Annotated in this window: 46 protein-coding genes and 1 pseudogene (1 of these 47 running past the window's edge); 17 read left to right on the forward strand and 30 right to left on the reverse strand. The window is 70.5% G+C overall.

The genetic code is table 11. The features are described 5' to 3' along the window. The first annotated feature begins 332 nt into the window (after positions 1 to 332). Positions 333 to 1,511, forward strand: a complete 1,179-nt coding sequence (locus tag D452_RS0119340; RefSeq protein WP_017545796.1) for a Cys-Gln thioester bond-forming surface protein — start codon at positions 333 to 335, stop codon at positions 1,509 to 1,511. Between the two features lie 168 nt (positions 1,512 to 1,679). Beyond that, positions 1,680 to 2,507, forward strand: a complete 828-nt coding sequence (locus D452_RS0119345) for a nucleotidyltransferase domain-containing protein (protein ID WP_017545797.1) — start codon at positions 1,680 to 1,682, stop codon at positions 2,505 to 2,507. A gap of 58 nt (positions 2,508 to 2,565) precedes the next feature. Here the strand turns inward: D452_RS0119345 and gatA are convergent, their stop codons facing one another. From gatA to mnmA, 8 genes are all read right to left on the reverse strand, one after another. Next, positions 2,566 to 4,062, reverse strand: a complete 1,497-nt coding sequence (gatA, locus tag D452_RS0119350; RefSeq protein ID WP_017545798.1) for an Asp-tRNA(Asn)/Glu-tRNA(Gln) amidotransferase subunit GatA — start codon at positions 4,060 to 4,062, stop codon at positions 2,566 to 2,568. Further along, the gene (gene gatC / locus D452_RS0119355) at positions 4,063 to 4,362 is read right to left on the reverse strand and encodes an Asp-tRNA(Asn)/Glu-tRNA(Gln) amidotransferase subunit GatC (RefSeq protein ID WP_017545799.1); all 300 of its coding nucleotides are present in this window, start codon (positions 4,360 to 4,362) and stop codon (positions 4,063 to 4,065) included. It lies immediately after the preceding gene. A gap of 124 nt (positions 4,363 to 4,486) precedes the next feature. Next, entirely contained in the window at positions 4,487 to 6,523 is a 2,037-nt protein-coding gene (locus D452_RS0119360; protein WP_017545800.1) for a putative bifunctional diguanylate cyclase/phosphodiesterase, read from the reverse strand. A 257-nt stretch (positions 6,524 to 6,780) separates the two neighbouring features. Then, positions 6,781 to 8,991, reverse strand: coding sequence for an NAD-dependent DNA ligase LigA (ligA, locus tag D452_RS0119365; protein ID WP_017545801.1), 2,211 nt, complete (start codon positions 8,989 to 8,991; stop codon positions 6,781 to 6,783). Between the two features lie 104 nt (positions 8,992 to 9,095). Then, on the reverse strand, positions 9,096 to 10,199 hold the full coding sequence (locus tag D452_RS0119370) for a methionine synthase (protein WP_026129476.1): 1,104 nt from the start codon (positions 10,197 to 10,199) through the stop codon (positions 9,096 to 9,098). A 38-nt stretch (positions 10,200 to 10,237) separates the two neighbouring features. Continuing rightward, a complete protein-coding gene (locus D452_RS0119375; protein ID WP_017545803.1) occupies positions 10,238 to 10,888 on the reverse strand; it encodes an HAD family hydrolase in 651 nt (216 codons plus the stop codon). A 205-nt stretch (positions 10,889 to 11,093) separates the two neighbouring features. Continuing rightward, positions 11,094 to 11,651, reverse strand: coding sequence for a DedA family protein (locus D452_RS0119380; protein ID WP_017545804.1), 558 nt, complete (start codon positions 11,649 to 11,651; stop codon positions 11,094 to 11,096). Between the two features lie 131 nt (positions 11,652 to 11,782). Then, positions 11,783 to 12,886 carry a tRNA 2-thiouridine(34) synthase MnmA gene (mnmA, locus tag D452_RS0119385; protein WP_193374252.1) on the reverse strand — a complete coding sequence of 368 codons (1,104 nt, stop codon included), beginning with the start codon at positions 12,884 to 12,886 and terminating at the stop codon, positions 11,783 to 11,785. Between the two features lie 129 nt (positions 12,887 to 13,015). On the opposite strand from mnmA, the pseudogene D452_RS28655 reads away from it, so the two are divergent. The 3 genes and pseudogenes from D452_RS28655 (at position 13,016) to D452_RS28660 (ending at position 18,030) form a co-directional block, all read left to right on the forward strand. Continuing rightward, positions 13,016 to 14,193: pseudogene (locus D452_RS28655) on the forward strand (DUF695 domain-containing protein). Between the two features lie 106 nt (positions 14,194 to 14,299). Continuing rightward, positions 14,300 to 15,412 carry a hypothetical protein gene (locus D452_RS0119395; RefSeq protein ID WP_017545807.1) on the forward strand — a complete coding sequence of 371 codons (1,113 nt, stop codon included), beginning with the start codon at positions 14,300 to 14,302 and terminating at the stop codon, positions 15,410 to 15,412. 257 nt (positions 15,413 to 15,669) lie between these two features. Further along, on the forward strand, positions 15,670 to 18,030 hold the full coding sequence (locus tag D452_RS28660; RefSeq protein ID WP_152498617.1) for a tetratricopeptide repeat protein: 2,361 nt from the start codon (positions 15,670 to 15,672) through the stop codon (positions 18,028 to 18,030). A 6-nt stretch (positions 18,031 to 18,036) separates the two neighbouring features. On the opposite strand, the gene D452_RS0119405 is transcribed toward D452_RS28660, so the two are convergent. Both D452_RS0119405 and D452_RS0119410 read right to left on the reverse strand, forming a co-directional pair. Then, on the reverse strand, positions 18,037 to 18,339 hold the full coding sequence (locus tag D452_RS0119405; RefSeq protein WP_017545808.1) for a putative quinol monooxygenase: 303 nt from the start codon (positions 18,337 to 18,339) through the stop codon (positions 18,037 to 18,039). A gap of 59 nt (positions 18,340 to 18,398) precedes the next feature. After that, a complete protein-coding gene (locus D452_RS0119410; RefSeq protein WP_017545809.1) occupies positions 18,399 to 18,713 on the reverse strand; it encodes a hypothetical protein in 315 nt (104 codons plus the stop codon). A gap of 559 nt (positions 18,714 to 19,272) precedes the next feature. Here D452_RS0119410 and helR point away from each other — a divergent pair. Beyond that, on the forward strand, positions 19,273 to 21,450 hold the full coding sequence (helR, locus tag D452_RS0119415; RefSeq protein ID WP_017545810.1) for an RNA polymerase recycling motor ATPase HelR: 2,178 nt from the start codon (positions 19,273 to 19,275) through the stop codon (positions 21,448 to 21,450). A 93-nt stretch (positions 21,451 to 21,543) separates the two neighbouring features. On the opposite strand, the gene D452_RS0119420 is transcribed toward helR, so the two are convergent. Together D452_RS0119420 and D452_RS0119425 are read right to left on the reverse strand one after the other, a co-directional pair. Continuing rightward, positions 21,544 to 22,014 (reverse strand): hypothetical protein, encoded by a 471-nt coding sequence (locus tag D452_RS0119420; RefSeq protein ID WP_239646421.1) that lies wholly within the window; start codon positions 22,012 to 22,014, stop codon positions 21,544 to 21,546. Further along, positions 22,011 to 22,199 (reverse strand): hypothetical protein, encoded by a 189-nt coding sequence (locus tag D452_RS0119425; RefSeq protein ID WP_017545812.1) that lies wholly within the window; start codon positions 22,197 to 22,199, stop codon positions 22,011 to 22,013. Before D452_RS0119425 ends, D452_RS0119420 begins: the two co-directional genes overlap by 4 nt. Before the next feature lie 163 nt (positions 22,200 to 22,362). Here D452_RS0119425 and D452_RS0119430 point away from each other — a divergent pair, with 163 nt between their 5' ends. Beyond that, complete coding sequence (locus tag D452_RS0119430) at positions 22,363 to 22,638, forward strand: GntR family transcriptional regulator (protein ID WP_026129477.1); 276 nt, start codon at positions 22,363 to 22,365, stop codon at positions 22,636 to 22,638. Positions 22,639 to 22,776: 138 nt separating this feature from the next. Here D452_RS0119430 and D452_RS0119435 read toward each other — a convergent pair whose 3' ends face one another. Continuing rightward, on the reverse strand, positions 22,777 to 23,613 hold the full coding sequence (locus D452_RS0119435; protein ID WP_083927569.1) for an ion transporter: 837 nt from the start codon (positions 23,611 to 23,613) through the stop codon (positions 22,777 to 22,779). Between the two features lie 514 nt (positions 23,614 to 24,127). Here D452_RS0119435 and D452_RS0119440 point away from each other — a divergent pair. Continuing rightward, on the forward strand, positions 24,128 to 24,679 hold the full coding sequence (locus tag D452_RS0119440) for a thymidine kinase (protein ID WP_017545815.1): 552 nt from the start codon (positions 24,128 to 24,130) through the stop codon (positions 24,677 to 24,679). Positions 24,680 to 24,718: 39 nt separating this feature from the next. Here the strand turns inward: D452_RS0119440 and D452_RS0119445 are convergent, their stop codons facing one another. From D452_RS0119445 to D452_RS0119460, 4 genes are read right to left on the reverse strand one after another with little or no spacing between them, the layout of a single operon-like run. Next, on the reverse strand, positions 24,719 to 25,507 hold the full coding sequence (locus D452_RS0119445; RefSeq protein ID WP_152498618.1) for a hypothetical protein: 789 nt from the start codon (positions 25,505 to 25,507) through the stop codon (positions 24,719 to 24,721). A gap of 2 nt (positions 25,508 to 25,509) precedes the next feature. Beyond that, positions 25,510 to 26,682 carry a C40 family peptidase gene (locus D452_RS0119450; RefSeq protein WP_017545817.1) on the reverse strand — a complete coding sequence of 391 codons (1,173 nt, stop codon included), beginning with the start codon at positions 26,680 to 26,682 and terminating at the stop codon, positions 25,510 to 25,512. Positions 26,683 to 26,686: 4 nt separating this feature from the next. After that, entirely contained in the window at positions 26,687 to 27,361 is a 675-nt protein-coding gene (locus D452_RS0119455) for a hypothetical protein (RefSeq protein WP_017545818.1), read from the reverse strand. 40 nt (positions 27,362 to 27,401) lie between these two features. Continuing rightward, the gene (locus D452_RS0119460; protein ID WP_026129478.1) at positions 27,402 to 29,750 is read right to left on the reverse strand and encodes a type IV secretion system protein; all 2,349 of its coding nucleotides are present in this window, start codon (positions 29,748 to 29,750) and stop codon (positions 27,402 to 27,404) included. A 535-nt stretch (positions 29,751 to 30,285) separates the two neighbouring features. On the opposite strand from D452_RS0119460, the gene D452_RS0119465 reads away from it, so the two are divergent. From D452_RS0119465 to D452_RS29285, 3 genes are all read left to right on the forward strand, one after another. Further along, positions 30,286 to 30,810: a VOC family protein gene (locus tag D452_RS0119465; protein WP_017545819.1), complete on the forward strand. Its 525-nt coding sequence runs from the start codon at positions 30,286 to 30,288 to the stop codon at positions 30,808 to 30,810. 105 nt (positions 30,811 to 30,915) lie between these two features. Further along, positions 30,916 to 31,707: a MerR family transcriptional regulator gene (locus D452_RS0119470; protein WP_017545820.1), complete on the forward strand. Its 792-nt coding sequence runs from the start codon at positions 30,916 to 30,918 to the stop codon at positions 31,705 to 31,707. Between the two features lie 485 nt (positions 31,708 to 32,192). Then, positions 32,193 to 33,731 carry a protein kinase domain-containing protein gene (locus D452_RS29285; RefSeq protein WP_051061333.1) on the forward strand — a complete coding sequence of 513 codons (1,539 nt, stop codon included), beginning with the start codon at positions 32,193 to 32,195 and terminating at the stop codon, positions 33,729 to 33,731. On the opposite strand, the gene D452_RS0119480 is transcribed toward D452_RS29285, so the two are convergent. The 3 genes from D452_RS0119480 to D452_RS0119490 all read right to left on the reverse strand — a co-directional run bounded on the left by D452_RS0119480 (position 33,728) and on the right by D452_RS0119490 (position 38,301). Next, positions 33,728 to 34,777, reverse strand: coding sequence for a hypothetical protein (locus D452_RS0119480; RefSeq protein WP_017545821.1), 1,050 nt, complete (start codon positions 34,775 to 34,777; stop codon positions 33,728 to 33,730). The genes D452_RS29285 and D452_RS0119480 overlap by 4 nt on opposite strands. 192 nt (positions 34,778 to 34,969) lie before the next feature. Next, a complete protein-coding gene (locus D452_RS0119485; protein WP_017545822.1) occupies positions 34,970 to 37,432 on the reverse strand; it encodes an ATP-binding protein in 2,463 nt (820 codons plus the stop codon). A gap of 212 nt (positions 37,433 to 37,644) precedes the next feature. Then, on the reverse strand, positions 37,645 to 38,301 hold the full coding sequence (locus D452_RS0119490) for an HNH endonuclease family protein (RefSeq protein ID WP_017545823.1): 657 nt from the start codon (positions 38,299 to 38,301) through the stop codon (positions 37,645 to 37,647). 528 nt (positions 38,302 to 38,829) lie between these two features. On the opposite strand from D452_RS0119490, the gene thpD reads away from it, so the two are divergent. Continuing rightward, positions 38,830 to 39,735: an ectoine hydroxylase gene (thpD, locus tag D452_RS0119495; protein WP_193374253.1), complete on the forward strand. Its 906-nt coding sequence runs from the start codon at positions 38,830 to 38,832 to the stop codon at positions 39,733 to 39,735. Positions 39,736 to 39,785: 50 nt separating this feature from the next. On the opposite strand, the gene D452_RS29290 is transcribed toward thpD, so the two are convergent. The 4 genes from D452_RS29290 to ychF form a co-directional block, all read right to left on the reverse strand. Continuing rightward, positions 39,786 to 44,060, reverse strand: coding sequence for a TcpE family conjugal transfer membrane protein (locus D452_RS29290; protein ID WP_026129479.1), 4,275 nt, complete (start codon positions 44,058 to 44,060; stop codon positions 39,786 to 39,788). 18 nt (positions 44,061 to 44,078) lie between these two features. Continuing rightward, positions 44,079 to 44,402 carry a hypothetical protein gene (locus D452_RS0119505; protein WP_017545825.1) on the reverse strand — a complete coding sequence of 108 codons (324 nt, stop codon included), beginning with the start codon at positions 44,400 to 44,402 and terminating at the stop codon, positions 44,079 to 44,081. A 79-nt stretch (positions 44,403 to 44,481) separates the two neighbouring features. Beyond that, the gene (locus D452_RS0119510; RefSeq protein ID WP_017545826.1) at positions 44,482 to 45,447 is read right to left on the reverse strand and encodes a conjugal transfer protein; all 966 of its coding nucleotides are present in this window, start codon (positions 45,445 to 45,447) and stop codon (positions 44,482 to 44,484) included. Positions 45,448 to 46,046: 599 nt separating this feature from the next. Further along, positions 46,047 to 47,132, reverse strand: a complete 1,086-nt coding sequence (ychF, locus tag D452_RS0119515; protein WP_017545827.1) for a redox-regulated ATPase YchF — start codon at positions 47,130 to 47,132, stop codon at positions 46,047 to 46,049. 203 nt (positions 47,133 to 47,335) lie between these two features. Here ychF and D452_RS0119520 point away from each other — a divergent pair, with 203 nt between their 5' ends. After that, a complete protein-coding gene (locus D452_RS0119520; RefSeq protein WP_017545828.1) occupies positions 47,336 to 48,307 on the forward strand; it encodes an FkbM family methyltransferase in 972 nt (323 codons plus the stop codon). 9 nt (positions 48,308 to 48,316) lie between these two features. Here the strand turns inward: D452_RS0119520 and D452_RS0119525 are convergent, their stop codons facing one another. Next, complete coding sequence (locus tag D452_RS0119525; protein WP_017545829.1) at positions 48,317 to 49,015, reverse strand: alpha/beta fold hydrolase; 699 nt, start codon at positions 49,013 to 49,015, stop codon at positions 48,317 to 48,319. A 259-nt stretch (positions 49,016 to 49,274) separates the two neighbouring features. Here D452_RS0119525 and D452_RS0119530 point away from each other — a divergent pair, with 259 nt between their 5' ends. Together D452_RS0119530 and D452_RS0119535 are read left to right on the forward strand one after the other, a co-directional pair. After that, positions 49,275 to 50,633, forward strand: coding sequence for a DNA recombination protein RmuC (locus tag D452_RS0119530; RefSeq protein ID WP_017545830.1), 1,359 nt, complete (start codon positions 49,275 to 49,277; stop codon positions 50,631 to 50,633). A 192-nt stretch (positions 50,634 to 50,825) separates the two neighbouring features. Continuing rightward, positions 50,826 to 51,392: a DUF6542 domain-containing protein gene (locus D452_RS0119535; protein ID WP_017545831.1), complete on the forward strand. Its 567-nt coding sequence runs from the start codon at positions 50,826 to 50,828 to the stop codon at positions 51,390 to 51,392. A gap of 105 nt (positions 51,393 to 51,497) precedes the next feature. Here D452_RS0119535 and D452_RS0119540 read toward each other — a convergent pair whose 3' ends face one another. From D452_RS0119540 to D452_RS0119550, 3 genes are all read right to left on the reverse strand, one after another. After that, positions 51,498 to 51,740, reverse strand: a complete 243-nt coding sequence (locus tag D452_RS0119540) for an exodeoxyribonuclease VII small subunit (protein ID WP_017545832.1) — start codon at positions 51,738 to 51,740, stop codon at positions 51,498 to 51,500. A gap of 2 nt (positions 51,741 to 51,742) precedes the next feature. Beyond that, positions 51,743 to 53,080 (reverse strand): exodeoxyribonuclease VII large subunit, encoded by a 1,338-nt coding sequence (gene xseA, locus D452_RS0119545; RefSeq protein WP_017545833.1) that lies wholly within the window; start codon positions 53,078 to 53,080, stop codon positions 51,743 to 51,745. Positions 53,081 to 53,234: 154 nt separating this feature from the next. Further along, positions 53,235 to 53,891 carry a hypothetical protein gene (locus D452_RS0119550; RefSeq protein WP_017545834.1) on the reverse strand — a complete coding sequence of 219 codons (657 nt, stop codon included), beginning with the start codon at positions 53,889 to 53,891 and terminating at the stop codon, positions 53,235 to 53,237. Positions 53,892 to 54,186: 295 nt separating this feature from the next. On the opposite strand from D452_RS0119550, the gene D452_RS0119555 reads away from it, so the two are divergent. Next, positions 54,187 to 55,158: a 4-hydroxy-3-methylbut-2-enyl diphosphate reductase gene (locus D452_RS0119555; RefSeq protein WP_193374254.1), complete on the forward strand. Its 972-nt coding sequence runs from the start codon at positions 54,187 to 54,189 to the stop codon at positions 55,156 to 55,158. Between the two features lie 146 nt (positions 55,159 to 55,304). Here the strand turns inward: D452_RS0119555 and D452_RS0119560 are convergent, their stop codons facing one another. Continuing rightward, the gene (locus D452_RS0119560; RefSeq protein WP_017545836.1) at positions 55,305 to 55,895 is read right to left on the reverse strand and encodes a DUF4245 domain-containing protein; all 591 of its coding nucleotides are present in this window, start codon (positions 55,893 to 55,895) and stop codon (positions 55,305 to 55,307) included. Positions 55,896 to 56,098: 203 nt separating this feature from the next. Beyond that, entirely contained in the window at positions 56,099 to 56,710 is a 612-nt protein-coding gene (locus tag D452_RS0119565; protein WP_017545837.1) for a TetR/AcrR family transcriptional regulator, read from the reverse strand. 390 nt (positions 56,711 to 57,100) lie between these two features. On the opposite strand from D452_RS0119565, the gene glpX reads away from it, so the two are divergent. Continuing rightward, positions 57,101 to 57,671, forward strand: the 5' portion of a protein-coding gene (gene glpX, locus D452_RS0119570; protein WP_026129480.1) for a class II fructose-bisphosphatase. The gene runs 455 nt beyond the window's last position; 571 of the gene's 1,026 nt are visible here — the first part of the coding sequence; the start codon lies at positions 57,101 to 57,103; its stop codon lies beyond the right edge, outside the window.

Here is a 57,671-nt window from a genome sequence, read left to right on the forward strand (position 1 = left end):
TCCGTGACCTGACCCGTTCAAAAAACAGTGCCTAGGTAGCCGCACCACCCGTACAGGGGCCCGTCTCGCGATTCATTCGCGGGGCGGGCCCTTTGTCATGCGTGAACAAAGCGGAAGTCCTTTTTTTTCGACCCCACCACGCGCATTACGCCGAATGGTTTACATGCGATCCCGCACATGGCTGATGTCGGCCAGATACAAAGGACTCCGTTGTGCGGTCCGTGGCACCGTGAAAACCTCGGCGGACGGACGCACCACCCCCCAATGCCCTCCTTCACCACCTGAATCGCACTGTTTCCCGTCGCCCCGGGCGGAACACCTCAGGAAGAGAAGTGACGCACGTGTCCCTCTGCTCCCCCTCAGGGCGTTCGGCCCTCGCCGCCGCGACCACGGCCCTGCTCGTGTTCGGGCTCGCGGCCCCGTCCGCGGCCGATCCCGCGCCCTACCAGGGGTCCGTGCGCGGCCAGTACACCGGCGTCGCCGAACACGGCCACTCGGTCACCATGCGGGGCGAGCCCTTCACCACGACGGCCACCTTCAACGTGCACCTGGACGACAGCGACCAGAGGCTCACCACGTACTGCATCGACTTCCGCACCGGGCTGGTCGAGGAGGCCCTGTACCGCGAGGACCAGTGGGAGAACTACCCGGGGCAGGGCGACTTCGCCGAGCCCGGCAAGGTGAACTGGATCCTGCGCAACTCCTACCCGGTGGTCGGGGTCGGGGAGCTGGAGGAGCGCGCCGGGATGGCGCGCCTGACCGAGTCCGAGGCGCTCACCGCCACCCAGGCCGCCATCTGGCACTACAGCAACGGCCTGCACCTGGAGCGGGTGGAGCAGAGCCCCGAACTCGACGACAACGTCAACGCGGGCAACGTCACCCACCTGTACGACCACCTCGTCCGCGACGCCGGGGAACTGGCCAACGAACCCGCCTCCGCGCTCACCGTCACCCCGGGGCAGGGGTCCGGCCTGGCCGGTGAGGAGATCGGCGCGTTCACCGTCGAGACCAGCGCCGAGAGTATCCCCGTGCGGCTGGATGCGCCCGACGGCGTGGAGCTGGTGGACGCCGGGAGCGGCCGGGGCGTCGACGAGGTGAGCAGCGGCGACACCGTCGCCTTCTCCGTCCCGGCCGACGCCGACGCGGGTGAGGCCACCCTCGTGTTGGAGACCACGGCCGCCGTGGAGATCGGCCGCCTGTTCAAGGGCGAGGACCCCGACGAGCCCACGCAGACGCTCATCACGGCCCAGGACAGCGAGATCGTCGTGTCCGAGGTCGCCACGGTGGCCTGGGACGCGGCGGGCGGCACCCCGCCCGTCGTGGAGCCGACCGAGGAGCCCACTCCCTCACCGGTCGCGGACCGGGCCTCCGTGTCCGAGAACGGCGGACTGGCCGTCACGGGCGGTGCCGTGGTCGCCCTGGTCGTCGCGGCGCTGGTCACCGTCGCCGGTGGCGGCGCCCTTCTCCTCCTCGTCCGACGCCGCAGGGCCGCCGCCGGGACCGGTGAGTAGCCCACCGGCCGCCGGCACTAGAATGCCCTCCATGTGCGCGATCGCGGTGACCGAGCGCCGTCCCTCCTAGGGACGGCGGAGTACCCCACCAGGGCCCGCCGCCCGAACGGTTCCCTCCCGGGCGGTGCCTTCGTGCTGCCCGGAACACCCCGAGACGACGGAGTATCCGTGCACAACCACCACCGAACCCCGCCCACCGCCCTGGAACGGCGCGTCGAGCGCCTGCGCGAGGTCGCCGAGGCCGACCCCCGCGTGGAGGCGGTCCTGCTCTACGGTTCCTGGAGCACGGGAGAGGCCGACGCCCTCTCCGACCTGGACGCCTACGTGTACGTCGCCGACGAGCACGCCGGGGACCTCGACGGCCGGGAGTTCGTGTCCCGCCTCGGCCCGCTCCGGCTGGCCTACACCAACCTCTTCGGCATCCTCGCGGTGGTCTTCGACGACCTCATGCGCGGCGAGTTCCACTTCGAGCCCGCCGGGCCCGCCATCGCGGAGATCAGTACCTGGAAGGGCATGATCCACCTGCCCGACACCGGTGCCGCAGTGCTGGTGGACCGTACCGGCCGACTCACCGAGGCCGTGCGCCCGCTGGCCGGGTTCGTCCCGCCGGACCCGGCCCCGACCGCCGAACAGCTCATGGGCGAGCTGGCCAACTGGACGCTCATGGCCGCCCACGTGCTGGCCCGCGGCGAGACCGCCCGCGCCCACGCGGCGCTGGCCACGATGGTCTCCCCGCCCCAGCTCAAGCTGGTGCGGCTGCTGCGCGGCTCCACCGCGCACTGGCTCACCCCGAGCCGGGCCCTGGAGGCGGACCTGCCCGCCCCGGACGTGGCGCGCCACACCGCGACAACCGGTACGGCCGCCCCGGCGGAGGTCCACCGGGCGCTGGCGAGCAGCTGGGCCTGGAGTCGTGAGCTGGCCCGGGAGGCCGGGGAGCGGTGGGGCGTCGACGTCCCCGAGGGCCTGTATGAGGAGATCACGAAACTGATCGGCTAGCCAGCGAACGCGAACGCCCTCCGCTCCCCACTGGGGAACGGAGGGCGTCGTGCGGTCTCTAGGAGACCGCGTAGGGGCTGCGCGCGATCAGCGCGCCGTCCCGCTCGTTCAGGGCGCGCTCGACGGCGGCCGCGACCCGGTAGGTGCGGTCGTCGGCCAGCGGCGGGGCCATGATCTGGAAGCCGACCGGGAGGTCGTCCTCCGGGGCCAGGCCGCACGGCACCGACAGCGACGCGTTCCCGGCCAGGTTGGACGGGATCGTGCACAGGTCGGCCAGGTACATGGCCATGGGGTCCTCGGCGCGCTCACCGATCGGGAACGCGGTGGTCGGGGTGGTCGGCGAGACCAGCACGTCCACGTTCTCGAAGGCGGCGTCGAAGTCGCGCTTGATCAGCGTGCGCACCTGCTGGGCGCTGCCGTAGTAGGCGTCGTAGTAGCCGCTCGAAAGGGCGTAGGTGCCCAGCATGATCCGGCGCTTGACCTCCGGGCCGAAGCCCTGGGCGCGGGTCAGCGACATGACCTCCTCGGCACTGCGCGTGCCGTCGTCGCCCACCCGCAGGCCGTACCGCATGGCGTCGAAGCGGGCCAGGTTCGAGGAGGCCTCGCTGGGCGCGATGAGGTAGTAGGCCGACAGGGCGGCGTCGAAGCTCGGGCAGGAGACCTCGACGACCTTGGCGCCCAGGGACTCCAGCAGTTCCACGGTCTCGCGGAAGCGCTGGCGCACGCCGGGCTGGAAGCCGTCGTTGTCCAGTTCCTTGACCACGCCGACGCGCAGGCCCTCGACGTCACCGATCCTGGCGGCGTCGACCACCGGCGGCACGGGGGCGTCGATCGAGGTGGAGTCGCGCGGGTCGTGGCCGGAGAAGGCCTCCTGGAGCAGGGCGGCGTCCAGCACGTTGCGCGCGAACGGGCCCGGGGTGTCCAGGGACGAGGCGAAGGCGATCATCCCGTACCGGGAGGAGCCGCCGTAGGTGGGCTTGCCGCCGACCAGGCCGCACACGGCCGCGGGCTGGCGGATGGAGCCGCCGGTGTCGGTGCCGGTGGCCAGGGGCGCCTCGAAGGCGGCCACCGCGGCGGACGAACCACCCGAGGAACCACCGGGGATGCGGTCGGTGTCCCAGGGGTTGCGGGTGATCTGGTAGGCCGAGTTCTCGGTGGAGGAGCCCATGGCGAACTCGTCCATGTTGGTCTTGCCGAGGATGACCAGACCGGCCTCGCGCAGGCGCTCGGTGACGGTGGCGTCGTAGGGGGGCTGCCAGCCCTCCAGGATCTTCGACGCGGCCGTGGTGGGCATGTCCTTGGTGGTGAACACGTCCTTGTGCGCGACCGGCACGCCCGCGAGGGGGCCGAGGTCCGCTCCGGCGGAGCGCCTGGCGTCCACGTCGCGGGCCTGGGTGAGCGCGGTCTCCCGGCGCACGTGCAGGAAGGCGTTGATGTCGCCGTCGACCGACTCGATGCGGTCGAGGTAGGCGGTGGTGGCCTCCTCGGCGGAGACCTCACCCGCCTTGATGGCCGTGCCGAGGTCGGCGGCGCTGAGCCCGATGACGTCGCTCATCTACTCTTCCTCCCCAAGGATGCGCGGCACCCGGAAGCGCTGGTTCTCCACCGCGGGGGCGCCGGCCAGGGCCTGCTCGGGGGTGAGGCCGGTCCGGGCCTCGTCGGGGCGGTAGACGTTGGTCAGCGGCAGGGCGTGCGAGCTCGGCGGGATGTCGCCCTGGGCGACCTCCTGCACCTTGGCCACGGCGGTGAGGATGTCACCGAGCTGGGCGGCGAGCGTGTCGAGCTCGCTCTCGTCGAGCGCCAGCCGCGACAACCGGGCGAGGTGCGCGACCTCATCACGGGTGATGGCGGTCATCAGGTGAGAACCGTTTCTTCGGCGGACGGGTGATCAGGACAATCCTATTGTCCCGCCGCCGGTCCCGGTGCCGCTCTCCGTCACCTGAGGCCCATGACACGGTTCGGGTGCCGGACTCCGGGCGTCAGACGGGGGTGCCGGTGTCGTGGGCGGCCACCCAGGTCATCACGTCACGGGCGATCATCGGCCGGGCGAAGTAGTGGCCCTGCGCGGACTGGCAGCCGGTGTCCAGCGCGGCCTCGGCCAGTTCGCGCGACTGCACCCCCTCGGCTACGGCCCGCATGCCCAGGGCGCGGACCAGGGCGATCGCCCCGCGCACCACCGTGTGACCGTTGGCCGTTCCGTCCACCAGGCGGGCGGTGAAGGACTCGTGGATCTTCACCTCGTCCAGCGGCAGACCGGCCAGCTGGGCGAGGGTGAAGTGGCCGGTGCCGAAGTCGTCCAGCGTCAGCCCCACGCCAAGGGCGCGCAGGCGTCCGACGGCCGCCGTGGCGGCGTCGGGGTCCTCGATGAGGGTGCGCTCGCTGATCTCCAGGACCAACTGGTTCGGCGGGACACCGTGTTCGCGCAGGGCGGCGGCGACGGTCTCGGGCAGGTCCGGGTCCAGGAGTTCGCGCACGCCCAGGTTGATCGCCACCGGAAGGGTCTGGCCCTGCTTCCGCCACAGGGCCGCCCGCGCCAGGGTGATGTCGAGGACCTGCCCGGTGAAGGCCCGGAACAGGTTGGAGTGCTCGACCACCGGCATGAACTCGTCCGGGGTGAGCAGGCCGCGGACCGGGTGCCGCCAGCGGGCCAGCGCCTCCAGGCCCACGGGCCGCTCGTCGGCCAGGTCCACCTTGGGCTGGTAGTACATCTCCAGCGCGCCCTCCGCCAGCCCTCGGCGCAGCTCGCTGTACATGCTCAGCCGGGCGGTGGAGTTGCGGTCCTTGCCGGGGTCGTAGCTCTCCACGCCGGTGCGGTCGGCCTTGGCCACGTACATGGCGACGTCGGCGCGCTGCATGAGGAGCTCGAAGTCGGGGGCGTCGTCCGGGTACAGGGCGATACCGGTGCTGACCTGGAGGTCGAAGTCCATGCCGTCCAGCCGTACGGGTTCGGCCAGGGCGCCCTTGAGGCGCAGCGCCACCTCACGCGCGGCGGCGGCGTCGCGGACCTGAGGGAGGAGGATGGCGAACTCGTCGCCGCCCAGGCGGGCCACGAGGTCGCTCGGGCGCACGCTGTGGATGAGCCGTCGGGCGAGGGTCTGGAGGAGGCGGTCGCCGGTCGGGTGGCCGAGGGTGTCGTTGACCTCCTTGAACCGGTCCAGGTCGAGCAGGAGCAGACCGACGCGGTTGCCGCGCTGGTGGGCCTGGTCGACCTCGCGACGGGCACGGACGGTGAGGAGCTTGCGGTTGGCGAGCCCGGTGAGTTCGTCGTGGTTGGCCTGGTGGTCGCGCTTCACCAACAGCAGGGCGCTCGAGTAGAGGGCGCCGAGGGGGAAGGCGAACAGTGGCACGTAGAGCACCGAGTGGGTCATCGCGATGACGATGAGCGGCGACAGGCTCAGCAGGACCGCGTTCACGTACACCTGCTGGACCAGGCCCTTGAACATCACCTGGCGCAGTGGCACGCGTTCGTGCATGGCCACCGCGCAGAGCACCAGGACCCGGTTGACCAGGAACGAGGCGGCGCCGGCGAGGGCGACCCCGACCAGTTCTCCCCCGGCCGGGACCCACGGGGAGGTGACGATCCCGGGGAGTGTCAGGCGCAGGACGGCGTCGGCCACGCCGAGGGAGAGGACGTACTGGGCGCCGTTGAAGGCGGTGCGGTGGGGCGCGTGGCCCCGGGCCACACCGGCGACGACGGTGGCGACGCACTGGATGAGAGCGGCGACCGGGAGACCGTAGAAGATGACCAGCGCGAAGGTGAAGGGCAGTGAGGTGGGCGCACCGCTGCCCGGCGCCTGGCCGGGCATGGCGATGGGCCTGAGCTCACCGAGGATCACCATGCACAGCAGGACCCAGACCAGCGGTTCCCTGGCCAGGTTGGTCAGCTGGTCGAGGCCCAGTTCGACGCTGGACACAGCAAGCAGCGCCGCGCCCGCGGCGGTGGCGGCCGCCATGTAGAGCCACAGCGGCGTCCCGACCCGGGGGCCGATGTCCCGGGTACTGATGGGGTCCTTCATCGGTGTCCTCGTGACTGATGACCGTTATCCCGGATAGGGCTCTGTCCGTATCCGGTGGTGTTGTCGCACAGCTTACGGGGTTTCGTCACCAACTGTCGCATCGCATGAACTATCCGTGAAGAGATTCGCGAGCCACAAAGGGCAGGGACCCGTCTCGGGTCCCTGCCCGCGCCCCGGAGGAGCGCTCGTGATCAGGTCCGCGGCACCGGGTGCGCGCGTGGCGCGCCGACCCCCGTGCCGGGAGCGTGAGGCGGAGCCTACCCCTCCGGAGCCTCCTCCACGGGGTTGATCCGCAGACTCGCGGCGGCCTCGGGGCCGTCCTCCAGCAGGACGCGGAACCCGGCCTCGTCGAGCACCGGGACGCCGAGCTTCACTGCCTTGTCGTACTTGGAACCGGGGGCGTCCCCGACCACCACGAAACCGGTCTTCTTGGAGACCGAGGCGGTGGCCCGGCCGCCGCACTCGGCGACGGCTTCCTTGGCGCCGTCCCGCGAGAAGCCCTCAAGGGAACCGGTGACCACGACGGTGACACCCTCCAGGACCCGGGAGCCCGGCTCCTGGCCCTCGTCCTCCATACGGACACCCGCAGCCGCCCACTTTCGGACGATCTCGGCGTGCCAGTCCACGGCGAACCACTCGTGGATGGACCGGGCGATGGTCGGGCCGACCCCGTCCACCGACGCCAATTCCTCCTCGGAGGCGGCGCGGATCGCGTCCATGGACCGGAAGTGGCGGGCCAGGTCCTCGGCAGCACGCGGGCCCACGTGCCGGATGGACAGGGAGACCAGCACGCGCCACAGCGGCTTGTCCTTGGCCTCCTCCAACTGCTCGAACAGCTTCTCGACCGTCTTCTTCGGCTCGCCCTTCATGTTGGCGAAGAACGAGACCACCTTGGGTTCGCCGGTCTTGGGGTCGGTCTTGGGCTCGGTGGTGTCCGGGTCCAGGACGTGCGTGCGGATCGGCAGCAGCTGCTCGACGGTGAGGTCGAACAGGTCGCCCTCGTCCCTGAGCGCGGGTTCGACGGGCTCCAGCGGCTGCGTGAGCGCGGTGGCCGCGACGTAGCCCAGCGCCTCGATGTCCAGGGCCCGGCGTCCGGCGATGAACGCCACCCGCTCGCGCAGCTGTCCCGGGCAGGAGCGGGCGTTCGGGCAGCGCAGGTCGACGTCGCCCTCCTTCTGCTGACCGAGCTCGGTGCCGCACTCGGGGCAGCGCTCGGGCATGACGAACTCGCGTTCGGTGCCGTCGCGCAGGTCGAGCACCGGGCCGACGATCTCGGGGATGACGTCGCCCGCCTTGCGCAGGACGATGGTGTCGCCGATGCGCACGCCCTTGCGGGCCACCTCCTGGGCGTTGTGCAGGGTCGCGAACTCCACCTCGGACCCGGCCACCAGGACCGGCTCCATCACGCCGTACGGGGTGACGCGGCCGGTGCGGCCCACCCCCACCTTGATGTCCACCAGCTTGGTGGTGACCTCCTCCGGCGGGTACTTGTAGGCGATCGCCCACCGGGGCGCGCGACTGGTGGAGCCCAGCCGACGCTGGAGGGAGAAGTCGTCCACCTTGACCACGATGCCGTCGATCTCGTAGGCGGGGTCGTGCCGGTGCTCCTGGTAGTGCGCGACGTACTCGCGGACCTCGTCCATGGTGCCCACGACCTTGTAGCGGTCGCTGAGCGGCAGCCCCCACTCGCCGAGGAGGGTGTAGGCCTGCGACTGGCTGGTGAAGGCCGTCCCCTCGCCCCCTTCGGCGGGCGTGTACGCGCCGACGCCGTGCACGATCATCGACAGCGGCCTGGTCGCGGTGACCCTCGGATCCTTCTGTCGCAGCGAACCGGCGGCGGCGTTGCGGGGGTTGGCGAACGGGGCGTGGCTGCCGTCGGCGGCGATGCGCTGGTTGAGCTTCTCGAAGTCCTCCACCGGGAGGAAGACCTCGCCGCGCACCTCCAGCAGTTCGGGGGCGGGGCGGGCGCTCTCGTCGAGCTGTTCGGGGACCACGCCGATGGTGCGGACGTTGAGCGTGATGTCCTCGCCGACCCGGCCGTCGCCGCGGGTGGCGGCCCGGATCAGGCGCCCGCGCTCGTAGACGAGGTCCACCGCCAGACCGTCGATCTTGAGTTCGCACAGGTAGGCGTCGACCGGTACCTCGGCGGAGGCGCGGTCGGCCCAGGCGGACAGCTCCTCGGAGTCGAAGGCGTTGCCCAGGCTCTCCATCCGGACGAGGTGCTCGACCTCGGCGAAGTCGACGCTGATGGGCGCGCCGACCTTCTGGGTGGGCGAGTCCTGGCTGACGAGGATCGGGTGGCGCTCCTCGATGCCGCGCAGTTCGAGCATGAGCTGGTCGTACTCGGCGTCGGAGACGATCGGGTTGCCCAGGTAGTACCGGTAGCTGTGGTCGTCCAGCTCACGGCACAGCTCGGCGTGGCGGGCGCGTACCTCGTCGGGGACGGTGGTGTTGTCGGGCGCGCTCACGGCTGCCTTTCTTGTCGCTCTCACGGGGCCGGATCGGGGGGTGTCGGACGGGACCGGGGGGCTCTTCGGAGGTCGGGGGCGGCCGGGTCCGAGTTCCGCTGTCGCTACCTGCGGGGTTCGTCCCGCAGGACCCGTGCCCCGCCCCGGGCCGCTTCCAGGGCGGCCCTGGCGTGCCGGGGGGAGGCCCCCGCCAGCCCGCAGACGGGCGTGGTGACGACCACCCGGGACAGCAGGTCAGGGCTGAATCCCAACCGGTTCCAGAGCTCTCTTACGGGGTCGACGATAGTCGCCGGGTCCGACATTCCGGGGGACCTGCGGGCGGCGGCCGTGGCGGCGTCGGCGGCGGTTCCGGAGGCCCCGGAGGGGCCGGGTTCGGGCTGGTCCGTCGAGGGGACGACGCCGAGGAGGAGGCCGACACCCGACTCGACGGCGTCGCCGACCATCTCGTCGTGCGCCCGCCCGAGCAGGCGCGCGTTCACGCTCAGGGCCCGGGCACCGCTGCGGCGCAGGAGGTCGACGGGCACCCCGGCCGCGCAGCAGTGCGCGGCGGGCACGGCGCCGGCCTCGTCGATCGCGGCGAACAGGGTGCGCAGGACCGCCTCGACCCGGACGCGGTCCACGGCGGGCAGGACGCTGAGACCACTGGCGGTGGGCAGGCTGCCCGTCAGCACGGCGGGCAGGGTGGGTTCGTCGACCTGGACGACGACCCGGGCACCGGGGACGCGGCGGCGCACGTCGGCGACGTGCGCGAGGACCCCCTCCAGGTGGGACTCGGCGAGGTCGCGGTGGGCGCCGGGGTCGGAGACCACGCGCTGCCCGTTGCGGAGCTCGATCGCGGCGGCCAGGGTCCAGGGTCCGGCCACCTGCACCTTGAGCGGACCCTCGTAGGCGTGGAGGTGCTCGGTGAGCGCGTCCAGGTCGTAGGAGAGGAAGCTTCCGGCGCGGGCGAGGTCGCGGCCGGGGGTGTCCACCACCCGCCATCCGGTGGGCTGGACCTCGACGGGCAGGTCGACGAGGAGGCCCGCGGCGCGCCCGATCATGTCGGCGCCGACTCCCCGTGCGGGGAGCTCGGGCAGGTGGGGGAGGTCGGGGAGCTCGCCGACGATGGTCCTCATGGCCTCGTCGGGGTCCTCCCCCGGCCAGGAACCGACTCCGGTTGCGGACGCGACGGGCCAGGGTTGGGGTTGCTGTTGACTCACGTTGCCCAAGGTTAGGGCAACCGGCCCGTCTCGGCTCGCCGATGGACTCAGGGGGTGCTCAGGACCAGTTCGCCGCGGGTGGTCTCCAGCGTGCAGAAGGTGAGGTTGTCGACGAGCTCGGTGGCGCCGATCCCCTCCAGGTCGGTGCGGCTGTGGGAGGTGGCCACCGCCAGTACGGCGGGGCCGGAGGCCAGGCCCGCGCGCACCCCGGCGGGGGCGTCCTCCACCACGAGGCAGCGGGCGGGGTCGAAGCCGAGCCGGGCGGCGGCCCGGAGGTAGCCCTGGGGGTGGGGTTTGCCCTCGGTGACGTCGTCGGCGGTGACGAGTACCTCGGGGACGGGCAGGCCCGCGGCCTCCAGGCGGGTGCGCATGAGCCTGCGTGAGCCCGAGGTGACGGCGGCCCAGCGCTCGGCGGGCAGCGCGGTGAGGAGTTCGCGGGTGGCGGGCAGGGCGGTCACGCCGTCGAGGTCGGCCAGCTCCAGCTCCTCCAGTTCGGCGGTGGCGTCCGCCACCTGGTCCTGGGGGAGGAACATCGCGATGGTGTCCTCGGAGCGCCTGCCGTGGGAGACGGCGAGGATCTCGTCCGGGTCGATGCCGTGGGCCTCGCCCCACAGGCGCCAGGTCCGCTCGACGGCGCCGGTGGAGTCCACGAGTGTGCCGTCGATGTCGAAAAGGACGGCGTCAACAGAGATACGCATGCCCCCACGCTAGAGGGCGCGGGAGTCGCGGGGGCGGCTCGCTCCCCCACGGAGTGTTCGCCGTGCGCGGGGGTCAGCGAACTCGGTCGGGCGCTCCGCTCGGACGTGTTCACGGTGCGCGGGGCCGGAGGGTTTCGCCATGCCCGGGAGACAGCGATCCCGGTTCCGTGTTCCACCCGGACCGTGTTCACGGCGCGCGGGGGGCTCAGGTGCGGGGGAAGTCCGGGTCGGCGGGCTCGGCGACCTCACCGACGCGGACCGGCTCCGCGTCCGGCGCCCCCTCGGTGTCACGGGAGCGGCTGGCCACGCGCGAGCGCACCACCAGCACGGTCACCGCCACGGCGGCGGCCACGACCACGCCCACCGCCGTCCACGGGGACTTGAGGAAGAGTTCCAGCCAGGTGCCGACCAGTCCGGCGATCACCACGCCCCACAGGCCCGCCCAGGCCAGACCGCCCACGAACACGGCGGCGAAGTAGCGCGGGAAGCGCATCCGCACGGCGCCGGCGGAGAAGTTGATCGCCGTCTGCATGCCCACGGTGAAGAAGCTGAGGGTGACCACGGGCGCGCCGTAGCGGTCGATGCGCCGCTTGGCGGAGTCGAGCTTCGGGCCGAGGCGCTCACCCATGCGGCTGCGCGTGACCCCGGCGCCCAGCCCCCGGCCGATCCAGTAGGTCGCGGGGGCGCGCAGCAGGATCACCACGAGCAGGGTGCAGTAGATGACCCAGAAGGGCTGACCCTCGAGAAACGCGAACTGCGGCATGGACCGGACCCCTTACACCTTGACCCCACAACTTTGCATTGCCTTACCTAACTTCGGCAAGGGTCGCAGGCGAGAAAGCGCGTGTTATGTGTCCTACTGTGACGGTTTCACCGGTGTTCGATCACCGAACGTCACGCCGACGCGGCTCCCCGGGCCTCCTCCGAACGCGCGGTCGACCGGATGGTCGCCGACCCCAGCACGGTGTCGCCGTCGTAGACCACCACGGCCTGCCCGGCCGCGACGCCGCGCGCGGGCTCGGCCAGCCGGACCAGCAGCTCCGGACCGTCCTCGGCCTCTCGCTGCACGACCGTGGCCGCGTACACCTCGCCGTGCGCCCGCAGCTGGACGTGGCAGTCGGTGGGTTCGGTCAGCGGTCCGCCGCCGCTCCAGACCGGCCGCGTCCCGACGATCTCGTCGACCCGCAGGGCCTCGCGCGGACCCACGGTCACCGTGTTGTTCACCGGCTCGATGGACAGCACGTACCGCGGGTTCGGGGCGCCGCCCAGCCCGAGGCCCTTGCGCTGGCCGATCGTGAACGCGTGCGACCCCTGGTGGGTGCCCACCACGTTGCCGTCCTCGTCCTGGATCGGACCCGGCTTCTCGCCCAGGCGCCGGTTCAGGAACCCGGCGGTGTCGCCGTCGGCGATGAAGCAGATGTCGTGGCTGTCCGGCTTGTCCGCCACCGAGAGCCCACGACGCTCGGCCTCGGCCCGCACCTCGTCCTTGGTGCAGTCGCCGAGCGGGAACATCGCGTGGTCGAGCTGTTCGGCGTTGAGCACGCCCAGCACGTACGACTGATCCTTGCCCTCGTCGACGCTGCGCACCAGACGGCCGTCCACCTTGCGGACGTGGTGCCCGGTGGCGACGGCGTCGAAGCCCAGCGCGACGGCCCGGTCCAGCACCGCCTCGAACTTGATCTTCTCGTTGCAGCGCAGGCACGGGTTCGGGGTGTTGCCCGCCTCGTACTCGGCGACGAAGTCCTGGACCACCTCGCGGTCGAACTCCTCCGACATGTCCCACACGTAGAAGGGGATGCCGATGACGTCCGCCGCGCGGCGGGCGTCGTGGGAGTCCTCCACCGTGCAGCAGCCCCGGGCGCCGGTGCGGTAGGACTGTGGGTTCTTGGAGAGGGCCAGGTGAACGCCGGTGACGTCGTACCCCGCCTCGGCCACACGGGCCGCGGCTACCGCGGAATCGACCCCGCCGGACATGGCGGCCAGTACACGCAAAGTCATAACGCCCTCCAGCCTATGCGCCCCGCGGAGGAGGGTGCCACGCCCGGGCCCGTCCGGCGGTGTGCTCTGGGACGCGCCCGCCCCGGGGCGGGGCGAGGGTGGTCGTCTGGTTCTGCGAAAATCATGGGCATGGCTCTGTTCCGTCGTCGCCGCTCCGCCGACTCCTCCGACTCCACCGCGTCCACGGCCGCCGTCACGGCCTTCTGGGACGCCTGGCCCACCGTGCGCTCGCCCCTGGCCGAGTCCGTCGAGTCCGACGCCCCGGCCCCCGCCGAGGTGGCCGAGCGGGTCTCCGCACTGGTGAAGGCGATCCATCCGGATCTGGACTGGGAGGTGGGACCCGCGCCCCAGCCGCAGGGCGGGCTGGAGGACCTCGACCTGTCGGCCGACGTCGACCCGGCCAAGCTCCTGGAACAGCTCGCGGCCCTGGACGACCCCTCCAAACTCACCGACGCGCCCTCCTACGCGCTGACCCTGCGCCCCGGCGTCTCCGAGGAGGCGCGCGTCCAGTCCGAGCGCTGGTCCCGGTCCGCCCCCGAGGACTCCGAGTGGCGGGTCCTGCCCGGNNNNACCACGACCAGCTCGGCAACACGGTGCGCTGGGACGACCACGAACTGGACCTGTCCCACGTGTCCGTGTCCATGCGCGTCAACCAGGGCACGAGCAGGATCGAGGTGGGCGTCTACCACCCGGACAACATGTTCCTGTCCGGTGAGACCCGTCAGGCGGTCGCCGAGCACGTCACGCTGCTGGCCCTGGGCGAGGACCAGTTCGTGCGCTGGGTCGGGAAGGTGACGTCGCTGGACGAGCGGCCGATGGACCCGCTCCCGCCGACCTCCATGCCGGCCGTGGCCAAGCAGATGGGCGACCTCCTCGGCGGGACCGACGGCTGGGTGACGCTGCACGGCAGACTCCCGTTGCAGGGCCCGATCGAGGTCCTGGTCCGGCACCCCGTGACCCGCCGCGACTTCCCCGCCCTGTCCCTGTTCGTGCAGGTCCTGGTTCCGTACGCGGACGCCGACGCCGATCGGCTCCCCCAGGAGACCTCCCTCGTGTCGCTCGCTGACCTGGAGGCCCGGTTGTCCGGCCTGCTGGGTGACAACGGCGCGCTGTTCATGCAGCAGACCGTCGCCGGGCAGCGGATGTACGTCTACTACCTCGACCCGGACTCCGGGGTGCTGCCCGAGTTCGAGAACCTCCTCATGGAATGGCCCGAGGGCAAGGTGCAGTTGCGCACCCAGATGGACCCCAGGTGGCAGCAGTTCGACCAGGCCCGGCGTCCGTACGTACGCAAACTGGGGCACTGAGACCGGACGAACCGCCTGCGGGGACCAAACCTGGTTCTCGCCCCTGGTGTCCGAGCGAAGACAGGCGTAACGTGGCGTCCCCGCGCAGGAGGATGGTTCGGGTCTGATGGAGGGCGTGCTCACACGAACGCCAACGGGCCGACCCCGGGTCGCCGCGGTCGGCGCGATCCTCTTCGTGTGCCTGGTGGGCGCGCCGCTGATGTCACTGTTCCCCGTCGCCGTCTGGGATCTGGCCCTCGGCTTGGGTCTGGGACGGCCGGAACTGGAGACCCTGCTGGTCACCCCGGTGGCGGTCGGCGGCACGGTGCTGATGGTGCTGATCGCCGCGTGCCTGCTCGGAGGGGCCGGGGTGCGTCAGCCTGCCTTGTGCGCCTGTCTGGTGGCGGGGACCTCCCTGGCCACTCCCCTGGTGATGGCGCTCCTTTCGCCCACGTTCGCCCCCGTACCGGGCGACTCCCAGGTGAACGGCGCCGTGGTGAGCGCGGTCGTGGCCACGGCCGCGCTCGGTGCGTGCGTCGTGTTCGGCCGCAGACGCCACCGGCACGGTGTCCTGCCCGGAGTGGCGGTCGCCGCGGCAGCACTCCTGCTGCTGCCGATGGCCGCCGAGCACACGCGTGACCGGTCCACCGAACGGCGCTCGATCAGCCAGATCAGCGGGTTCGGGCACACGATCGCGGTCCTGGACCACCCGAAGTGGTCGCCGGTCCGGGTCCACGAGGTGCACGGCGGCCTGCGGATGACCTACGTGGCCGGGGAGGAGGCCGACCCCCTCGGAACCGAACCGGAGCGCAAGGTCCCGCCGCAGCCGGAGGACGGCGCGGCCCCGACCCCGGACGGCCCCGACGGGTCGTCGGCCACCAGGGAGGTGGCGGCGGGCCCGGGCGTGGGCGCCGACCGGCCCGAGGAGAACTCGCCGAAGGCCCTGCACGTACTGAGCTGGACCCCGGAGCAGCGGGCGTCGGGCATCCACGACGGCTGCGGCTTCCCAGGGGTGGAGTGCTCCGAACAGGACTCGATGGTGGTCGTCCACCGTGGCACGGACAACGGCTGCGGCCCCCATCTGAGCGAGGTCCGCACACGCCTGGACGACGGGGCCATCGCGAGCGTGCATCCCCACGGCGCCGTCGCACCGGAACAGCTGTTCGCCGTGGCCAACGCCCTGCGCGCCGAGACTGCCGGTGAACGCGACGCCCTGATCGAGGAGGTCCTCCGGGGCTGAGCCCACGGAGCGCCCAGGGGAGGCGGGCGGACGCCCTCGTTCACGAAGAGTTCCCCGAAACCCCAACGGTCACCGCGAGCCTCCTTCGAACCACTGACCTGGGATAGCGCAAACGACGGGGTTGACTCCCCTCCGTGATGGGAACTGGATCGACCGAAACCCCTTTGCCCCCGGGGTTCCCGAGTCCCGATCGGGGCATACGACACGTAAGCACGCTGGGCGCGCGACTCCCTCGGACCCCGGGAAGGGTGTGGCTGTTGAGCTCTGGCCACGAACACGGCAACGGCAAGGCCGCGGAGGACCACCACCTCGGCTCACGCCCCGACCACCCCGTCCCCACGGGCACGCCAACCTCTGGAACTGACTTCCACACCAGCCGAAACCCGGTGAACTGGCCGATCAGCGTGGGGTTGGTACCGGAACCCGCCGAACACCACCGGCGACGGGCCCTCTCCGACACCCTCGACGAGGCCCTGGGCGGGTTCGGCTCTCCCGCCCCGCACCAGGTGCTGTCCGGTGGGAGCGGGGTCGGCAAGACCCAGCTCGCCGCCCACCACGCACGATTCCTCAGCGGGCACGCCGTGCCGAAGCAGCGTCCCGAGGTCCTGCTGTGGGCGGACGCCACCACCCGGGACGGGGTCGTGTTCGCCTACGCCCAGGCCGCACGGCAGCTGTTCGCCCGGGTCCCCGACGACCCCGAGCTCGCCGCCGGGCAGTTCCTGTCCTGGCTGCACGACCCCGTGGACGCCGAGGGGCACCGCTGGCTGGTGGTGTGGGACGACCTCACCGACCCGGGCGAGGTCGAGGACCTGTGGCCGCCGCCGGAGCGCGCCCACGGCCGGATGCTCGTCACCACCCGCCACGACCTCGCCCCGCACGGACACCCCCCGCACACCGTCCCGGGGTTCTCCGAGGCGGAGGCGGGCGGCTACCTTCGCGCCGCACTCGTGGAAGCCGGGATCGCGCAGACCGACGACGAACTGCGCCAACTCGCGGCCGCCCTCAACCACCTGCCCCTGGCCCTCTCCCAGGCGACCGCGTACATGGCCGACCTCCAGCTCTCCCCCGCCGCCTACCTGGCCCTGTTCCACCGGCGCGCGGCCGAGCGCCGGGAGTCCTTCCCCCACTGGGACACCGACTCCCCGGTCTCCTCCACGTGGGAGCTGGCCGTGGAACGCGCCGACGCCCACCGCCCCGAGGGGGTGGCCCGACCCCTCATGGGGCTGATCGCCCTCCTGGACTCCGCCGCCACTCCGGAGCAGGTCGCCGTCTCCCGCCCCGTCCGCACCTATCTGGGGCGGCGCACCTTCCCCGCGCGCACCCTGACCCGCCACGAGGTCCGGCTCGCGCTGGCCTCCCTGGAGCGCCTCAACCTCGTGGCCCGGGACACGCCTCTGGTGATCGGTGCCCACCACCTCACCCAGCGCGCCACCCTCGAACACACCCGCACGAGGCCCACCAGGGAGGCGGTCCGCGCCATCGCCGACGGGCTGGTGGACGTGTGGCCGGACACCGCCCGGGACTCCGCCCTGGGCCGCCGTCTGCGCTCGAACACCGCCGTGCTGCGCGAACGCACCACGGGACGGGTCCGGGTGTGGAGCTGGCTGTGGGAGGAGGGCATCCACCCGGTGCTGTTCCGCGCCGGGGGCGGCCTCGACTCGTCCCGGCAGGTGGAGTGGGCCGTGACGTACTGGGAGGTGCTGACCGAGGCGGTCGCGCACACTCTGGAACCCGGACCGGCCAACCGCGCCGAGCAGACGGGGAACTTCCTCCGGCACAGCGTCCGGGGAGGGACACCCGTCACCGGGGACCCCCTCGCGTACTGGACGGGGGCGACCGCCGACCTCTCACAGGCCCAACGCGCCTTCGAGGAGCTGTACGAACGCCAGCTCCGGGTCCTGGGCCCCGACCACCTGGACACGCTGCGCACCCGCCACGGGCTGGCCTACCTCCGCGCGCAGGCGGGAGACACCTCCGGGGCCATCACCCTCTACCGGAGACTCCTCGCGGACCTGGACCGCGTGGTGGGCGCGGACCGGGTGGAGACCCTGAGCACCCGGGGCAACCTGGCGGTGTGCCAGGCCGAGTCCGGCGACCTGCCCACGGCGGTCCACGCCTCCCGCTCGCTCCTGGCCGACCAGCGCGAGCACCTGGGACCCGACCACCCGAACACCCTCAGTACCCTGCACAACCTCGCCCACTGGCGCGGCGTCGCGGGGGATCCGGAGGGTGCGGTGAGCGAGCTCCGCGAACTCGTCGGGGTCCAGGAGGAGGTGCTGGGCGCGGACCATCCCGGCACTCTGACCAGCAGGCACAACCTGGCGTGCTGGCAGGCGCGCGCGCACGACACGGACGGCGCCGTCCGCGCCCTGGAGGACCTGGTGGCGGACCGCCGCCGCGTGCAGGGGCCCGAACACCCCGACACCCTGTCCAGCCTGCGTCAGCTGGAGAGGTTGCGCCGCGAGCTGCGTTCCCGCGCGCGAAGCCGCCCCAGTGACCGCGATCCCGACGACAGCGGCGCGCGCGAGGACGGGACGAACGGAAACGGAGGCAACCACGAGGTCGGCCCCAACGACGAACCCACCGGACCGCAGGCCCTCAACCAGTCCTGGATCTGAGCCCGGTCAGTCGTGCAGGGGCGAACCGACCACGGTGAAGCGCTCCCCGCCGGTCCGGCCGCTCAGCAGGGGCCGGGCCTCGGCTATCGCGGCCCGGACGCTGGAGAGTTCGAGGGAGGCGCGGTGCGCGCGCTCCGACTCCCAGAGTTCGATGACGAACACCTTGTCGGGGGCGCCGTCGTCGACGCCCACCTCGTACGACAGGCAACCGGCCGCACGCAGCTCGGGGTTGGGTCGGGTCAGGACGGCCACGACCTCGTCCCGCCTGCCCGGGGCGGTCTCCAGGGTGCCGACGTTCGCGAAGGTCATGGACGGCACACTACCGACGTGCCCTCCGCGTTTCCCCGGGCGACACGGGCCCGGCTGGCTCAGAGCCGGTACTCGGCCCGCAGCTGCGCGGCGAGCCTCGGGTACTCCTCCAGGATCTGGTCCTGTTCGGCGGCGGTGAACTGGGAGACGGTCTTCTCGACCTCTCCGTGGTAGCGCCAGAGCCGGTCGAACTCGCTCCACTCCAGGGAACCGCGCTCGGCGCGGTGCCGCAGGCCCTGGTAGATCAGCCGCACGTCGGTGACACAGCTGTCGAGCCTGTCCCGGCGCTGGACTCTGGCGACGTGCTCCCGGTACTTGCGGTCCCGGTCCCGCTGCCTGGGGGTCCGGCCGTCGTTTTCGGGCTCAACGTCCATCGATGTCGCTCTCTCCTAAGCAGGGGGCACGCGGCGCCCCGCTGGCCTTCCGTCCCCGTCGTTCCTATACCGCTTTCGCCTCGGAGAACAGAGAAAACCCAAGATCGAGGCCGACCCAGAACCTTCTCGCCACCAAACAGACACCCAGCGACACAGAGGATGTTCCCACCCCAAACGGACACTACGTTCGGCGCCCCCTCCCCCGAACCGGTACGGGCTCTGTCCGAGAGCGCTCAGTGAGCCCGTTCTCGGGCTCGGTCCGGGCGGGCGGTCCGGAGCTGGGGCCGCCCGTCAGGACCCAGGACGGGCCGGACCTCGCGCCGTTTCGGGCGCGCTCGGGCGGGTCCGTTGCCCACGGGCACGCTTGAGCCGGAACTCACCAGGGGATCGCGTCCTGCCACGCCGTGCTACCGGCGGAGGACGGTTCAGAAGGCCTTCGGGGGTCCAAGGACACTCCCTGCCACTCTTAACTTATAGCTCACCCCGGGGCTTGCCGCAAGACCCCCCTCGCCCCTCAGAATGGTCGACCGTGAGCAGAACCAACGACACGGGGGACGTTGTGAAACAGCAGGCCAGAAGCGTCTTCGAGCTTCCCGACCACCTCTCTCCCAAAGCCGACCCGGCCCTGGTCTCCGACGACGAACGGCACCTGGCGGCCATCCGGGACACCCTCGAACGGTCCGTCAGCGACCTCTCCGCCCGGCTGGACGAGCGACGCAGGGCGCCCACGGGCAAGGTGCGCGAGGTCATGGACCGGGACATGGAGGTACACCGGCTCTCCGCCCGCCTGCGCACGCTGCGGCGGTTCGGGTCCGACCTGTGCCTGGGACGCATGGTCCGTGCGGACGACCTCGAACCCGTGTACGTCGGGCGGCTCGGCCTCACCGACGACGAGGGCGACCGCCTGCTGATCGACTGGCGCTCCCCCGCCGCCGAACCCTTCTTCGCGGCCACCCACGCCAACCCGATGGGCCTGGCCAGCCGCCGCCGGTACCGCTGGAACTTCGGCCGCGTGAGCGACTACTGGGACGAGGTGTTCACGGAGGACGGCTTCGAGGGCCACGCCGCACTCGACGACCAGTCCGCCTTCATCGCCAGCCTGGGCGCCAACCGTTCGGGCCGGATGCGCGACGTGCTCAGCACCATCCAGGCCGACCAGGACGCCATCGTCCGCGCCGGGGCCGGCGGCGCCCTCGTGGTCGACGGCGGCCCGGGGACGGGCAAGACCGTGGTCGCCCTGCACCGCACCGCCCACCTGCTCTACTCGGACTCGCGTCTGGGCCACCGCCGGGGCGGGGTCCTGTTCGTCGGCCCCCACCAGCCGTACCTGGCCTACGTCGCCGACGTCCTGCCCAGTCTCGGCGAGGAGGGCGTCCAGACCTGCACGGTGCGCGACCTGATGCCCGAGGGCCGCACCACGAGGACGGAGACCGATCCCGAGGCCGCGCGGCTGAAGGAGTCCGTGGACCTGGTGGGCGCGATCGAACCGGCGGTCCGGTTCTACGAACGGCCGCCCAAGGAGGGGATGACGGTCTCGACCCCCTGGTGCGACCTCTGGCTGAGCGCCGCCGACTGGGCCGAGGCGTTCGGGTCGGTGGACCCGGGCGTCGCGCACAACGACGCCCGGGAGCACATCCTCGACGAGCTGGTGGAGATCCTCTCGGACCAGCTGGCCGACCGGCACGACGAGGAGATCAGCCCGCCGATGCTGAAGGGGACGCTGCTGCGGGACGCGGAGCTGCTCGACACCCTGCACCGGGCCTGGCCGCTGCTGGAACCGACCGACCTCGTCGGGGACCTGTGGTCCGTCCCCGCCTACCTGCGGCTGTGCGCGCCCTGGCTGGAGACTGACCAGGTCAGAAGGCTCCAGCGCGAGGACGCCCAGGCCTGGACGGTCTCCGACCTCCCCTTCCTCGACGCGGCCCGGCAGCGGCTCGGCGACCCGAGGGCCTCCGAACGCAGGCGCCGCCGAGAGGCCTCCGTCGCCGCCGAGCACGAGCGCAGGTCCTCCGTGATCGAGAACCTGCTGGAGGCCGACGACGACGGCGAGGGGCTGGTGACGATGCTGAACCACCGGGACCTCCAGGACACCCTCATCGACGAGGACGGGCTGCCCGGCACGGACCCCGACCTTCTCGCCGGTCCGTTCGCGCACATCGTGGTGGACGAGGCCCAGGAGCTGACCGACGCGGAGTGGCGGATGCTGCTGCTCCGGTGCCCGTCCAGGAGCTTCACCGTCGTCGGCGACAGGGCCCAGGCCCGGCACGGTTTCACCGACGGCCAGGGCCGGGCGGAGTCGTGGCGCGAACGCCTGGAGCGCGTGGGCTTCGACCGGGTCTCCCTCGCGTCCCTGAGCGTCAACTACCGGACGCCGGAGGAGGTCATGGCGGAGGCCGAGCCGGTCATCCGCGCCGTACTGCCGGACGCCAACGTCCCGACCTCCATCCGCAGCGGCGGAGTGCCCGTCCAGTACGGGCGGCGCACGGAACTGGACGCGGTCCTCGACTCCTGGCTCGCCGAGAACGCCGAGGGAACCGCCTGTGTCATCGGCGACCCCGCGTTCCGGGCCACGGCGAGGGTCCGCTCCCTCACCCCGCAACTCGCCAAGGGGCTCGAGTTCGACCTGGTCGTCCTCGTCGACCCGGAACGCTTCGGGGAGGGAGTGGAGGGGGCCGTCGACCGCTACGTCGCGATGACCCGGGCGACCCGGCAGCTGGTCGTCCTGACCGGCCCCTGACCCGGAGCGGCAGGAGCGCCGGTCGGGCGGCTGGGTACCGCCCGATCGGCGCGGGTCGCGGTGGGCCCGGGGCGGTTCACCCCGGGACGTGGGCTATTCGCGGTTCCAGGGTTCGGGGAGCGGAGCGCGTTCCGTCAGGGCCCTGTCCAGCCGCTCCCAGGCTCGGGCCGCCGCACGGAGCGCCCGCCACGCGACCACCACTCCCCCTGTCTCCCTCAGCTCCTCGCTGACCGCGTCGTAGCACTGGGTCGCGTACTCGTGAGCGATCCCGTGACGTACGCGGGCCTCGAAGGGGTGCGAGGACGCCCGCCAGGTCGTCGGGAGGAGCCCACCGGAGACGACCAGGCGATCCAGTTCGGAGAACAGCAGATCCGCCCGCGCGAGGGTGCGGGTCGCGTGCGCGGGCCGCCCCGGGTTGTCGAGGACCCTTTGGATCTCCGCGACCAGATCGTCGGCGCTGGGGCCGGATCCGGAGCGGAGTGACTGCCGAGAGTGGTACTTGGAGGCGGTGCGCTGCGGGAGACGGTGACGGGTACCGGACTCGAACGGGGTGGGGACGTTCACGCGCAGCACACCCTCACGGCCTCGGGGAGGGTGTCCGCGTACCGACGCACCCTGCGGGAGCGTCGTCGGAGTTCCGCGACCAGTCCCCGGGTGAAGCCGTAGGGGGAGGTGTGAAGGCCGCGCGCCGGGCGTGCGAGCCGCACGGGTACGGCGAGCACGGCCAGGAGGCCCAGTAGGATCTGCATGTCGTCCTGCTTTCTTCAGGTCGGCCATGGCCCCGGGGCGTGTGTCCGCACGTCGCCGGGGTTTCTCGTTCAGGTGCATGTAACCATACCTTGACCATGCCATGCCTGGCCATAGCCTGCCCCAGACAAACTAGCTTGACCACTGCATGCCAGCCTCGGGTACATGGCAGAAGCGAGCATTCCCGCTGGTTACAACGCCGATAGCGAGTTGGACTACGAAGGCCCAGATCCTGTGTGGCTACAGCTGGCCGCCGTACTGATCGCGCGGATCGAACGTGGCGACTATCCACCCAACAGGCAGATCCCGAGCATCACCGGGCTCGTCCAGGAGTTCGGCCTGGCACGAGGGACCGTCCGAAAGACGACCGGCTTTCTTGAGGAACGCGGCTATGTTCGCATCGTCAACGGCAAGGGAGCCTTTGTCCTCCCTCGCGACTGACAGCTTCAGGTCGTGAGGGAGCGGAGGGAGATCGGGACGGACCCCCTCGGGATCTCCCCTGACGCTCCGGCTCTCCACCGCTCAGGGCGAGGGTGCCAACACGAACCGCCGCCCTGACTTCACGGGAGCGGAGCCGAGTCAGCCCGAGCCGCCACCCGAAGACTCCTGGCCGGACGGTGGATCCCCGCCGTCCCCGACGGAGACCTTTGCGGTGGCGTCGTCCCCGTCCTGAGCGTCGCCACCCTCTACCCCGAGCCGGTCCTCGAGTCGGCGCACCTGTTCGCTCAGCTCGACCAGGCGGTCCATGACCGCGTTGTGCTGGACCAGTTCGAGTTCCTGGTCCTCCGCCCAACGGCCCTTGCTGAACTCCTGCTCCATCGACGTGACGATCACACCGATCACCAGGTTCAGGATGATGAACGCGGTGAGCACGATGTAGATGACGAAGAAGATCCAGGCGGACGGATGGTGCTCCAGCACCGCGTCCGAGACGTCCGGCCAGTTCTCCGTGGTCATGAGCAGGAACATCGTGTACAGGGTCGTGCCGAGGTTCCCGAAGAACTCCGGGACGGTCTCACCGAACATCTGCTGGGCGAGGATCGCGGACGTGTAGACGACGATGAGCAGCAGCCCGATCACCGTGCCCATGCCAGGGACGGCCTTGAAGAGCGCGCCTATGATCTGGCGCATCTGCGGGACCGCGGTGACCACGCGCAGCACGCGCAGGACCCGGAGGATACGCAGCACCGCGAAGGGACCGGTCGCCGGAATCAGCGAGATCACGACCACCGCGAAGTCGAACCAGTTCCAGCCGTCCCGCCAGAAGCCCCCGCGCCAGGCGTACAACTTGAGGAACATCTCGACCACGAACAGGCCGATCACGAACCGCTCGACGCCTTCGAGATACGGAAGGGCAGAACCCCCATAGGTTGCCCAACCCAATATGACGGCATTGACCAGAATCACGGCAAGCATGGCGTTGGAGAACCCACGGCTTTCCACGAACTGGGTGACCTGATCTCGCCGCAACGTCACTTTCCCCCTCACACCGGCACCTTGAATGAGTACCAGGCGCGCCCAAATATATCGAAGCCGTTTCGGACGCTTCCAAGCGCGTCCATACTTGGCGCGGATTCCCGAACCACCACAACCAGGGAGCGCCGGTGGTGACCGATCGGGCCCACAAGGGAACCGCGCACCCCAAGACGGTACGCTCCCCCGCCTCCCGCCTCGTCACGAACCCATAACCCGCGGACGCGCACCCGCCCGTGCTACTTCCCACAAGCAGAGTCAGCCGGTTTCGGACCGGCCCCAAGCCGGACCGCACAAGCCCCGCAACAGCCCGTGAACCCCACACCGAAACCGCGATCACGAGCAGGAGGAGCCCGGACGGGTGTGAACGGCCCCTGCTCCCCGCTGGTATCTTCGCTGCTGGCCTCGGCGGCAGTCCGGGCCTCCCCCAAGCAGCGCCCGCGACCGAGGAAGAGACATGGCGGAGCTGAAGTACTTCACCGGTTCGATGAACTCGGGCAAGAGCACCATGGCACTCCAGGAGCACCACTCCCGCGGGGGTGAGGGCGTCCTGTACACGAAACAGGACCGTGCGGGTTCGGGGATCATCTCCTCCCGGCTGGGCCTGACCTCACCAGCCGTCGAGGTCGGCGACTCCTTGGACCTGTACGACGACGTCGCCGAGCGCAAGGCGTCCTACGTCATCTGCGACGAGGCCCAGTTCCTGTCGTTCAAGCAGGTGGGGCAGCTGGCGGGCGTCGTGGACGGCATGGGCATCGATGTGTACTGCTACGGCATCCTGACCGACTTCCAGGGCGCCCTGTTCCCGGGGTCGAAGCGTCTGGTGGAACTCGCGGACAAGATAGAGATCCTGCCGGTCTACGCGCGCTGCTGGTGCGGGAACCGCGCCACGCACAACGCCCGTGTGGTCGACGGAGTCATGATCTACGAGGGCGAGCAGGTCCACATCGGCGGGAACGAGTCGTACACGACCCTGTGCCGCCACCACTTCATGGCAGGCGTGGCCTAGGGCATCCCTCTGGGAAGCCGAGAAATCCTCTTCGGGAATCTACTCCGGAATGAGACTGAAGAACCTGTCATGCAACCGCGACCCAAGGGCATCGGCCTGCCTTTCAAAGTCAAAATCTGGCACCCGACCGCTTTCGATTCCCTCAGGGTCCCCTGAGAAAGTGATCGTGTATACCGCGCTTCGGGTCCGCGCCACAACCAGGTACTGGGAAACTCCGCTGGAGTTCTCGCCATAGTAGGACTGCGCGGCGTCTGCCCAGTTAGGGGTGGACTGAGACTCAATCTGGGAGAATTCTTCCGGGACAGTTTCGAGAGCTTTTTCAAAGATCCCTGAAGCAAGCTGATCCTTGTTCTCGTTTGGATCATGAACAACAGCTTCGAAGTCAAAATCGAAGTACCAGAGCGCAGTCGTGCCGAACTGTGGCCGTACAGTGAAACTGCACTCACCCGAAACCAAGCGCTGAGAATCCTGCTCGAAACCCGCGTCCTCGGCAGGATCCGAATGAACAATGGAGATCGTCTCTTCTACATGGATATCCCTCATGCTGGGCAGAGCCATGTAGTCACCGCAGACCTCGAGCCCGCCCGGCTCCAGTTCAGCTCGAGGATTCCCCCGCTGTTCAACAGCGACCGGGGCCTCAGGAGTGTCTCCTGAAATTCCGGAAGAAACGGAACTGACGAGCAGACTCAGAACTCCGACGACCACACCGAACACACCGAAGGCCGCGAGCGTGCCGCATCCGAAGACCGTGAGCGTCGCCCTCCAGCCGTGTAGGCCCTTCGTCGCTGGCTTCCCGCGCTTCGAATCCGTTTCCTCGGTCTCCACCACGATTACGCCTGCGCCTCCAGCTGAGCCTTCACTTCGGGGTGCTCAAGCGGACGGGTGAACCCCACGATGTCCGCACGATTGGGGTCATCGTACTCGCGCACCGCGATCGGTCCACAGTTGGTGCACCAGGCCTCGACCATCAGGCCGTCCCCGATCACCATTGCCATGTGGCCGGGCCCAGGCGGTTCTCCGGCTCGGGTCACGTCAAAGAAGACCAGGTCACCGGGTTGTTCCTCACCCGGGGGGATCTTCGGTCCGAAGTTCCACTGGTCCTGGGAAACACGTGGAACCGTCACACCGATGCTCTCGTAGGCCTTCATCGTCAGACCGGAACAGTCGTATCCGTCCGGCCCGGTCCCTCCCCAGATGTATGGCTTTCCACGCTGGTCAAGCGCCCAGTCCACAACCGCCTGGGTCAGGTCGTCGGGTGCCCGTCCGATCGGCACTCCGTCCTCGTCCAGCTCACAGAGAACCGCGGTCCGAATGGAGTCCGAGGTGTTGAAGTCGCCGTCGGCATACCGTTCCGCCCACTCCATCACATCATCCACGTACCACCAGGCATGGTTGTAACCGAAGATCGCCTGGCGAACGTCGTCCTCCAGGCCGTGCGCCAGGAGGTAGTCGGCGGCTGCGGGAATGGCGTCGGCGGGGTCGTAGACATTGACGACCCCGTCGTCGTTGCCGTCCACTCCGTAGCCCACCTCCGGCCGCTCCTCGACCGGCTGGATCGGCTCGCCGCCCCAACTGTTCCCCGCCGCGGAACCGTCCAGCGACCCGAACTGCATGGGCCCGGAGGCTCCCCAGTCGTTGTGGCCCTCGGTGATCCCCGGCCCCTCCCAACGTCCGTGATGGGACTCCACCTGCCCGATGCCCGCGAGGATGTTCCACGGAACCCCCCGGTCCTCCCCCGCCTCCTGGTACAGCTCCAGGTAGTTCTCCGGGATGGTGTCCATGGCGTAGGCACTGCTGTCGGGCTGGTCTGCGTCGGCGTTGGGTGCGCAGACCACTCCCGAAGCCAACCAGGAGGCCACCTGGGTGTTGTTGGTGAGGGCTGGAATCACCATGAGCGTCAGGAACACCAGACCTGCCATACCGATGGCGGCCAGTACGGCGACCCTGGTCAGGCAGGAACCCGTCCGTCCGTCGGGGGCGGCGGTGCGAAAAGCGGAGATCAAGCGGTCACTCCTCCCCGAACTGTCCGGCGTCGGCTGGCTGGAAGTCGAAGACCGCCCAGGTTCCGCCGTCGCGAACCACGGTGACGGCGAAGTCGCCGAGGTCCTCGTCGAACTCGGAGTCACCGGTCTCGGTGATGGACTGCGTGGTGACCACGAAGGTGACCGAGTCAGTGCCGAAGGTGCGGATCTCCTGAACCTCCGCGCGTCCCTCCGCGACCGCCTCGGCCTCGCTCATCTCAGCCCAGAAGGCGCCCACCCGGTTCGCGTCGGAGAGCACCTCCGCGTACTCGTCGGTCGCCAGCGCCTCCATGGACGCGTAGTAGGTCTCGGGGTCCTGTGAGTAGTCGATGGTTCCGTAGGCCTCGGCGAAGGCCTGCGCGGTCGCCCCCGCCGCCTGGAGCTCCTCTTCGGCGAACGGAAGCCAGGCAAGGACCTCCAGGTCCTCTGCTGCGGTGGTCGGAATCGGACTGGGCGGGACGGTGGCCAGGCCTCCCGAATTGGAGGAGGGTGGCTCGGCCTCCCCTTGGGCGGTCCCGGGTTCACGCGGTGGACCAGCGGGGTCCTCCGTCTGGTCGCCTCCGAACCCGCCGAGGCTGAAGTAGATCCCGAACCCGGCCAGAGTGGCGATCAGGCCGATGACGACCAGTCGCTGGGTGCGTTCGGGGAGAGGGTTGGGCATGGTGGTCGGTTGCCTTGTCGTCTGCTCAGTGACCGGGTCACTAGTCGTCGTTCAGCCAGAAGGGGACGTCTCGCTTACGGTCCCGTGTGCTGGAGGAGCCGCCCTCCCCCCAGAAGGGGGTGATGGGAGCGTTGTCCTTGCTCTTGCCGGACCCGGTCAGCCAGCCGCCCTCACCGCCGTCGCGCCTTCCGCGATCAGCGGGGGCCGGTCGTGCGGGGCGCTGCGGAGCGGGCCGCTCACGCTTTTCCTTCGGACCGCCCCAGCGCGAACCCCGGCCGAGGTTTCCGTGTGCCGGGGTGTCCTCGCGGCCGTTGAAGATGCCGCGCCCCGTGCTGGGCTCGGCGCGATCAGCGCTCGCCGCTCGGGAGTTGCTCGTTCCGCCACCGAACACGCCGCCACCGGAGCGTGTGCCGGAGCCGGCGCCGTCGTTGCGGTTCGGGCCGTTACCTCCACCGCCGGTACCGAAGACGCCCGCCCATCCACTGTCGCCAGTGCCGGTGTAGCCGCCAGCAGGCCGGGGCGGAATGGGTCCGCTGCTGGCTGCACCACCGCCGGTACCCGTGCCGCCGTTCCCAGAAAGACTCGGCGCCTGGTCGCCGTTCCGAGCACCGGTGGTGGGGCGCTGCGAACCGGGCCCACCGCTCCGACTGACGTTGAGCGGCGGAGCGTTGTCGTTTCCTCGGACCCGTCCGTAGCCCGCAGTCCCTCGGACACGGGCGCCCTCGGCACGGGTGCTGCCACCGCTCTCCGGAACCTCTTCCGCGGTTTCGGTGGCGCCTGCGGAAGCGCCTCCGCCAGCGGGAACCCCTGCGGCCGCACCGGCGATCATGGCCCCGCGACGGCGACCCCAGTTCTGCGTCTTGAGGTAGGCGACCGGAGGAAGAACCATCGCGCTCTTGTCCAGTGCCTGGCTACGAGCCGCGTCGGTCACGATGCGCGAGGTGAACGTGTTCGCGTTGACCGAGGCGAAGAGGTAGGCGAACGTCTTGCGGTAGATGAAGATTGCCACAGTGAACAGGGCAAGCAGAATCATCTGCAACCCCCACCCAAGACTGGTGGACATCACGATTCCATAGCTCATGACAAGTAGAGCCATCAAAAGGACGATGAAAATCTGTTTAAGCAGGAACCCGACCATCAGCTCGACCCAACGCAGCAAAACCATCCGCCCGTAACCAGGGTGGATACCGATCAGCAGGAACACCGGGGCGAGCATGAAAAGCAGAATAAAAGCGATCTTCAGAACGATGAGCGCCACTGCGGCGGCCAGGATCAAACCCCCCGCGAAAATAGATGCAAAGAGAGCCAGGGTCGCCACACCCAAGCGACTACCCTGATCATCCCCCGCAAAGAGCGGATACACGCTTGGGTACGTGGATTCAACGTCTGCCGCAATCGCCTCATAGGACTCTTGCTTCTCAGCGGCGAGCGCACTGGGGTCGAGTTCCCCATCAGAGATCTGCTGTTGCTCGATTCGGCTGATACCTTGGGCCGAAATCAGATCCATCGAATGGTCGATCGAGGCGTCTTCAGCCAGACTCGAACTACCAAACTGCCCAGCCACCCAAGGCTGGCAAACCAGGCTCGACCAAAGCATGTCGGCGTTCCGGCGAACCTGGAAATCAGCCTCGGATTCCCAACTGGCACGCTCGGGGGGTTCAGCGCCAGCAGGACACGCCCCCGATCCCCCGCCGTAGGGAACCTGCCCAACAGCACTGGTGACCAGCTGGGTACCGGAATTGACGAGGGCACTGCCCATGCCCATTACTTGAGCAGGGTTCACAAGAATCCACATACCGATCGCCGTGGCGGCAATCATCCAAACCGAAGACTCGAGGGTTAGAGTCATCCTCTTACGGATGAGTCCATACCAGCCCAGCCAGATCGCTCCCAAGATGACCATCGTCGGGATAAGAGGCCGCCAAATACCCTCTCGCAGCGCGACAATCACGCTTTCGACTGCTTCAGTGAAGCTGGCCAGGAGGCCGTCTGAAGTCGCGGCCTGATAGACAGTGATGGTCGACTGGTTGATGGTCTTCGACAGGTCCCAGGCGGAATTCGCGATGGTGGCCTGAGCGCCCAGCCCCATCTTGTCCACACAGGACTCTGTGATCATGTGCCACTGTTGTCCGGCAGTTCCGTACTGGCCGTACATGCTGGCATCGGGTGGCATCGAGTCAGGCGCACCCTCGATCGCCGACTGGGACTGCGGCGGCACCAGGAGCCCGTCCGAACCACTGCCCGCGGACTCCGGGAGCGGTGCCGGGCTGCCGGGGCACATCGGGTTCGCCTGCGCGGAGCTCAGCGGGATGAGGATGAGTCCACACAACATCAGGAACGTCATCAGGATGCGTCGCCAACCCCGCCGGTGGACGTGCTGATGAGTCATCTGCTGAGCTCCTGCGTCGTGGTTCGTGCGGGGAAATCGTTGGCAGACACCAGGGCCTCCCGACCGCACGCCCGCCGCGACACCACCTGGCGCGCGACCGCACACGGACACAAGGCCCCCGCATGTCTTTACCCCATCCTCTATGGTGCGTCATCACGGGGTTGGGAGATGGCTGCAACGCGACCGGTTTTTCGGTCGTCGTCCCCGAACGGGCCGGAGACTCATGGCCAAATGCGAGTGTTCCCCTCATTTGTGCAGGTAGCGGGCTTCTCAGGGTGGCCGTAACACCCAAAATCCTCAAGGCCACAATTTCCTCACCAGATGTGGACTATGAGGGGCGTCACAGAACCTTTCGCAGCCAAAAGTGGACATACGACAACCAAGCGGACTGAGACCCGGTACCAGCCTGGTCTTACGCGGAACCCGCAGTCCCTATTGGAGGAGGACCGAAACGGAGCGCGGTCCACGCGCCCTTCCTGTCCCCGAGCCCCAGCGGCTTGACCCTCACGCGGCGTGAGGCTCCACGATTAGCCTCATGAGCGAAACCTTCCACGCGTTCAGCGTCAGCCCCGTACCCCAGCCCGGTCCCGACACGGCACCTCCGGAACTGTTCCGGGGCATCTACGGCATGCCGATGTTCGTGACCGTGCCCACGCACGACCTCGAGGCCTCCAAGGAGTTCTGGATCAGCGGCCTCGGGTTCTTCGACCTCTTCTCCGTCCCCGGCCAGATCGTCCACCTGCGGCGCTGGGCGTTCCAGGACGTCCTGCTCGTACCGGGTGAGCGCCCCGAGCAGACTCCCCCGACGAGCGTGAGCTTCTCCTGCGTGCTGAACCAGATCGACGGCATCGTGGCGGCCTGCGAGGAGCGGCTGCCCGGGTCCACCACCGGTCCTCGCCGGATGCCGTGGAACTCGGTGGAGGTCGAGGTCCGCACCCCTGAGAACGCCCGGGTGATCATGACCGCGGCCCGCCCGTACGACCCCCAGGACCCGGAGACCGCCCGGTACCTGCGGGAGAACGGGATCGAGGGCCCCGAGGCCCGGAGCCGCGAGAACTAGGACCAAGGACCGAGAGCCGGGGCCTGGTTCCCAGCCTTCCGGGAATCAGGCCCCGGCCCGACGGGTCCTCAGGGACCTGCTTCGGTCTGTGGATAGCGTGGATCAATGAACTACGGCGCGAGGACGGTCGGCGCGGTGGCCGCGTTCGTCGGGGTCACCGTCAGGACCCTGCACCACTGGGACGAGATCGGTCTCGCCGGTCCGAGCGAGCGTTCCGCCGCCGGTTACCGGCTCTACACCGCCTCGGACGTCGCCCGTATCCAGCGGGTGCTGGTCTACCGCGAGCTCGGCGTCTCGCTCGAGGAGACCGCGAAGCTCCTGGCGGCGGACGCCGATGAGGCCGCCGACTCCCTGATCGACCAACGCGACCGGCTGCGCGCACGCATCCGCAGGCTGGAGCGCATGGCCGACGCCCTGGACCGCCTCGCCGAGGCCAGACGGGAGGGCGTCCTGCTTCCGCCAGAGGAGCAGGTCGAGATCTTCGGTGACACCTGGCGACCCTCCTGGGCCGCCCAGGCCCGCGAGCAGTGGGGTGACACCGCCCAGTGGGCGGAGTTCGCCGAGCGCGCGGCCGACCGCACGGCCGAGGACTGGCGACGGATCGCGGCGGGGGTCGAGGCCCTGCACGCCGACCTGGCCCAGGCGGTGCGGGAGGGTGTCGAGCCGGGGAGCCGCAGGGCCGACGCCCTGGCCGAACGGCACCGGGAGGCCATGAGTGAGTACTTCGACTGCACCCACTCCATGCAGGTGATCCTCGGCCGCACGAACGTGGACGACCCCGGGTTCCGGTCCAACTACGAGGCCATCGAACCCGGCCTGTCCGTGTGGCTGCGCGACGCCATCGACGCCAACGCCCGCGCGCACGGCGTCGACCCGGAGACGGCCGCCTGGGAGTGACGTGGCGGGGTCACGGGAGTAGCCACCTCACGACGAGGCCCCGTCCACCAGACCCGTCTGGCACCCACCAGGCCACACCGGGTTTCACCAGTCCCACCAGGCCCAACCAGGTCCTATCAGGTCCGACCGAGCCCCCCGGGCTCCCGGAACGTCTCCCGGAATCGGAGCGAGGTCCTCTGGGGAGATCCCCGGAAACCGACCCGCGCGGGAAAGCGCCCGGACGGTTTGTGACTCTCGGCACTAAAGGCGTTCCTCTCCGTCCCCGCCTGCGGACTCGGTGCCGTTTCTCCGAGGGTCGCAGTGGGCTTTGACCGCTATCGGTCACCTTCTCCGGCTCTGGTACGAGGGGTTGTGGGCAGGCTTACTCTTGGAGTTCGCCGGACCATCCGCATCGATCGGCCCCCGCAGGTCCGGTTCGTACCCACGGCGTCCCCTTTCCGCACGGCGGAACGGTTCCCCCACACCGCCAGAAGGGAAGCACCCCCATGCCGACCCCCGGGCGTACCTCCATCGGCCGCTACGAGTTGCGCGAGAGGTTGGGCGCGGGCGGCATGGGCACGGTCTGGCACGCCTGGGACCCCGCCCTGCAAAGGGACGTGGCGGTCAAGGAGGTCCTCCTCCCCCAGGGGATGTCCGCCGAGGACAGGGCCGAGGCGCACGCCCGCACGCTCCGGGAGGCCCAGGCGACCGCGCGCATCAGCCACACGGCGGTGGTGACCATCCACGACGTGCTGGAGCACGACGCCAGCCCGTGGATCGTGATGGAGCTGCTGAGCGGGACCTCGTTGCAGCACCACATCGACGCCGGGGGGCCGATGCCGGTCGAGCGGGTCGAACAGGCCGCCCGCTCACTGCTGGGCGGGTTGGCGGCGGCGCACGCGGCGGGGGTCACCCACCGGGACGTCAAGCCCGCCAACATCATGTTCACCGCGGACGACCGGACGGTCCTCACGGACTTCGGGATCGCGAACGTGGACGGCGGCACGGCACTCACCCAGACCGGTGTGTTCATCGGCTCTCCCGAGTACATGGCCCCGGAACGGTTCGAGGGTGAACGGGCCCTGCCGGCCTCGGATCTGTGGAGCCTCGGGGTGACCCTGTACTGCCTCTTGGAGGGGCGTTCACCGTTCAGGCGGGACAGCATCACGGGGATGATCAGCGCGGTGATGACCGCCCCGGTGCCGAGGCCGTCGAGGAACGAGGCCGCGAACTCCCCGAGGAGCCTGGCCCTGCTCGCTCTCATAGCGGCTCTGCTCACCCGGGACGCCGCGGCACGGCCGAGCCCGCGGGAGGCCCTGGAACTGTTGGAGCGGGAGCGTCACGCGACGCAGGGGCTCGTGGAGACGCACCGGGGTCCGACGCCGGGTCCGGAGGCCTCGGGGGCACGGCCCTCGTTCCGTCCCACCGGTGGTACCCAGGCCGCGTACCCGCGGAGTGGGACGGCCGGTGGGGGCCGTCCCACCCCGAACCCGGTACGACCGGCGAACGGTGCCTCCTCCGGACCTCGGCCGCACCCGGCCGGGCCCCCGATGGTGGGGTATCCGGGATCGACGGCCGCCGCGCCCGCACAGGACGCGAGCGCCCGGTTCGTACGGGGCACCGCGCACACCGGCGCCCGCCCTGCCGAGGGGAACAGCCGGGGGAAGCCCACCGCCGTCCTCACCGTCATGGCCATGCTGGCGCTCAACGCCCTGGTGTTGTTCGTGCTCACGGCGGTGAACCTGGGGCGGGTGGGGGACGATGACGCCGCCACGGGCTGGGGCACCGTGGTGTACCTCGCGGTGTGGGGCGTGCTGTCGGCCTTCGCCGCCTTCGGTCTCCTCACGAGGTCACGCCTGGTGTTCGGTCTGGTGGTGGTTGTTCAGGCGATCGGCGCGGTGACGCTGGCGATGAGCATGTTCACGGTGTTCATCTACACGCCCGAACTGATGGTCATCTACGCGTTGATGCTGATCTACACCCTGACGATCGGTGGGTTGCTGCTCGTCCCGGCCAGGTCGCGGGCCTACTTCGGCCTCGGTTAGTGCTCGGGGAGTTCAGCGAGGCCGGTGGTGGCGGCGTGGACCCTGGCGACGCTGTCGTCGCGCACCCGGCGCGCCACCTCTGCGGTGTCGGCGAGGTCGGCCACCTCCGGCGACGGGAGGGACATCAGGGAGGCCTCGGCCCGCAGATCCGCGTAGTCGTCCGTGGCGGCCAGGGCCTCCTGGCACTGTTCCCACTCCCGGTGGGCCAGGACCGACTCGTCCACCAGGCGCCCGTACTCGACGATCTGGTCGACCCTGGCGCGGATGTGCCCCTCCACCGCGGTGAGGTGTTCCCGCTGGGGGCGCAGGACCTCCCGTACCCGGGGTGAGGACGCCTGCTGCCAGCGCCGGACGTAGCCCCGCCGCAGTTCGCGCTGGCGGGCCAGCAGGGACGCGATCCGCCACTCCTGTTCCCGCAGGACCGAGAGGCCCCGCGCGGTGTCCAGGGTGTCGGAGGAGCCCAGTTCCACGCGGGCGTCGGTGACCCTGTCTATGGTCTGCTGGACCGCCACAAGGAGGCCGTGGTCGGCCGCGCTGATGTCGTCCGGTAACAGGACGCGGTCCCGGTGGTGCTCCTCGGGGGTTTCCGGTACCCGGGCCGTGAGCGTGTCAGCGGTGACCAGGCCCACCAGGAGGCCGAACAGCAGCCACGGGACGCCGCCCGGCGGGTCCTGCGGAAGCAGGTCGAACAACCACAGGGGCGCGGCCGCGAAGGCGCCCGCGCCGATCGCGCCGCCGACGGCCCGCACCAGCGGGTCGGCCTCCTTGCGCACGGCCAGCGCGCCCACGTAGGCGATCAGGCCGATGCTGACGATCACCATGCCGAGGTACCACCCGGCGGTGAGCAGGGCCAGGACGAGGGTGAAGCCGACCCCCAGCAGTTGCACCCCGCCCTCACGCAGGCGCAGGGCCCGGCTGGCGGCCTGCCCGTCGTCGCGCGCGTGTCTCGACTCCGGGGCGACGGCCTCCCGGAGGAGGTCCTCGCGAAGTTCCTCGGGCAGGGTGGTGTCGACGACGGGGCGCGGCCGGATGACGTCCTCACTCATGGGCGGTCCCTCGTGAGTGTCGGTCGGGGGGTGCGGGGAGGCGGGGTTCAGCGGGCCGGGATCGGAGGGCCGGGGGTAATCTCCTTGATCCCCATCCTCGTCATGCCCGAACCCGACTTCCCCGCACCCTTTGTCATCCGATGTCCGCCCGTGGCCGCGGACGTCGCCGCTGACCTGCTCCGGAACCGCGCATTACTGCTCGCGGCCGTTAGCGGACACCAGCGGGTCCCCGGCGGGCCGCTCGCGGGTGGGGTTGGTGTCCAGCCAGCGCAGCAGCCCCTCGGAGACCAGGTCGACGCCGATCCGCCCGGAGCGGCCGTCGAGGTCGCGGAAGAGGCACTCCCCGTTGCCGAGGTTGCGCAGCACCGCCATGTGGTCCTCGTTGACGTCCACCCCGAGCAGCGCCATGACGTCGGCGACCTCGTGGGCCTCGCTGGAACGGAAGGCGAACACCGAGGACAGACAGTTGGTGACCTGCTCGTTGAGCATGTCGCCCGCGTTCTGGGACACCAGGATGAGCGCGGTGTTGCGGGAGCGGCCCATCCTGGAGACCTCGGGGACGAGCTTGGCCCCCTCGGGGGTGGAGGTGACCGCCCACGCCTCGTCGAGGAAGATCGCCTTGGGCAGGCGCCGGTCCAGGCCGTTCATCAGGCGCCGGGCGAACTGGGACACCAGGTAGAGGAGCGCGACGGACAGGCGCTGTTCGTAGGAGTAGTCGTCGCGGTTGACCCCGGAGTCGGGCAGGGTGAGACCGCCCAGGGTGAACACGGTGGTCCACCCCTCGGTGTCGATGCGCGCCTCCCCCTGGGGGTCGAAGCACAGCGACGCCAGCCGCATCTCCGCCATGGAGCCCAGGACGGCGCCCAGGTTGCGCGAGGCGGCGTCCTCGGCGGAGACGAGGTGGTCGACCACCTTGGCCAGGGACGGCTGGGGCTGGTTGGCGACGGTGGCGACCGCCTGGATCATGGCCGACTCGCGCTCCTCGCTCATGCGGGGCAGCAGGAGCCGCAGCGTCTCGGTGGCCATGGTCTTCTTCGCGGCGAGGTCGTCCCCGAAGGCGAAGGGGTCGAGCAGGCCGGGCTGGGCCGATCCGAGCGACATGACGCGGGCCTTGCGGCCCCGGTGCTTGAGCAGCTCCACGAGGGACTCGGCGTCGCCCTTGGGGTCGATGGCGGCCACGGTGACCCCGCGCAGGGCCAGCTGGTAGATCATCAGCAGCGCGAGGGTGGTCTTGCCGCCGCCTGGCTCGCCGGTGATGGCGATGGCCGTGGGGCGGTTGCGGGCCGCGGCGACCATGGGGTCGAAGTGCACGATGGACCGGGCCCGGCCGATGGTCTCCCCCACGTACGGGCCGACCCAGCCGCCGCCGTGGTGGTCCGTGCGGTCGCCCACGTCCACGGTCGCGGTGGGCATGCCGCCCGCGATGGTGCGCAGCGGCTGGCGCTGGGCGTAGGCGTTGAGGCGGATGCGGTCGCCGGGCAGCGACTCGTTGAAGAGGGAGAACTGGTCGCCGGTGGAGTTGATGACGTCGATGCCGATGTCGCGGTAGTGCTCCACCACGGCCTCGACGTGCTGGCCCAGGAGGCGTTCGGTGGGCGCGGACACCATGAGCCGGTGCCACCCGTAGACGAACGGCAGGCGCTCCTTGGTGATGCCGTGCTCCAGCATGCGGGCGGCGTCGATCTGCTCGGCCAGCGCGATGGGCGCCTCCACCCCGGCCTCGCGGATGTGGGCGTCCATGTCGCGGGCGTGCGCGAGCTTGCGGCCGACGTCCTTGGAGGCCTTCGCGGGCGGGATGAGCTTCATCCGCAGGGAGATCTCCACGGGGAACGGCAGCGCGTCCGCGTGGTGCAGCCAGGGTTCGCCGTCAGGGAAGGGCATGAGGTCCGGGAAGCGCGCGAACGACAGGAACGCCACGTGGGTGGAGCCCGCGGGCTGTTCGAGGCGGAGCGTGGAGCGGCCGTTGTGGATGACCCCGTCCACGAGCTGCTCGATCTCGCCCCGGCCCCAGGTGCGGCGGCCCGTGGCCGAGGGGTGGATCTCCTCGGCGGTGCCGCTCACGGCGTGCCGGATGAGCCAGGCGATCTCGTCGGAGGTGGCGTGCCGGGCGTGCAGGGAGCTGGCGGCCAGGGCGCGGCCGAGGCGCTCGGACTGGTCGGTCCAGCGCGCGATCTCCTTGTCGTCGATCGCGTCGTCGTTGATCCCCAGGACCTGCTCGGTGCGCTGGTAGGCGCCGAAGAGCTGGGAGAACAGCCCCAGGCCCGCGCCGGCGTTGCGCAGCCCCAGGCGCACGCCGAGGTAGACCTCCTTGGTCCAGAAGTCCTTGGCCCACACGTGCCGGTACATCTCTTCGAGGTAGTCGTACCAGCCGGGCCCGGCGTCGGCGGTCTCGTCCAGTCTGGTGGCCCACTGGGCGGCCGGGTAGGTGCGGTGGGCCACGCGCAGGTGCACCTCGGCGTCGTTCATGCGGATGGCGGCGAGGGCGATGGTGATGTTGGTGGCCAGCGCCTGGCGCTCCTCGGGAGTCGTGAACTCGTAGGACACCGTGGGGAGCCGGAAGTAGGCCCAGGCCTCGTTGTCGCTGAAGAGCACTCGGTCGTCGAAGTAGCGAACCGCGAGACGGGTCGCGCCCCGGGTGCCCCTGGTACCGGTCATCTGCTAGCCCTTCCTCGTGACGGCGCTGACGAGTTCCGCCCTTAGCCATCACCCATAGTGCTGCATGAGGCCGGGGGGTGAGAAGCGGAGGCGTCGGTGTGCCAGAAACCGGAGGCGGTGCGCGGGCGGGAGCGCGGACGCGGCCCGGCCCCTCACGGGTGCCGGGCCGCGTCACTCTCCGTCGTGTCCGCGGAGGTCAGCCGACGTCGCCGTTAGCAGGCGGTGTCGAGGGTGCTCTGGAGGGTGGACTCCTCGGTCGAGGTGATCGTGAGGTCGTAGACGTGCTTCACGTTGATCCAGGACTTCACGTAGTCGCAGTGGACGGCCGTGTTGGTGGGCATCCACTCCGAGGGGTCCTTGTCGCCCTTGGCGCTGTTGCTGGAGGGGGTGGCCAGCCACAGCTGGGAGCTGGTGACGTCGTTGGCGAAGTCGGTGCGCTGGCTCGTGGACCAGTCGGCGGCGCCGGTCTTCCAGGCCTCGCTGAGCGGGACCAGGTGGTCGACGCTGATGTCGCCGGGGACGTCGTTCACCCACTCGTCGTCGAAGGCGCTCCACCAGCTGCCCGCGGTGGGCTGGCAGTTGGAGTCGGTGACGACGTCCTGTCCGTCGCGCTTGAGCACGACCTGGCGGGCGGTGCAGGGGCTGTCGACCACGTTCCAGTGCGGGAAGAGGCTTCGGTCGTAGCCGGACTGCGGGCCCTTGGGGGCGACGGTGAGCGAGTTGAGCTGGGTCTGGGCCGCGGAGTCGCTGGGGATGTTCGGGGGCAGGGTGTCGGCGGCGGCGGGTGCGGCCCAGACGAGGACCATGGCCACGGCGGCGGCCGAGACGGTCGCGGCGGTGCGTGCGAGCACACGGGGGAAGGGGGGCACTGTGTTTCTCCTCTTGAGCGGGTCGAGGAAATCCGGACCCCACTACTGTGGAGTAACGAAAGCCCGCACGCCAGCCCCCTCGCGAGAATTCCGGGTGAATCGGAGGTCACTTGGGAATAACGACCGGAGCGCGGCCGTGTTACGTTGCACCGAGCCCTGCGTCAAATGCTCGTGAAATAGATCACACGATCTCGGCTCGCCCGACACACAAAGGGTTGGGCGATTCATCACGCAAGGCGATGAGCTGCAATGATGTCGCTCCGTGAGGGAAACTCGGCGACGCGCGGCCCAGGCGGGGGATGGCGCAGGTGAACACCCGAGTAGGAACGAACCGGCGATTCGGAGCCCGAAAGCGAAATCCTCGGCTTCCCGTTTTTCGCCCATATAGTAGACGAGTAATACCCAGATAGTGAACGTGTAAACACGACGAGAAGGAGTCCACCCCCTTCGTGAAATCCGGGTTTGTTAGGTTCACATGTCGTACGAGGAACCCAAGCCGAGAGGAGCACCCCCGCCGAGGGGAGCGCCATGACTCTGCAAATGGAACTTCCGACAGCGGACGACTACCCCACCCGTAAGGCACCCGAGCCCGCGCTGCTCTACCGCCGGGACCCCGTCGTCTGGCCCGGTGCGGCCGACGGCCCCTTCACGACCGAACAACTCGACGGCTACGACCGCCGCGGCTACACGCAGGTCGAGTCGATCGTCAACCCGGTGGAGATCGAGGCCTACCGCGCCGAACTGCGACGCCTCAGCGCCGACCCCGCCCTGAGGGACGACGAGCGCGTCGTCGTCGAACCGACCTCCGACCAGGTGCGCTCGGTGTTCGAGGTGCACAAGGTGAGCCGGGTCTTCCACGACCTCGTGAACGACCCCCGTCTCGTCGACCGCGCCCGACAGATTCTCGGCTCGGACGTGTACGTGCACCAGAGCCGCGTCAACTACAAGCCCGGCTTCGGCGGCGGCTCGTTCTACTGGCACTCCGACTTCGAGACGTGGCACGCGGAGGACGGCATGCCCCGGATGCGCGCGGTCAGCTTCTCCGTGGCGCTCACCGACAACTACACGCACAACGGCGCCCTGATGATCATGCCCGGGTCCCACCGGACCTTCGTCTCCTGCGTGGGCCGGACCCCGGACGACCACCACCGCTCCTCGCTCAGGAGCCAGCACGTGGGCACACCCGACCAGGCGTCACTCAACCTGCTGGCCGACCGGCACGGCATCGACGTGCTCACCGGCTCGGCGGGCGACGTCACCGTGTTCGACTCCAACTGCATGCACGGGTCGGGCGGCAACATCACGCCCTACCCGCGCTCCAACGTGTTCGTCGTGTTCAACAGCGTGGACAACGCGTGCACGAAGCCGTTCAGCGCCAGCCGGGCCCGCCCGGAGTTCCTCGCCGCCAGGGAGACCACCCCCGCCGGACGCTGACCCCGGGCGACACCGTGGCCCGCACCCGACAACGGATGCGGGCCACGGTGTCAGGTGGCGGGTGCGAGGGCGTTGACCAGGACCCCGCCCAGGGCGCCGTGGGCCCGCTTGGTGGCGGGACGCAGCGCTCCGACGTCGATCTTCGTGTACGAGGAACCCAGGTGGTCGTCCCACGGAATGCGGACGATGGCCCGGCAACGGCCGCGCGCCACCCGCTCGGCGGCGTCCACGTCCTGGAGGCTGCGCTTGCTGACCCCGTTGACCACCAGGATGGAGTTGGCCCGCAGCGTCGCGTACCCGTTGCCGTCCAACCACTCGAAGGTCATCGACACCGCGCGCTCGGCGTCCGCGCTGGCCGGAGCGACCAGGACGAGGCCGTCGGCGACCGGCAGGGCCCGGGCCACGCCGGTGGCGGCCGGGTCCAGCAGCGTCACACCGTAGAACCCGCCGAGCAGACCGGCGAGCTGCCCGTAGTCGCGGTCGTCCAGGGTCTGGACGTAGGGGTCGTCCAGGGTCTGCACGACCTCCAGTCCCGTCCCGGCGCGGCCCGCGTAGGCGCGCATCCGGTCGTACTCGTCCACGGAGTCGGCGTTGGCCAGCAGCGCGGTCAGCGTCTCCGGGGCCTGGGCGCCGACCCTGCGGGACAGGCCGTTGGGGCCGGGGTTGACGTCGACCGCCACCACCCGGTCGTCGCGGTGCGCGGCGAGGGTGTGGCCGATCATCAGGGCGGTGACCGTCTGCCCCGCACCACCCGTGCAGCCGAGGACGACCAGGGACCTGGGTTCGGCCAGCGGGGTGCGCAACCGCTCGATGTCGCTGGTGGGCAGGTCCGATCGGACCGGAGCCGCGCCCCCGGTGACGACCTTGGCCAGCCGGCGCCAGCCCCGGGTGCCGCCGGAGGTGCTGGGGTCGCCGGAGCTGGGGTCCACCTCCTCCTCACGCGGGGCCGGTGCGGGCTGGGGCCGTTGGGAGGGCACCCCTTGGGGGGTGTCTCCCAGCCGGGCCTGTTCGCCGGTGCCGTGGTCCAGTTCCAGGTCGGGTCTCGTGGTGTCCGCAGGGGATCCGGAGTCGGCGCTCGCGGGTGGTTCGGGCTCCTCACCCGGGGTGGGCTGACCGAAGAGCTGACCGATCCGACGAGCGTTCTGGGCGACCCGGTGGAAGACCCCGTCGTGGGGGTCGTGGGTCTCCGAGTCACCGGCTGCCTCGTCCTCCCGCGTTGACGGCTCCGGGGTCGGCTCCGCCTCGACAGGGTCGTCCTGGGCAGCCCGGGCGCGGCGAGCCCGCAGTGCGGCCGCCTCCGCCTCGGCCAGTTCGGTCTCGGTGGGCCTGGCGGCGGAGTCCTTCGCCGAGGGCCGGGGAGTCGCGCTGCGGGGGTCCTTGCGGACCTCCACGAAGCTCACGAGTTCACCGGTGCCGTGGTCCAGCTGGGTCGGCGGCTTGGGTCCCTCGGCAACGACCACAGCGAGTGGTTCGGGCTGCTCCCGCGTCTCGGTCTCCCGATCCCCGTGAGGAGCCTCCCCCACCCCGCTGGCAGCCTCGGCCTCCGCACGGTCAGCCTGCCCGGAGGTCTCAGGAACTCCCTGGGCAGCCCGCGCCGCGTCAGCCACGGGAGCCTTCTCCGCGCCCTGGAACTCCGCAGCCTCACCGGCGGCGTAGTCCTCGTTGGCCTCGGCGCTCCCAGCCTGCTCCGGCTCCCTCCGTGCCACCTGGGTCCCCACTGCCCCCCGGGACTCCGTAGACGCGCTGGGGGCGCTGGGCTCGCTCTGCCCGGAGGTCTCCTGAACCCGGGCATCCTGTGCCGCGTCAGCAGCAGGAGCCGTCTCCGCGCCCTGGGACACCGCGGCCTCACCGGCCTCCGCACTCCCAGCCTGCTCTGGCGTTCCCTCTGTCCCCAGAGTTCGTTCGGCCTCTCGGGCCATCGAGGCGTCGGGCTCGGTGCGAGACTCCGGAGCCTCTTGACCCGCCGGGGCAACCTGGGCCTCCGAAGTCCCAAAGGCCTTCTCCGCCCCCTGAGACTCCCCCACATCCTGGGGTTCCTGAACCCCATCAGCACCATGGGGATTCAGAACGTTCGGCGCTGTGTCACCCGCAGAAGCCGTCTCCGTCTCACGGAGCTCCCCGATCTCCCTGGTGGCCTTGACCTCACGGGCCTCCGCACTCCCAGCCCGCTCGGGTGCCTTCTTGGCCTCCTGGGTTCCTGCCGCTCCCTGGGAGTCCTGGAAGCTATCGGGCCCAGTCTGCTTGGGCGTCCCCTCAGCTCCCGGAGTTCGTTCGACCTCTCGGACCGTCGATGAGTCGTGCTCGGTGCGAGACTCCAGAACCTCTTCAGCCGCCGGGGCAACCTGAACCTCCGGAGTCACAGAAGCCCTCTCCGGCTCCCGGGGCCCCTCGGGCGCCTGCTTCTCTGCTTCCTTGCGCCTGGCCTCCTGGCGGGCCTCGGCGGCGGCGCGGCGCTCCTCGCGGAGCTCGCTGACCACGATCACCGGGTTGTCGCGGTCCCCCACCTTGGGCTGGTCCGGGTGGCGGCGCTTGCCGTCGTCGAACCAGTCCGCCGGATCGCGGCGCTCGTTGTCCCGCTCCTTGCTCGGCACGGCGTCGGCGAACTTGGGCCGTGGCGGAGCCGGGGTGTCGGCCTTGATCAGGTGGCGGTCGAGCACGGACATGTGCTCGTTCCACCGGGTCCCGTGCTCGGCCGCCTGCCCGCCGCTCTCCACCGGCATCGCCTCGTGCTCACCGGTGCCGTGGTCCAGCTGCAACGGCGGCTTGGGCGCGTCCTCGGCGGCCGGACGCACCAGGCCGTGGGTGGCGTGGGAAACCTGCGGGCCCGCCTCGGAACGGCCGATCGGCTCCTGCTCCTCGGGGCTCTCTGGCTCATCGGGGGTCGCCGCGGCCGGCGGCAGCCACGGGGCGGCCGACACGCTCCCAGCCGACGAGGGGCGGCCCGTCGCGGCGGCGAAGCGGGCCGCGTAGTCGGACAGGTCCGGGTAGTCGGTGCTGCTCCCGCCCTCGGGTTCGAGCGCCCACGGGGTGGCGTGGGGCCTACCCTCGCGGCGCTGCCTGGCCGGGCGGTCGTCCTCGGTGCCGGCGGTGTCCGGCAGAGCGGTCCCCCGGGCGCGCTCGGGCCTCGCGGGCGGGGCCTGCTGGGCACGCTCGCGGGCGGGCTCGGGCTCGTCCCGAACGCGGCGGTCTGCGTGGTCCCTGGCCACCTGGATGCCCTGGGTCCGGCCGCGCAGGCGGCGGGCCGCGGGCGACTCCTGCTCCGGTGGCGCGGCCATCATCTCCTCCGCGCGACGCCGGGAGTGGTCGGGCTCGCGGGGGCTGACCGCGTCGGAGAGCTCGGCGCTGCTCATGGCACCGGTGTCGCTGTCGGAGTAGGCGCTCTTGGAGGTCAGTCCCAGGGGTGTCTCCCCGGAGGAGGCGCGCAGGCGGGCGAACCACTCGTCGCGGTCGCGCTGCTCGTCCTCCTCGGTGACGTACAGGGGCTCGTCGAATGAGTCACCGGGTTCGTCCGGCCTTCCCTGGTCGGAGCGCGGTTCCTCCTCGACGGGTGTCGCGGACAGGCCGAAGCCGAAGTAGTTGAGGACACGGCGGCCGACGCCCCGGTGGGGCTCCTCCGAGGTGTCACTGGCCATCGCATGGTGCTCGGACCGGTCCCCGTGCTCCGCCACGGCGTCGTCCTCCTGGGTCGAGGCGGTGTCGGGTCCGAGTCCCGCGGCGACGGCGACCGGAACCTTCCGCGCGGGGGTGTACTCGACGGAGTCGTCGTGGTCGACGACGGGGGCGGGCTGGCGTACGGGCACGCCTCGCAGGGGAGGCGCGGCGCGACGGTCACTCTCCGGGACCGGCGTCTCCTCGACCCCGGTCGCCGGCTCGGCCTCCTGGACGGCGGCCTCCTCGGCCTGGGCCCTGCGGGCCGCGCTCCGGGTCAGCGGCAGCGGCCCGGCCTCGGGGTCCCGGTGCCACACGCGCACCGAGACCCTGATCTCGGCGGGCTCGTACTCGGGTGCGAGCCGGGTGAACACGCGGGCCTCGGTGAGGAACCGGGCCTGCGAGATGAGCAGCTCCGTGAGGCGCTTGCCCTCGATCACCGGCCGGGTGGCCAGCACGGTGATCACTCCCGGCGGGACGACCCAGAGCACCAGGTGCCAGCCGTTGCCGAAGTCGAACGGGGCGTTGAGGATGCTGAGCAGCACCACCCACAGCGCGAACACGCCCAGGGCGACCCCGAAGGTCCCCACCGGGAGCGGCATGGGCAGCCGGAAATCGTAGAGCTTGTACAGCCGCTTCTCGATACGCCAGATGTTGGTGTACGTGGGCAGATCCACGATTCCGGCCTCCCTCGCCTATTCCGTCGATACGCCCATCGCTCGGGCGAGCGCCACCGCGATGACCTCGATGATGCCGGGCACGTAGAACACGATCCCGATGAAGATCGCCAGGATGATGAACTGCATGAAGCGGGTGATCTCCCTGGTGAACAGGAAGAAGATCGCCACGATGGACACGATGACGAGGAACAGCGGCCCGAAGAAGCCACGCAGGAAGTCCGCGAGCCCGCCGGTGTCGGGGGCGTTCTGCGCGGGGGTGGCCTCGACCGCGAGGGAGATCGGGTCGGCGGCGCCGAGGACCGTCATGGTGTCGGCGGTGGCGGACAACAGGGGGAGCATGTCAGGTGCCTTCCTCCGCTGTCGTTACTGGTGTGCGCATGGTTCGTCTGGTCTCCTTGCCTACAGGCCCCGTCGTCGGTCAGTCACCGAACGAGTGCGGGGCGCCCTGGATGTCACGCACGTACCACTCGTTTCCGGAGTTCACGACCGTGACCAGGTAGTTCTGCACCATCTGTCCGGCTTCCCCCGCGCCGTCGTCGGCGTCGGCGGAGGGGAGGCCCCAGACCACGGTGGTCGCCACCTGTCGTACGTCATCATCCCCGGTCGAGGACTGGGATGGCACCGGCATAACGGACAGTTCGCTGAATTCGACACTGTTCGCCGGAAGTGGGGTGACTGTGGCGCCCGGTTCCACGTAGCGGTCGAGGTGGCCGGCTTCCTCGGCGTAGGCCTCGAAGAAGCCGGTGAGCACGTCGCCGAGCTGCTCGGCGGCCTGGGGGTCTGCGTCGAAGGAGGGGCCCGGGGGCAGTTCCGCCTGACTGGGCGCGGCGAGCAGGGCGGGGCGTCCGGAGAGCACCAGGGAGGCTCCGTCGCTGTACACGGGCACCTCCAGGCTCATGGCCTCGTCGTTGACGTCGGCGCGGATGGCCACGACGGCGTTGTGCTCGTCGCGCACGTCCACGGCGATCACGGTGAGGTTCTCACCGGCGAGGCTGTCCGCGGGGAGGTTGAGCTGGCTGACCTGTCCGTCGGGGACGAAGGCCGCGAGGGAGGTGAGTCGGGCCTCGGGGTCGGAGGTGTCGAGGTAGGACTCGGCGAAGCGGAGGGCGAAGGCCGCGGCGGAGGCCTCGGGGAAGTCGAGGCTGTCGCTCACCTCGGGTTCGGCGCTGCTGCTGGGAAGGGAGAAGCCGTTGCGGATGGGGAACCAGATGCCGTTGAAGACGACGACGACGATGAACGCCCACAGCAGCACGCGGCCGACGCCGACCCACCAGCGGCCGCCCGCCCCGGCGCGGGGCCTTCGGGGGCGCGGAGCGTCGAGCTCGTGCTCGACGTCGTCCACCCGGTCACGCACAGCGGTGTCGCGCCGCGCCGTCTTGGCCATCCCCGCCTCCTGGTCCTGCACACAGTGACGCGTCGGCCATTGTGCCGACGCTCGGACTTCCGCGCGCCGTCGCCGACGCCTTCCGCCATGCCCTTGTCTACCCCATCCCTATAGTGAGGCATTGTGCGGGTTGGGAGCGGCCAGGACGAGTCCGCGTTTCCTGTCCCGGATCACAATGACCCGTGCGAAGGAACCACCTAAAAGGTGCAGAGTACGGCAATTCACCACTGACCACTTCCTAAGGATGTGCACGTCAGAGCCATTCTGGCCGGACCGTAAAGGGATTGGTCACCGCTTGGTGAGCAAGATGTGTCCTGAGTGGTCAGGAAACCGTTGACCGGATGTAACCAGCGACACTCGGGCCCCACGCGTCCGCCGACTGCCGAGGGCCGGAGGAACCGGGTCCCACCCCGCTGCCCGGGATGGCGCGATGATCCCACACGCTCCCCTGGCGCGGGCCGCGCTTGTGCCGTTCGTCAGCTTCGACGCGTCGGGCCGTGGCCCGGACCAACGGCACCGCTCACACCCCGACGAGACCGGGGGCAAGCACGAAGGGGCGGGCCGAGAGGACTCGGCCCGCCCCTCGGGGCTCGTGCGGGTCAGACGTTGAAGCGGAACTCCACCACGTCGCCGTCGGCCATCACGTACTCCTTGCCCTCCATGCGGACCTTGCCCGCGGCGCGGGCGGCCTGCATGTCCCCGGCCGCGACCAGGTCACCGAAGGAGACGACCTCGGCCTTGATGAAGCCGCGCTGGAAGTCCGTGTGGATGACCCCGGCCGCCTCGGGGGCGGTGTCACCCTTCCTGATCGTCCAGGCACGGGCCTCCTTGGGCCCTGCGGTCAGGTAGGTCTGGAGGCCGAGGGTGGCGAAGCCCACCCGCGCCAGCTGGGCCAGACCCGACTCGGTCTGGCCGAGGGACTCCAACAGCTCCTGGGCCTCGTCGTCGTCCAGCTCGGCCAGCTCCGCCTCGATCTTGGCGTCGAGGAAGATGGCCTCGGCCGGGGCGACCAGGTCCTGGAGCTTGGTGCGCAGGGCCTCGTCCGCGAGCTCGTCGGTGTCGAGGTTGAACACGTAGATGAACGGCTTCACGGTGAGCAGGCTCAGCTCGCGCAGCCGGTCCAGGTCCACGTCCTTGGCCTGGGACAGCGAGACGCCCTCGTCGAGGATCTCCTGCGCCGCCCGGGCGGCCTTGAGGAGCTCCTGGGAGTCCTTGTCCTTGGCGTTGCGCTTGGCGTCCTTCTCCAGGCGCGGGATCGCCTTCTCCAGGGTCTGGAGGTCGGCGAGGATCAGCTCGGTGTTGATGGTCTCGATATCGCGGGAGGGCTCGACGTCACCGTCGACGTGGGTGACGTCGGCGTCCTCGAAGGCCCGGATGACCTGGCAGATCGCGTCGCTCTCGCGGATGTTGGCGAGGAACTTGTTGCCCAGGCCCTCACCGGTGGAGGCGCCGCGCACGATGCCCGCGATGTCGACGAAGTCCACCGTGGCGGGCAGGATCTTCGCCGACCCGAAGATCTCGGCCAGCTTCCCGAGCCGGGCATCGGGCACGCCCACGACTCCGACATTGGGCTCGATGGTGGCGAACGGGTAGTTCGCCGCCAGAGCGTCGTTCTTGGTCAGCGCGTTGAAGAGGGTGGACTTGCCAACGTTGGGCAGGCCGACGATCCCGATAGACAGACTCACAAGGTCAGAGTCTATGCGGACCGGCGGGTGGGCCGACCCGGGCACGTGCGGCCAATCATGGAAACAGAGTGCGCTGGAGCGGACACGAAGAGTAGGTTCGAGGTGCGGCCGGGCACCACGAGCAGGGATCGAGCCGACAGGACAGCGTCGAGCAGCTCCCGGCAGCAGTCATCACGGCTCCGTTCTCTTGGGGGGAAGACACCGTGGTCCAGGACCAGTTGCGCGCACTCGTTCACCGGTATCCGCTCGTGCGCTTCGCCACCCGACAGCTCCGCGTGCACCTGCCCAGGCGGTTCGGCGGTCTGGACCCGGCCCGGGTACCGCCGCGCAACCGCAGGTTCACCCTGGACCTGCCGCGCCCCGAGGACGACCGGCGCAGGGTGGGAGCGGACACGATCACCCTCCAGCTGTCCGGCGACCTCACGGTCCCCCGCCGCCTCGCCGCCTCGGGCCTGTCCGGACACGAACCCGACAGCCTCGCCAGCTTCATGGCGATCCTCGACCACACCCGCCCCGGCGCCGTCCTCGACGTCGGCGCGGGGGTCGGTGTGTACTCGATGCTCGCGGCCGCGCGCACGCCCCGACCGGTCTTCGCGTTCGAGCCCACCCCGGAGCTGGCCGCCGCCGCGCGCGCCGTCTCCGCCTCCGGCGACCTCGGTTTCGGCGTCGTCGACCTGGCCCTGAGCAACCACAACGGCAGCGGGCACCTGCGCCGCGCCCTGCACAACGACATGTGCAACCGGCTGGTGAACTCGACCCGGATGGGGCTCTCGCACATCACCGTGCGCACGGCCACCCTGTCGCGGTGGAACGAGACGGCGGCGACCTTCCCGACGGTGGTCAAGATCGACACCTCCGGAACCGAGCCGGACGTGATCGCCGGGGGGCTGGAGGTGCTGCGCCGCTTCCGGCCCTGGGTGATGACCAAGGTGCGCCCGGACCGGGGCGTGGAGGAGCGGCTGATGGCGCTCATGGACCCGCTGGAGTACCTGTGGTTCCCGATCAGCGGCGACCCTCCCTACGAGGCGCGCTCCGAGATCTCCGGCCGGGCCTCCCCCGCGTGGGAGCGGATGTGGATGTTCGCGCCCGAGGAGCCGCCCAGCGAATTCTGGGACGCCGTCACCGTGTGGCGCACGGCCCTCGGGTCGTGCCGGGGAGCCCCCGCGGACCTGTGAGACCGCCGCTCAGATCCAGCCGTCCAGGGCCGCGAACAGTCCCGGGAGGTCGTCGCGGTGGACGTTGTGCCCGGCGTCCTCCACGGTGCGGACGGTGAATCCGCGTTCGGCCAGGGTGCGGGCGCCCTCGGGACCGATCGGCGAGCCCACGCCCGCGATCACCGCGAGGGAGGGCACCTCCGCGGCCTTGGGGAAGTTGTCCACACCCGCCAGGTGGTCGGTCACCCACGCGTGGAAGTCGGGGTCGGTGGCGGCGAAACCCGCCAGCTCGATCCGCACGTCCTCGTCGCTCCACCCCGGGTGGAGTTCGCGCACCTGGTCGGCGTCGGCGCTGGACAGGACCGCGCGCAGCCGATCACTGGCGCCCTCGGGCTGTGGCGGGACGCGGAAGGCCGGGTCGACGTAGACGGCCCGCGCCGGGCGCAGGTGGTCCAGGGCCAGGGACAGCGCGAGACAGCCGATGGCGTGACCCACGACCAGTTCGGCCGCTGTCGGAAGGGTGTCGATCAGGTCCTGGCGCAGCGCCTCGGCCGTGTACTCGCCGCGCGGGCTGTCGCCGTGGCCCCGCAGGTCCACCCCGGTCACCCGGTAACCGCGCCGGACGAGCCGGTCCTCGACCGCGTGCCAGGTCCGGTGGAGGGACGTGCCGCCGTGCACGAGGAGGGCGAGGCGCTCCCCGGTTCCGCTGGTGTGGGTGGCGAGGCGCATGTGGTGACCTTTCTCGGGGCGCCGCGTGGTGCGCGCGGTTTCCACCGGTGTCGCGCCCCCGACGTCACCGGGGTTCCAAGCGTGGGTGTTGGCTCCCCCTCCGACAACCCCCGCCCGTGGCCGGTTCCGGTCAGGGCCCGCCGGTGGTCGGGCCTCGGGTTCGGCGCCCCGCCCGTGGAGGCGTGCCGTGGATCACCGCACGGTTGCGGTCCTGCGCGTTGGCGGGCACACGACCCCCGGGGGTTGAGAGCATGGCGCCATGGACGCCCTCGCACTCGTACTCGTTCTCGTCATCGGTCTGGTCATCGGCGCCGCCGTGGGCTGGCTGCTCGCACGCGGTCGCGACGCCGAGGCCCGCGCGGACGCCCGGGCGGCGGAGGAGCGCGCCGCCTACGTGGAGGAGCAGCTCGCGGACCGGTTCCGCGCGCTGTCCGCGCAGGCCCTGGACCAGACCAACCAGCGTTTCCTCGAACTCGCCGAGGGGCGGCTGCGTGCGGTCAGCGCCCAGGCCGGGGGCGACCTGGACGAGCGGCGCCGTGCCGTGGAGCGGATGGTGGAGCCCCTGACCGCGACCCTGAACCGGGTGGAGACCCAGCTCCGGGAGGTGGACGCCGGTCGGGCCGCCGCGCACGCGGAACTGGCCAAGCAGGTCGAGTTCGTGCGGGAGGGCTCGGAGCGGCTGCGGGACCAGACGCAGTCTCTGGTGACGGCGTTGCGCAGGCCCGAGGCACGCGGCCGGTGGGGTGAGCTCCAGCTGCGGCGGGTGGCGGAGCTGGCCGGGATGTCCGCGTACTGCGACTTCGAGGAGCAGGCGGTGTCGGGGGCGCAGCGGCCGGACATGGTGGTGCGGCTGGCGGGCGGCAAGAACATCGTGGTCGACTCCAAGGTGCCGCTGGCGGCCTACCTGGACGCCGTGGAGGCCGGGGAGGGGGCGGCCTCGGAGCAGCGGCTGCGGGCGCACGCCAAGCACGTGCGCACCCACGTGGACCAGTTGGCGGCGAAGTCGTACTGGTCGGCGTTCACCCCGGCGCCGGAGTTCGTGGTGCTGTTCATCCCGGGTGAGGCCTTCCTGGCCCCGGCTCTGGAGTACGACCCCGGACTGCTGGAGCACGCGATGGGGCGACGGGTGCACATCGCGACCCCGACGACGCTGATCTCGCTCCTGCGGACCGCGCAGTACGCGTGGCAGCAGGAGGCGCTGAGCGAGAACGCCCGTGAGGTGTTCGACCTGGGCAAGCAGCTGTACTCGCGGCTGGCCACACTGGGTGGTCACGTGGAGGGGCTGGGCCGGGCGCTGAACCGGACGGTGGGCGCCTACAACCAGACCGTGGGGTCGTTGGAGAGCAGGGTGCTGGTGACCGCGCGGCGGTTCGGTGAGCTGGGGCTGGTCGACGGTGACCTGGACCGGCTCTCCGGGGTGGAGGAGCGGCCGCGTACGGTGGCGGCACCGGAGCTGGCGGAGGCGTCGGCGGGGATCGCGGAGCCGGAGGCGCGCGGCACGGACGTGTCGGACCTGAAGGTCGCGAGCGCGGCCGAGTACGGCGGTATTCGGCATGCGGATAACGGCTACAACGGTTCGACCCAAAAACCGCCAGAGGGAGTCGTTCGCGGCGAGTGACTTTCCGGCCACCTCTCGGGAACCGGCCGGAACCAGGAGGGGAGATCTCGGCGTCCAAGGGGTGGAAGCCACGATCCCCCCGGAAGGGGCAAGTGGCCGAAATGGCGACACGATCCCAGGAATGACCCCCGAACTTTCACGAGAAGTGACACACTGAACACCGTGAGTAACAAACTGGGGAGGCGCACGACCATGCCCCCGCGCAAGTCGGACGGTCCGGAATCCGGACAGGCCCCGTACTTCGTGCGGTCCAACGGTCGCGGTCGGGAGGCGGCGGGCGCGGACAGGTCCGCGCGCAGCCACCCGAACCCGGACAGGACAGCGCGCAGTCACCCGAAGACGACGGCCGCCCCCTGGCGCCCGCCACGGCTGACCGGCCGGGGCGGGGTGCTGCTCATCGTCGTGTTCAGCTTCGCCGGGACCATGATCGCCCACCTGGTGTCGATCCCCGCGGCCCCCGGGCTGGCCTTCACCCTCGCCTGCGTGGTCACGGCGGCCCTGGTCAGACCCGGCGACCTGCTGTCGCTGTCGGTGAGCCCGCCCATCGCCTACTTCGTCGCCGTGGTCGCCGCCGAGAGTCTGCTGGCCCTGGGCAACGAGGGGTTCGCCCGGGTCCTCATCCTCGGTCTGGCCTCCCGGCTGGCCGACGTCGCCCCGTGGCTGTTCCTCGGCACGGCGCTGGTGCTCGTGGTCGCGGTCTTCCGCGGCCTGCCCGGCAACCTGCGCAACCTCGGCGACGAACTCAACGGCCGCAAGTAGATTCCGCCCGGACCTCCGACGCCCGCGGAGGCCGGAGGCGGCACGGCACCGGTGCGCCGCTCGCGAGGCCGGGACCCCGCCCCGGGACCAGCGGCGGAACGGACCTCAGAACGGGGTGTCGTCGTCCCCGGGCTCGTCGGCGCGGCGTTCGTCCATGGCCGCGGCGAGCTTGGCGCGGGCCCCCTCCAGCCAGTGCTCGCAGACACGCGCCAGCTTCTCGCCGCGCTCCCACAGCTCCAGGGACTCCTGGAGGGTGAGGCCGCCCGACTCCAGTCTGCGGACGACGTTGTTCAGCTCCTCCCGGCTCTCCTCGTAGCTCAGTTCCGGGGCCTCGCTCTGGTCGGCCATGCCTACTCCCCCTCTGTGGTGGCTGCGTTGTCCGTGGTGTCCTCGGCGGCGGGCGCCGCCTTCTTCTTCCTGCCGCGCGAGCCGCCCGTGGCTGGCTTCTTCCCTGCCGGGCGCGGTTCGGGATCCCCCTCGCCGTCCAGGGCGTCGACGGTGGCCCTCAGGCCGTCCTCGGCGAACCGCACGCGCAGGGTCTCCCCCAGCGCGGGTTCGGCGGCGGAACGGACCACGGAGCCGTCCTCGCGCTGCACGATCGCGTAGCCGCGCGCCAGTGTGGTGGCCGGTGAGAGCGCGTGCAGCCGGGCCTCGGTGTGGACCAGGGTGTCGGCCGCGCGGTCCAGCGAGGCGGTGAGGCTGCGGCGGGCGCGGTCGCGCAGCTCCAGCACCTGTTCGGTGAGGCGCTCGGTCTCCCGGACCGGATCGGCCAGGACCGGGCGGGAGCGCACGCTCGCGAGCCAGGCCAGTTCACGGTCGACGCCGCCCCGGATGACGCGGCGGGCCCGGTCGCGGAGCTGGCGGATGATCTCCAGCTGCTCCCCGACGTCCGGGACGGTGCGCTTGGCGGCGTCCGTGGGAGTGGAGGCGCGCACGTCGGCCACGTGGTCGAGCAGCGGCGCGTCCTGTTCGTGGCCGATCGCGCTGACCACCGGGGTGCCCGCCGCCGCCACGGCCCGGACCATGGCCTCGTCGGAGAAGGGCAGCAGGTCCTCCATGGAGCCGCCGCCCCGGGCGATGACGATGACGTCGACCTCGGGGCGGGTGTCCAGGTCGTGCAGGGCCTCGATCACCTCGCGGGTGGCCCGGTCCCCCTGGACCGCGACCTGGCGCACCTCGAAGCGCACGGCGGGCCAGCGGCGGCGGCCGTTCTCCAGCACGTCGCGTTCGGCGGCGGAGTCGCGTCCGCAGATCAGGCCGACGGTGTTGGGGAGGAAGGGCAGCGGACGCTTGCGGGCGGGGTCGAACACGCCCTCCGCGGTCAGGGTCCGGCGCAGCTGCTCCAGCCGGGCCAGGAGTTCACCGATCCCGACGTGTCGGATTTCCCGGGCACGCAGGGAGAAGGTGCCCTTGAGCTGGTAGAAGTCCGGCTTGGCGTGGATGACCACGCGGTCGCCGGGCCCGGGGGCCGGTTCCTGGCGGCGTAGGACGGAGGTCTCGCAGAGGACGCGGATGGAGGCGTTGGCGACGGGGTCGCGCAGGGTCATGTAGGACATGCGGCCGCGCGAGTTGAGCTCGGCGATCTGCCCCTCGACCCAGATGGCGCCCAGCCGGTCGATCCAGCCACCCACCGCCTGGAGTACGGTCCTGACCGGCTGCGGGGACTCCGCCGAACTCTCCATGCCCATGGCTCCAGAGCCTAGGCCAGGGTGCGGACACTTCGGTGAAGGAGGGGACGCGCGGCCCCGGAGACGGCGCGTTCCCGGACGTGTGTCCGGGCGTCGGCCTCCGGGGCCGGCACGGCGGGGGTGGTTCGGGACGCGCCCACGGACGCGACCCCGCTCAGGCCTCGGACTCCAGCTTGGCGATCCGGTTGTCGTACATCTTGATGAACTCGGGGCGGGCCTCGTGCGCGACCTCGTAGGCGCGCAGGTCGCGGACCTGCTCGATGGTGAGCTTGCGCAGGCGCGCCCGGATGGACGGCAGGCTGAGCTCGTCGTAGGTGGGCACGGCCAGGTCCTCTGCGGCGGGCGCGGCCTCCTTGCGGACCCGCTCCAGGACGTCGTCGCTGGCGACCGTGGTGTGGGCCTCGGCGGCCTCGAGCTCCTCGGCCAGGGCGGGGCCGTCCTCGGGGAGGTCGGCGGTGGCCGGGACGGAGGGCTCGTCCGTGGGCTCCTCGACCAACGGGGCGGCGTCGGAGGTGGTCTCGGCGGGGGTCTTCGGGGCGGCCTCCGGGGCCGCGTCCGCAGCGGTCTCCGAAGAGGTCTCCGCGGGGGTCTCTGTGACGGCGTCCGCGGGGGTCTCGGCGGCCGCCGCGGGGGCGGTCTCGGCCTTCTCCTCGGCCTTCTCGGCCTGCTTGACCGTGTCCTCGGACGTCACGTCCGTGGCGGCGGGGGTCTCGTCCTTCTTGTCCTGCACGGTCGTGACGACCGGGTCCTTGCGCCCGAAGATGCCCCTGACGAGGGTGGTCAGCTTCGTGACGATGGTCGGGTTCGACATAGGACGGGGGCTCCTGATGCTCTCGGCGTTGGGCCGGCGGCGCGCGTCCAGCGAACAAGGCAAGGCCGAGTTGAGGGCGAACCGCCTCATACAGATGCGATGGTGAACCAGGATAGAGGAGGGAGTAACAGCATGAGCGGGCTGGAAGTGAACGATTTCGCCACTTCGACGCCGGATCGTGTGCGTTCGGTCGCACCGACGTCACCTGCCTGCGGTCCCGCCGTGGATGTACCCACGTCGGTGCCCTTTCCCACACCCGGACCCACGGCGCCGGATCACACCTAGGATGTGTCCCATGAGTGCGATGACGACTGCCACGAACCAACGCCGTGTGCTTCTCGCCAACCCGCGGGGGTACTGCGCCGGAGTCGACCGGGCGGTCATCACCGTCGAGAAGGCACTGGAACAGTATGGCGCCCCGATCTACGTGCGCAAACAGATCGTGCACAACACGCACGTCGTGCGCACGCTGGAGGAACGCGGCGCGATCTTCGTCGAGGAGACCGAGGAGGTGCCCGAGGGCGCCATCGTGGTCTTCTCCGCTCACGGTGTCTCGCCCGCCGTCCACGAGCAGGCCCAGCGCCGCCAGCTCAAGACGATCGACGCCACGTGCCCCCTGGTCACCAAGGTGCACAAGGAGGCCCAGCGCTTCGCCTCCGAGGACCGCGACATCATCCTCATCGGCCACATCGGCCACGAGGAGGTCGAGGGCACCAGCGGTGAGGCCCCGGACCACATCCAGATCGTGGAGAGCCCCGACGAGGTCCACAAGGTCGAGGTCCGCGACCCCGACAACGTGTCCTGGCTGTCCCAGACCACCCTCTCGGTGGACGAGACCAACCAGACCGTCGACGCCCTCCGCGAGCGGTTCCCGAACCTGCTCGACCCGCCCAGCGACGACATCTGCTACGCCACCTCCAACCGCCAGGACGCCGTCAAGGCCATGGCGCCCGAGTGCGAGCTGGTCATCGTGGTGGGCTCCGACAACTCCTCGAACTCCGTGCGCCTGGTCGAGGTCGCCCTGGATGCCGGGGCGAACGCCTCCTACCTGATCGACAACGCCACCCTGATGGACGAGGCCTGGCTGGAGGGCGTCACCACGGTGGGCGTGACCAGCGGCGCCTCGGTGCCCGACATCCTGGTCCGTGAGCTGCTCGACAAGCTGGCCGGGCACGGTTTCGGTTCGGTGAGCGCGGTGACGACCGCGGACGAGACCCTGACCTTCTCGCTGCCCAAGGAGCTCCGCCGGGACCTGCGCGCCGAGTAGGCGCCTCCCGACGTCGAGGGCCCCGCCGAACCGGACGGTTCGACGGGGCCCTTCGTGTGTGCCGGGCGGACCGCGGGGCTGGAGGGGACACGGCCGCTCGCAGCGATGGGCTCCGCCGCCACCGGCGAAAGCACCAAAGACTCGCCCTAGGAGTCGGCGTCCGCTGCCTCGGAGGCCTCGGCGTCGTCGCCCTCCTCGGTGTCCTCGGGTTCAGGGACGGGGAAGGTCTCCAGGTGCTCGGCCAGCTCGGCGAACTCGTCGACACCGGCGCTGCCGGCGACGACCAGGGTCCGGTCGTCCCCGCGCAGCACGAGCGCGCCCCAGTCATCGGACTCCAGGTGCTCCCACTCCTGGTCGCCCACCATGACGGTGCCCACCGGCTCGGCGTCCTTGACGCTGTCGCGCACCACCGTGTCGGGGTCGTCGTCACTCTGGACCAGCCTGGCGTGGCTGTCCTTCGGGGTGGCGAACCCCACCGTCCACTCGACCGGGCCGTTCAGGTCCAGGGTGGAGCTGGTGGGCGTCCAGCCCTCGGGGAGATCCTCGGCAGGGGCGGTCACCGGATACTCGGCGCTGCTCCTGAGCACCTCGATGTCCGGGCGGAACTGGACTTCGGGGATGCGTTCACCCGATCGTGTGGAGACCACGAACGCCATCACCAGGATGATCGCGACGACGACCCCGAGGGAGATGGCGTAGTTCTTGAAGGTGGCGTTGGCCCGGCTGTATGAACTCATGACATGACCAGCTTGCCCCAGCTCTCGGGCCACTTCGACCTGGGGTGCGGTTAGCGGGTGTGAGCGGCGACCGGGCCCCTGACGGGAACCGGAGTCGGCTGTGCGGGCTTCATCGGTGCGTCGAGAGGCAGCCTGGTGGTGACGCGAGGGCACCGCGCCGCAGGCGTCCGTTGACGCGTGGGCGGAGTGACCCGAACACCGCCCTAGTCCCGCTGGCGGTGGCGCGGTTCGAGTTCGGTGAGCAGCCCGGTGATCTCGTCCGCGAGCCGGTGGGCGTCGGCGTCGTCGCGGCGCACGACCTCGGCCACGGCGAGGAGCATGGAACCGCTCACGACGATCAGCAGGGCCTCGTCGACGGGCTCGTCCGCCTTGCGGAACAGGGCCACGTTGCGGTCGGTCCACTGGGTGAGCCGGGCCCGCAGCTGGTAGTCGAACCCGGGCGGGCCGTCGCCGCTGAAGAACAGCCGCGCGGTGTCGCGCTCCTCGATGCACCCGAGGAGGTAGGCGTGCGCGGCGATGTTCATCAGCCGTGTGGGATCACTCTCACCGTCGGACCGGGCGTCCCGGACCGCCTGGTGGGTGCGTTCCTGCTGGCGCTGCTGGAACTCCTCGTACAGGGCGACGTACAGGTCCGCCTTGCCGGTGAAGTGGTGGTAGAGGCTGCCGACGCTGGCCCCGGCGACCGAGACGACCTCGCTCACTCCGGCCCTGGCGAACCCCACCGTGCGGAACACCTGGGCCGCCGCCTGCAGCAGGGCACTGCGGGTGGCCGCGCCGCGCGGCGAGACCCGCGCGGGCTTGTCCGTCTTGTCCACTGTCACGCCCTCACTCCTGTCCGGGTCCCCACGAGCCTGGAGCGTTCCCCTGGGAGACCCCGGGAACTCCCCCCTGCCTCGCGGCGGCGGGCTTGACGCGACCGGCGCGCCTGACGACTGCTCTCCCGGCAGCCGGGACCGCCACGGCGTGGCCGATCCGGGTTCAGGTGCACGATGTTACGGGCCGCGTCGCGCTCGGTGATACCCGACCACCCGCACCCGGATCACCCGGGCGCGCCCGTGATCGGCCCCCGCTCGGGCGTTCGTCCGGCCGGGTGGCGTCCGACACGCGCGCCGCCCTCGCCGGGGACCGCGATAAACGGAGGTCACGTCGGGTGACTACCCTAAGAGAGAACCCCACCCTGTTTCCTGACGGAAGGTGTCATGTCCATGTCGCAGTCCAGTAGCCCGTCCGCGCAGCACTCGGCGCCCGACCGTAACCTCGCGCTGGAACTGGTCCGCGTCACCGAGACCGCCGCGCTGGCCGCGGCCCGTTGGGTCGGCAAGGGCGACAAGCTCGGCGCCGACGGCGCGGCCGTGCGCGGCATGCGCCACATGATCAGCACCGTGTCGATGAACGGCACCGTGGTGATCGGCGAGGGCGAGAAGGACAACGCCCCCATGCTCTACAACGGTGAGCGGGTCGGCGACGGCGGCGGCACCGACTGGGACGTCGCGGTCGACCCGATCGACGGCACCACCCTGACCGCCATGGGCATGCCCAACGCCATCGCGGTGATCGCGATGAGCCCGCGCAACACCATGTTCGACCCGTCCGCCGTGTTCTACATGGAGAAGCTGGCCACGGGCGCCGAGGCCGCCGACGTGGTGGACATCGCCGCGTCGCCCGCCGAGAACATCCGCGCGGTGGCCCGTGCCAAGGGCAAGTCGCCGCAGGACGTGACGGTCGTGATCCTGGACCGTCCGCGCCACAAGCAGCTGGTCCAGGACGTGCGCGACG

Origin of the sequence: Nocardiopsis prasina DSM 43845 (genome assembly GCF_000341265.1) — a bacterium.
In the GTDB taxonomy this organism is placed as follows: Bacteria; Actinomycetota; Actinomycetes; order Streptosporangiales; family Streptosporangiaceae; genus Nocardiopsis; species Nocardiopsis prasina.

Bases quoted from the DNA above. Each gene is read 5' to 3' on its own strand.
- gatC (WP_017545799.1), bottom strand. From the start codon at position 4,362: ATGACCGCCATCACCCGTGATGAGGTCGCGCACCTCGCCCGGTTGTCG.
- D452_RS0119360 (WP_017545800.1), bottom strand. From the start codon at position 6,523: ATGAAGGACCCCATCAGTACCCGGGACATCGGCCCCCGGGTCGGGACG.
- D452_RS0119465 (WP_017545819.1), top strand. From the start codon at position 30,286: ATGAGCGAAACCTTCCACGCGTTCAGCGTCAGCCCCGTACCCCAGCCC.
- D452_RS0119455 (WP_017545818.1), bottom strand. From the start codon at position 27,361: ATGCCCAACCCTCTCCCCGAACGCACCCAGCGACTGGTCGTCATCGGC.
- D452_RS0119435 (WP_083927569.1), bottom strand. From the start codon at position 23,613: ATGCTTGCCGTGATTCTGGTCAATGCCGTCATATTGGGTTGGGCAACC.
- D452_RS0119510 (WP_017545826.1), bottom strand. From the start codon at position 45,447: ATGGCCAAGACGGCGCGGCGCGACACCGCTGTGCGTGACCGGGTGGAC.
- D452_RS0119530 (WP_017545830.1), top strand. From the start codon at position 49,275: ATGGACGCCCTCGCACTCGTACTCGTTCTCGTCATCGGTCTGGTCATC.
- D452_RS0119460 (WP_026129478.1), bottom strand. From the start codon at position 29,750: ATGACTCATCAGCACGTCCACCGGCGGGGTTGGCGACGCATCCTGATG.
- D452_RS0119535 (WP_017545831.1), top strand. From the start codon at position 50,826: ATGCCCCCGCGCAAGTCGGACGGTCCGGAATCCGGACAGGCCCCGTAC.
- D452_RS0119410 (WP_017545809.1), bottom strand. From the start codon at position 18,713: ATGGACGTTGAGCCCGAAAACGACGGCCGGACCCCCAGGCAGCGGGAC.
- D452_RS0119380 (WP_017545804.1), bottom strand. From the start codon at position 11,651: ATGCCGCAGTTCGCGTTTCTCGAGGGTCAGCCCTTCTGGGTCATCTAC.
- D452_RS0119555 (WP_193374254.1), top strand. From the start codon at position 54,187: ATGAGTGCGATGACGACTGCCACGAACCAACGCCGTGTGCTTCTCGCC.
- D452_RS0119425 (WP_017545812.1), bottom strand. From the start codon at position 22,199: ATGCAGATCCTACTGGGCCTCCTGGCCGTGCTCGCCGTACCCGTGCGG.
- thpD (WP_193374253.1), top strand. From the start codon at position 38,830: ATGACTCTGCAAATGGAACTTCCGACAGCGGACGACTACCCCACCCGT.
- D452_RS0119540 (WP_017545832.1), bottom strand. From the start codon at position 51,740: ATGGCCGACCAGAGCGAGGCCCCGGAACTGAGCTACGAGGAGAGCCGG.
- D452_RS0119485 (WP_017545822.1), bottom strand. From the start codon at position 37,432: ATGACCGGTACCAGGGGCACCCGGGGCGCGACCCGTCTCGCGGTTCGC.
- xseA (WP_017545833.1), bottom strand. From the start codon at position 53,080: ATGGGCATGGAGAGTTCGGCGGAGTCCCCGCAGCCGGTCAGGACCGTA.
- D452_RS0119525 (WP_017545829.1), bottom strand. From the start codon at position 49,015: ATGCGCCTCGCCACCCACACCAGCGGAACCGGGGAGCGCCTCGCCCTC.
- D452_RS0119440 (WP_017545815.1), top strand. From the start codon at position 24,128: ATGGCGGAGCTGAAGTACTTCACCGGTTCGATGAACTCGGGCAAGAGC.
- D452_RS0119505 (WP_017545825.1), bottom strand. From the start codon at position 44,402: ATGCTCCCCCTGTTGTCCGCCACCGCCGACACCATGACGGTCCTCGGC.
- D452_RS0119405 (WP_017545808.1), bottom strand. From the start codon at position 18,339: ATGACCTTCGCGAACGTCGGCACCCTGGAGACCGCCCCGGGCAGGCGG.
- gatA (WP_017545798.1), bottom strand. From the start codon at position 4,062: ATGAGCGACGTCATCGGGCTCAGCGCCGCCGACCTCGGCACGGCCATC.
- D452_RS0119470 (WP_017545820.1), top strand. From the start codon at position 30,916: ATGAACTACGGCGCGAGGACGGTCGGCGCGGTGGCCGCGTTCGTCGGG.
- D452_RS0119560 (WP_017545836.1), bottom strand. From the start codon at position 55,895: ATGAGTTCATACAGCCGGGCCAACGCCACCTTCAAGAACTACGCCATC.
- D452_RS0119550 (WP_017545834.1), bottom strand. From the start codon at position 53,891: ATGTCGAACCCGACCATCGTCACGAAGCTGACCACCCTCGTCAGGGGC.
- D452_RS0119395 (WP_017545807.1), top strand. From the start codon at position 14,300: ATGGAGGGCGTGCTCACACGAACGCCAACGGGCCGACCCCGGGTCGCC.
- D452_RS0119430 (WP_026129477.1), top strand. From the start codon at position 22,363: ATGGCAGAAGCGAGCATTCCCGCTGGTTACAACGCCGATAGCGAGTTG.
- D452_RS29285 (WP_051061333.1), top strand. From the start codon at position 32,193: ATGCCGACCCCCGGGCGTACCTCCATCGGCCGCTACGAGTTGCGCGAG.
- D452_RS0119375 (WP_017545803.1), bottom strand. From the start codon at position 10,888: ATGCGTATCTCTGTTGACGCCGTCCTTTTCGACATCGACGGCACACTC.
- mnmA (WP_193374252.1), bottom strand. From the start codon at position 12,886: ATGACTTTGCGTGTACTGGCCGCCATGTCCGGCGGGGTCGATTCCGCG.
- D452_RS0119480 (WP_017545821.1), bottom strand. From the start codon at position 34,777: ATGAGTGAGGACGTCATCCGGCCGCGCCCCGTCGTCGACACCACCCTG.